General features: G+C 63.2%; 52 protein-coding genes, 1 other RNA gene, 3 pseudogenes and 1 other annotated feature (2 of these 57 only partly in view). Of the genes and pseudogenes, 22 read left to right on the top strand and 34 right to left on the bottom strand.

The window, feature by feature from the left end; genetic code table 11:
* Positions 1-218: the end of a branched-chain amino acid ABC transporter substrate-binding protein gene (locus AC56LG_RS06295; protein WP_497165262.1), read on the top strand. The gene continues 916 nt to the left of window position 1, outside the view; the window shows 218 of its 1,134 coding nt (coding positions 917-1,134); its start codon lies off the left edge, out of view; the stop codon is at positions 216-218.
* Positions 219-324: 106 nt separating this feature from the next.
* On the opposite strand, the gene AC56LG_RS06300 is transcribed toward AC56LG_RS06295, so the two are convergent.
* A complete protein-coding gene (locus AC56LG_RS06300) occupies positions 325-633 on the bottom strand; it encodes a c-type cytochrome (protein WP_497165263.1) in 309 nt (102 codons plus the stop codon).
* A 174-nt stretch (positions 634-807) separates the two neighbouring features.
* Between AC56LG_RS06300 and AC56LG_RS06305 the strand changes: the two genes are divergently transcribed.
* A complete protein-coding gene (locus tag AC56LG_RS06305) occupies positions 808-1,038 on the top strand; it encodes a TIGR04438 family Trp-rich protein (protein ID WP_497165264.1) in 231 nt (76 codons plus the stop codon).
* Between the two features lie 189 nt (positions 1,039-1,227).
* Here the strand turns inward: AC56LG_RS06305 and ilvD are convergent, their stop codons facing one another.
* Entirely contained in the window at positions 1,228-2,913 is a 1,686-nt protein-coding gene (ilvD, locus tag AC56LG_RS06310; protein WP_497165265.1) for a dihydroxy-acid dehydratase, read from the bottom strand.
* 115 nt (positions 2,914-3,028) lie between these two features.
* Here ilvD and AC56LG_RS06315 point away from each other — a divergent pair, with 115 nt between their 5' ends.
* Together AC56LG_RS06315 and lgt are read left to right on the top strand one after the other, a co-directional pair.
* The gene (locus tag AC56LG_RS06315; protein WP_497165266.1) at positions 3,029-3,919 is read left to right on the top strand and encodes a LysR family transcriptional regulator; all 891 of its coding nucleotides are present in this window, start codon (positions 3,029-3,031) and stop codon (positions 3,917-3,919) included.
* 2 nt (positions 3,920-3,921) lie between these two features.
* Positions 3,922-4,749 carry a prolipoprotein diacylglyceryl transferase gene (gene lgt / locus AC56LG_RS06320; RefSeq protein ID WP_497165267.1) on the top strand — a complete coding sequence of 276 codons (828 nt, stop codon included), beginning with the start codon at positions 3,922-3,924 and terminating at the stop codon, positions 4,747-4,749.
* Between the two features lie 160 nt (positions 4,750-4,909).
* Here lgt and AC56LG_RS06325 read toward each other — a convergent pair whose 3' ends face one another.
* From AC56LG_RS06325 to AC56LG_RS06365, 9 genes are all read right to left on the bottom strand, one after another.
* Positions 4,910-5,710: a sulfite exporter TauE/SafE family protein gene (locus AC56LG_RS06325; RefSeq protein WP_497165268.1), complete on the bottom strand. Its 801-nt coding sequence runs from the start codon at positions 5,708-5,710 to the stop codon at positions 4,910-4,912.
* 151 nt (positions 5,711-5,861) lie between these two features.
* On the bottom strand, positions 5,862-6,341 hold the full coding sequence (locus AC56LG_RS06330) for a GAF domain-containing protein (protein ID WP_497165269.1): 480 nt from the start codon (positions 6,339-6,341) through the stop codon (positions 5,862-5,864).
* An 85-nt stretch (positions 6,342-6,426) separates the two neighbouring features.
* The gene (locus tag AC56LG_RS06335) at positions 6,427-6,765 is read right to left on the bottom strand and encodes a rhodanese-like domain-containing protein (RefSeq protein WP_497165270.1); all 339 of its coding nucleotides are present in this window, start codon (positions 6,763-6,765) and stop codon (positions 6,427-6,429) included.
* Positions 6,766-6,776: 11 nt separating this feature from the next.
* A complete protein-coding gene (locus AC56LG_RS06340) occupies positions 6,777-7,175 on the bottom strand; it encodes a hypothetical protein (RefSeq protein ID WP_497165271.1) in 399 nt (132 codons plus the stop codon).
* Positions 7,172-7,486: an autorepressor SdpR family transcription factor gene (locus AC56LG_RS06345; protein ID WP_497165272.1), complete on the bottom strand. Its 315-nt coding sequence runs from the start codon at positions 7,484-7,486 to the stop codon at positions 7,172-7,174. Before AC56LG_RS06345 ends, AC56LG_RS06340 begins: the two co-directional genes overlap by 4 nt.
* A gap of 68 nt (positions 7,487-7,554) precedes the next feature.
* Entirely contained in the window at positions 7,555-8,022 is a 468-nt protein-coding gene (locus AC56LG_RS06350) for an EVE domain-containing protein (protein ID WP_497165821.1), read from the bottom strand.
* Positions 8,023-8,107: 85 nt separating this feature from the next.
* Positions 8,108-8,289, bottom strand: a non-coding RNA gene (gene ssrS, locus AC56LG_RS06355) — 6S RNA.
* 46 nt (positions 8,290-8,335) lie between these two features.
* The gene (locus tag AC56LG_RS06360) at positions 8,336-8,647 is read right to left on the bottom strand and encodes a cell division protein ZapA (protein ID WP_497165273.1); all 312 of its coding nucleotides are present in this window, start codon (positions 8,645-8,647) and stop codon (positions 8,336-8,338) included.
* Positions 8,644-8,901: a hypothetical protein gene (locus AC56LG_RS06365; RefSeq protein WP_497165274.1), complete on the bottom strand. Its 258-nt coding sequence runs from the start codon at positions 8,899-8,901 to the stop codon at positions 8,644-8,646. The genes AC56LG_RS06360 and AC56LG_RS06365 overlap by 4 nt, the downstream gene beginning before the upstream one ends.
* A 422-nt stretch (positions 8,902-9,323) precedes the next feature.
* Between AC56LG_RS06365 and groES the strand changes: the two genes are divergently transcribed.
* The 4 genes from groES to AC56LG_RS06385 all read left to right on the top strand — a co-directional run bounded on the left by groES (position 9,324) and on the right by AC56LG_RS06385 (position 13,070).
* Positions 9,324-9,614: a co-chaperone GroES gene (gene groES / locus AC56LG_RS06370; RefSeq protein WP_192049160.1), complete on the top strand. Its 291-nt coding sequence runs from the start codon at positions 9,324-9,326 to the stop codon at positions 9,612-9,614.
* Positions 9,615-9,659: 45 nt separating this feature from the next.
* The gene (groL, locus tag AC56LG_RS06375) at positions 9,660-11,306 is read left to right on the top strand and encodes a chaperonin GroEL (protein WP_497165275.1); all 1,647 of its coding nucleotides are present in this window, start codon (positions 9,660-9,662) and stop codon (positions 11,304-11,306) included.
* Between the two features lie 94 nt (positions 11,307-11,400).
* Positions 11,401-11,820 carry a hypothetical protein gene (locus tag AC56LG_RS06380; RefSeq protein WP_497165276.1) on the top strand — a complete coding sequence of 140 codons (420 nt, stop codon included), beginning with the start codon at positions 11,401-11,403 and terminating at the stop codon, positions 11,818-11,820.
* Between the two features lie 152 nt (positions 11,821-11,972).
* A complete protein-coding gene (locus tag AC56LG_RS06385; protein ID WP_497165277.1) occupies positions 11,973-13,070 on the top strand; it encodes an NAD(P)-dependent alcohol dehydrogenase in 1,098 nt (365 codons plus the stop codon).
* A gap of 6 nt (positions 13,071-13,076) precedes the next feature.
* On the opposite strand, the gene AC56LG_RS06390 is transcribed toward AC56LG_RS06385, so the two are convergent.
* Complete coding sequence (locus AC56LG_RS06390) at positions 13,077-14,699, bottom strand: methyl-accepting chemotaxis protein (RefSeq protein ID WP_497165278.1); 1,623 nt, start codon at positions 14,697-14,699, stop codon at positions 13,077-13,079.
* A gap of 257 nt (positions 14,700-14,956) precedes the next feature.
* On the opposite strand from AC56LG_RS06390, the gene AC56LG_RS06395 reads away from it, so the two are divergent.
* On the top strand, positions 14,957-15,415 hold the full coding sequence (locus AC56LG_RS06395; protein ID WP_497165279.1) for a hypothetical protein: 459 nt from the start codon (positions 14,957-14,959) through the stop codon (positions 15,413-15,415).
* Positions 15,416-15,587: 172 nt separating this feature from the next.
* On the opposite strand, the gene AC56LG_RS06400 is transcribed toward AC56LG_RS06395, so the two are convergent.
* Positions 15,588-17,225 carry an alpha-glucosidase family protein gene (locus AC56LG_RS06400; protein WP_497165280.1) on the bottom strand — a complete coding sequence of 546 codons (1,638 nt, stop codon included), beginning with the start codon at positions 17,223-17,225 and terminating at the stop codon, positions 15,588-15,590.
* Between the two features lie 281 nt (positions 17,226-17,506).
* On the opposite strand from AC56LG_RS06400, the gene AC56LG_RS06405 reads away from it, so the two are divergent.
* From AC56LG_RS06405 to AC56LG_RS06415, 3 genes are all read left to right on the top strand, one after another.
* Entirely contained in the window at positions 17,507-19,081 is a 1,575-nt protein-coding gene (locus AC56LG_RS06405) for a POT-type proton-dependent oligopeptide transporter (RefSeq protein ID WP_497165822.1), read from the top strand.
* Between the two features lie 145 nt (positions 19,082-19,226).
* Complete coding sequence (locus tag AC56LG_RS06410; RefSeq protein ID WP_497165281.1) at positions 19,227-19,493, top strand: hypothetical protein; 267 nt, start codon at positions 19,227-19,229, stop codon at positions 19,491-19,493.
* Between the two features lie 13 nt (positions 19,494-19,506).
* Entirely contained in the window at positions 19,507-19,680 is a 174-nt protein-coding gene (locus AC56LG_RS06415) for a hypothetical protein (RefSeq protein WP_497165282.1), read from the top strand.
* 260 nt (positions 19,681-19,940) lie between these two features.
* On the opposite strand, the gene AC56LG_RS06420 is transcribed toward AC56LG_RS06415, so the two are convergent.
* The 3 genes from AC56LG_RS06420 to AC56LG_RS06430 are packed head-to-tail and all read right to left on the bottom strand — an operon-like array spanning position 19,941 to position 22,915.
* The gene (locus AC56LG_RS06420; protein WP_497165823.1) at positions 19,941-21,191 is read right to left on the bottom strand and encodes an FCSD flavin-binding domain-containing protein; all 1,251 of its coding nucleotides are present in this window, start codon (positions 21,189-21,191) and stop codon (positions 19,941-19,943) included.
* A 2-nt stretch (positions 21,192-21,193) separates the two neighbouring features.
* Positions 21,194-22,105 carry a quinoprotein relay system zinc metallohydrolase 2 gene (locus AC56LG_RS06425; RefSeq protein WP_497165283.1) on the bottom strand — a complete coding sequence of 304 codons (912 nt, stop codon included), beginning with the start codon at positions 22,103-22,105 and terminating at the stop codon, positions 21,194-21,196.
* Positions 22,106-22,915, bottom strand: a complete 810-nt coding sequence (locus AC56LG_RS06430) for a quinoprotein dehydrogenase-associated SoxYZ-like carrier (protein ID WP_497165284.1) — start codon at positions 22,913-22,915, stop codon at positions 22,106-22,108.
* A gap of 208 nt (positions 22,916-23,123) precedes the next feature.
* Between AC56LG_RS06430 and AC56LG_RS06435 the strand changes: the two genes are divergently transcribed.
* Positions 23,124-25,850: an alpha-1,6-glucosidase domain-containing protein gene (locus AC56LG_RS06435; RefSeq protein WP_497165285.1), complete on the top strand. Its 2,727-nt coding sequence runs from the start codon at positions 23,124-23,126 to the stop codon at positions 25,848-25,850.
* 189 nt (positions 25,851-26,039) lie between these two features.
* Positions 26,040-26,444, top strand: a complete 405-nt coding sequence (locus AC56LG_RS06440) for an Imm50 family immunity protein (RefSeq protein ID WP_497165824.1) — start codon at positions 26,040-26,042, stop codon at positions 26,442-26,444.
* Between the two features lie 317 nt (positions 26,445-26,761).
* Here the strand turns inward: AC56LG_RS06440 and AC56LG_RS06445 are convergent.
* The 5 genes and pseudogenes from AC56LG_RS06445 to AC56LG_RS06465 form a co-directional block, all read right to left on the bottom strand.
* Positions 26,762-27,058, bottom strand: a pseudogene (locus AC56LG_RS06445) (integrase core domain-containing protein); the annotation flags it as partial.
* A 34-nt stretch (positions 27,059-27,092) separates the two neighbouring features.
* Positions 27,093-27,395: pseudogene (locus tag AC56LG_RS06450) on the bottom strand (integrase core domain-containing protein); the annotation flags it as partial.
* 16 nt (positions 27,396-27,411) lie between these two features.
* Entirely contained in the window at positions 27,412-28,479 is a 1,068-nt protein-coding gene (locus AC56LG_RS06455) for an IS110 family RNA-guided transposase (RefSeq protein ID WP_497165286.1), read from the bottom strand.
* A 273-nt stretch (positions 28,480-28,752) separates the two neighbouring features.
* Positions 28,753-29,695, bottom strand: a pseudogene (locus AC56LG_RS06460) (IS3 family transposase); the annotation flags it as partial.
* Positions 29,290-29,421, bottom strand: a sequence feature (AL1L pseudoknot). Its footprint overlaps the pseudogene before it by 132 nt.
* Before the next feature lie 218 nt (positions 29,696-29,913).
* Entirely contained in the window at positions 29,914-31,476 is a 1,563-nt protein-coding gene (locus AC56LG_RS06465; protein WP_497165287.1) for a methyl-accepting chemotaxis protein, read from the bottom strand.
* 1,039 nt (positions 31,477-32,515) lie between these two features.
* Between AC56LG_RS06465 and AC56LG_RS06470 the strand changes: the two genes are divergently transcribed.
* Positions 32,516-33,532 carry a hypothetical protein gene (locus AC56LG_RS06470; protein WP_497165288.1) on the top strand — a complete coding sequence of 339 codons (1,017 nt, stop codon included), beginning with the start codon at positions 32,516-32,518 and terminating at the stop codon, positions 33,530-33,532.
* Between the two features lie 333 nt (positions 33,533-33,865).
* Here the strand turns inward: AC56LG_RS06470 and AC56LG_RS06475 are convergent, their stop codons facing one another.
* Both AC56LG_RS06475 and AC56LG_RS06480 read right to left on the bottom strand, forming a co-directional pair.
* A complete protein-coding gene (locus tag AC56LG_RS06475) occupies positions 33,866-34,609 on the bottom strand; it encodes a class I SAM-dependent methyltransferase (protein WP_497165289.1) in 744 nt (247 codons plus the stop codon).
* A gap of 36 nt (positions 34,610-34,645) precedes the next feature.
* Positions 34,646-35,779, bottom strand: coding sequence for a PQQ-dependent sugar dehydrogenase (locus tag AC56LG_RS06480; RefSeq protein ID WP_497165290.1), 1,134 nt, complete (start codon positions 35,777-35,779; stop codon positions 34,646-34,648).
* A gap of 241 nt (positions 35,780-36,020) precedes the next feature.
* Here AC56LG_RS06480 and AC56LG_RS06485 point away from each other — a divergent pair, with 241 nt between their 5' ends.
* Both AC56LG_RS06485 and AC56LG_RS06490 read left to right on the top strand, forming a co-directional pair.
* A complete protein-coding gene (locus tag AC56LG_RS06485; protein WP_497165291.1) occupies positions 36,021-37,664 on the top strand; it encodes a long-chain fatty acid--CoA ligase in 1,644 nt (547 codons plus the stop codon).
* A 2-nt stretch (positions 37,665-37,666) separates the two neighbouring features.
* Complete coding sequence (locus AC56LG_RS06490; RefSeq protein ID WP_497165292.1) at positions 37,667-38,392, top strand: AAA family ATPase; 726 nt, start codon at positions 37,667-37,669, stop codon at positions 38,390-38,392.
* A gap of 73 nt (positions 38,393-38,465) precedes the next feature.
* Here the strand turns inward: AC56LG_RS06490 and pepA are convergent, their stop codons facing one another.
* Positions 38,466-39,335 (bottom strand): flocculation-associated PEP-CTERM protein PepA, encoded by an 870-nt coding sequence (gene pepA / locus AC56LG_RS06495; RefSeq protein ID WP_497165293.1) that lies wholly within the window; start codon positions 39,333-39,335, stop codon positions 38,466-38,468.
* Positions 39,336-39,648: 313 nt separating this feature from the next.
* Between pepA and AC56LG_RS06500 the strand changes: the two genes are divergently transcribed.
* Together AC56LG_RS06500 and AC56LG_RS06505 are read left to right on the top strand one after the other, a co-directional pair.
* Entirely contained in the window at positions 39,649-40,575 is a 927-nt protein-coding gene (locus AC56LG_RS06500) for a dihydrodipicolinate synthase family protein (RefSeq protein ID WP_497165294.1), read from the top strand.
* 63 nt (positions 40,576-40,638) lie between these two features.
* Complete coding sequence (locus AC56LG_RS06505) at positions 40,639-41,628, top strand: Bug family tripartite tricarboxylate transporter substrate binding protein (protein ID WP_497165295.1); 990 nt, start codon at positions 40,639-40,641, stop codon at positions 41,626-41,628.
* A 65-nt stretch (positions 41,629-41,693) separates the two neighbouring features.
* On the opposite strand, the gene AC56LG_RS06510 is transcribed toward AC56LG_RS06505, so the two are convergent.
* Positions 41,694-41,987 carry a hypothetical protein gene (locus tag AC56LG_RS06510; RefSeq protein WP_497165296.1) on the bottom strand — a complete coding sequence of 98 codons (294 nt, stop codon included), beginning with the start codon at positions 41,985-41,987 and terminating at the stop codon, positions 41,694-41,696.
* A gap of 158 nt (positions 41,988-42,145) precedes the next feature.
* Positions 42,146-43,027 carry a LysR family transcriptional regulator gene (locus AC56LG_RS06515; protein WP_497165297.1) on the bottom strand — a complete coding sequence of 294 codons (882 nt, stop codon included), beginning with the start codon at positions 43,025-43,027 and terminating at the stop codon, positions 42,146-42,148.
* A 74-nt stretch (positions 43,028-43,101) separates the two neighbouring features.
* Here AC56LG_RS06515 and AC56LG_RS06520 point away from each other — a divergent pair, with 74 nt between their 5' ends.
* Together AC56LG_RS06520 and AC56LG_RS06525 are read left to right on the top strand one after the other, a co-directional pair.
* A complete protein-coding gene (locus AC56LG_RS06520) occupies positions 43,102-44,319 on the top strand; it encodes an alpha-hydroxy acid oxidase (RefSeq protein WP_497165298.1) in 1,218 nt (405 codons plus the stop codon).
* Positions 44,320-44,345: 26 nt separating this feature from the next.
* Complete coding sequence (locus tag AC56LG_RS06525) at positions 44,346-44,768, top strand: VOC family protein (RefSeq protein WP_497165299.1); 423 nt, start codon at positions 44,346-44,348, stop codon at positions 44,766-44,768.
* On the opposite strand, the gene AC56LG_RS06530 is transcribed toward AC56LG_RS06525, so the two are convergent.
* From AC56LG_RS06530 to AC56LG_RS06545, 4 genes are all read right to left on the bottom strand, one after another.
* Positions 44,746-45,516: a hypothetical protein gene (locus AC56LG_RS06530; RefSeq protein WP_497165300.1), complete on the bottom strand. Its 771-nt coding sequence runs from the start codon at positions 45,514-45,516 to the stop codon at positions 44,746-44,748. The two genes, AC56LG_RS06525 and AC56LG_RS06530, sit on opposite strands and share 23 nt — an antisense overlap.
* Before the next feature lie 168 nt (positions 45,517-45,684).
* Positions 45,685-47,535, bottom strand: a complete 1,851-nt coding sequence (glk, locus tag AC56LG_RS06535; RefSeq protein WP_497165301.1) for a glucokinase — start codon at positions 47,533-47,535, stop codon at positions 45,685-45,687.
* A 124-nt stretch (positions 47,536-47,659) separates the two neighbouring features.
* Positions 47,660-48,619: a TerC family protein gene (locus tag AC56LG_RS06540; protein ID WP_497165302.1), complete on the bottom strand. Its 960-nt coding sequence runs from the start codon at positions 48,617-48,619 to the stop codon at positions 47,660-47,662.
* A complete protein-coding gene (locus AC56LG_RS06545) occupies positions 48,620-49,030 on the bottom strand; it encodes an HPF/RaiA family ribosome-associated protein (protein WP_497165303.1) in 411 nt (136 codons plus the stop codon).
* Between the two features lie 117 nt (positions 49,031-49,147).
* On the opposite strand from AC56LG_RS06545, the gene nhaR reads away from it, so the two are divergent.
* Positions 49,148-50,047, top strand: coding sequence for a transcriptional activator NhaR (gene nhaR / locus AC56LG_RS06550; RefSeq protein ID WP_497165825.1), 900 nt, complete (start codon positions 49,148-49,150; stop codon positions 50,045-50,047).
* 15 nt (positions 50,048-50,062) lie between these two features.
* On the opposite strand, the gene AC56LG_RS06555 is transcribed toward nhaR, so the two are convergent.
* The 4 genes from AC56LG_RS06555 to AC56LG_RS06570 form a co-directional block, all read right to left on the bottom strand.
* Complete coding sequence (locus AC56LG_RS06555) at positions 50,063-51,484, bottom strand: PepSY-associated TM helix domain-containing protein (protein ID WP_497165304.1); 1,422 nt, start codon at positions 51,482-51,484, stop codon at positions 50,063-50,065.
* Positions 51,485-51,550: 66 nt separating this feature from the next.
* Positions 51,551-52,579: an alpha/beta fold hydrolase gene (locus AC56LG_RS06560; RefSeq protein ID WP_497165305.1), complete on the bottom strand. Its 1,029-nt coding sequence runs from the start codon at positions 52,577-52,579 to the stop codon at positions 51,551-51,553.
* 316 nt (positions 52,580-52,895) lie between these two features.
* Entirely contained in the window at positions 52,896-54,572 is a 1,677-nt protein-coding gene (locus AC56LG_RS06565) for an alpha-amylase family glycosyl hydrolase (RefSeq protein WP_497165306.1), read from the bottom strand.
* 20 nt (positions 54,573-54,592) lie between these two features.
* On the bottom strand, positions 54,593-56,175 hold the 3' portion of the coding sequence (locus tag AC56LG_RS06570; RefSeq protein ID WP_497165307.1) for an alpha-D-glucose phosphate-specific phosphoglucomutase. 49 nt of this gene lie beyond the right edge of the window; only the last 1,583 of its 1,632 coding nucleotides appear in the window; its start codon lies off the right edge, out of view — the gene reads right to left on this strand; its stop codon occupies positions 54,593-54,595.

Consider the following 56,175-nt stretch of genomic DNA (forward strand, 5'->3'; position numbering starts at 1 on the left):
CGCCCTACGTGTACGACGCGGTGATGGTGATGGCGGCGGCCATGCAAAAGGCCAATTCGGTCGAGCCCGCGAAATACCTGCCGGAACTCAAGAAAATCAACTACAAGGGCGTGACCGGCACCATCGCCTTCGATGCCTCGGGCGACATCAACAATGGCGCCCTGACGCTGTATACCTTCAAGGGCGGCAAGCGCAGCAAGATGGACGTGATCCGTTAAATGCGGTTCGCCGGGCTGCCTGCCCGGCACAAACAAAAAGCGCGCCCTTCACAGCGGCGCGCATTTTTTATGTCGGCTGCCTGCAGGGCAGCTTTGTGTCAGGCGATTACTTGGTCGCCAGCACCCATTTCACCAGGCTGCGCGCTTCCGCTTCGCTCACCTGTGGATTGGCCGGCATCGGCACCGGACCCCAGGCGCCCGAACCGCCCTTCAGGACCTTGGCCACCAGCTTGTCTTCCGCACCTTTCTGGCCGGCGTACTTGGCGGCGACGTCCTTGTAGGCAGGACCGACGAGCTTGGTACCTACTGCGTGGCAGGCCATGCAATTCTTGGCTTTCGCCAGGTCCGCTTGCGCGAACGCGCTCGACGATGCCAGCACCGACAACAGACCGCACAACACCAAAGAACGTTTCATCTGAGTCTCCATAAGTAATGCCCGCATTCTACCTCGTTTCCGGACAGTAGCCGCTCGTCGACACACTCTGTAACCTCCCTTACGATTTGAGGTTGCACGGTTTCCACGCCTGCGCCATATTTTTCCACAGAGCACTAATTTGTTTGTAAGATGGCCGCTATCCCGGAGAACCCCATGCCCTTGATCCTGTTGATTGTCGCGCTGCTGCTATTGCGCTTTTTTGAAGTCTGGAAGTTCGCCGCGCTGTCCTACTGGTGGATCGTCGCGCTGATGGTGTTCGCCTTTGTCTGGTTCGAGTACGTGGAAAAGCTGCTCGGCTGGGACAAGAAAAAAGCGCATGACGAGGACGACAAGCGCCGCAAGGCGCGTGTGAAAAATTCGTTCGACAAGCATAATAAACGGTAGCGCCTGCTCTCGCCCGGGTATTGTAGGGTGGGCCGGGCGGCGAACCGCACTTGTGCCCACGCGGTATCACGCATGCATGTCGATACCGCCGCAACAAACGATAATGGGTGATAGGCGCATTATGCGAGATCATACGTATCGATGATTCAACCGCCGTACCGCGTGGGCACCAGTGCCCACCCTACAAAATCAACCAGTCACCGCCCCCTTGCTCGCACTCGACGCCAGCGCCGCGAACTTGGCCAGCACCCCGCGCGTATAGCGCGGCGCGGGCCGCACCCAGGCTGCACGGCGGCGGGCGATTTCCGCATCGTCCACGTTCAGCTGGATCAGCAAGGCGTTGGCATCGATCGTCACCGAATCGCCCTCCTCTACCAGCGCGATGGTGCCGCCCTCGAAGGCTTCCGGCGCCACGTGGCCGACCACCATGCCCCAGGTGCCGCCGGAAAAGCGCCCGTCGGTGATCAAGCCAACCGATTCGCCCAGGCCCTGGCCGATCAGCGCGCCGGTCGGCGCCAGCATTTCCGGCATGCCCGGGCCGCCTTTCGGGCCGAGATAGCGCAGCACCAGCACGTCGCCGGGGTTGATGCGCTTGGCCATGATCGCCTCCATCGCCGAATACTCGTCGTCGAACACGCGCGCCGGACCGGTGATCGCCGGGTTTTTCAGGCCGGTGATCTTGGCGACGCAGCCTTCCGGCGACAGGTTCCCTTTCAGCACCGCCAGGTGGCCCTGGGCGTACAGCGCGCGGTCGAGGCTGCGGATCACGTCCTGCCCGGCCGCGGGCGTGGATGGCACATCGGCCAGTTCCTCGGCCAGCGTGCGCCCGGTAATCGTGATGCAGTCGCCGTGCAGCAGGCCGGCGTCGAGCAGCAGTTTCATTACCTGCGGCACGCCGCCCGCGCGGTGCAGGTCGGTGGCGACGTATTCGCCCGAGGGTTTCAGGTTGCAGATCACCGGCACCTGGCGCCGGATGCGCTCGAAGTCGTCCAGCGTCCATTCGACCTCGGCCGCGTGGGCAATCGCGAGATAGTGCAGCACGGCGTTGGTCGAACCTCCCGTCGCCATGATCAGCGACACCGCGTTTTCGATCGCTGCGCGCGTGATGATGTCGCGCGGTTTTAAATCGCGCTTCACGGCTTCCACCAGCACCCGTGCCGACGCGGCGCACGAGTCGACTTTTTCGGCGTCCGGGTTGGCCATGGTCGACGAATACAGCAGCGACATGCCGAGCGCCTCGAACGACGAGGACATCGTATTGGCCGTGTACATGCCGCCGCAGGAACCGGACGAGGGGCAGGCATTCCTTTCGATGCCGTCGAAATCCTCCTGGCTCATGCGCCCGGCGGTGAATTCGCCCACCGCCTCGAAGCTCGAGACGATGGTCAGATCCTTGCCTTTCCAGTGGCCCGGCTTGATCGTGCCGCCGTACACGTAGATGCCCGGCACGTTGGCACGCGCCAGCGCGATCATCCCGCCCGGCATGTTCTTGTCGCAGCCGCCGATCACGACCACGCCGTCCATCCACTGGCCATTCACGCAGGTTTCGATGCAGTCGGCGATCACCTCGCGTGAGATCAGCGAGAACTTCATGCCTTCGGTGCCCATCGACATGCCGTCCGAGATGGTCGGGGTGCCGAACACTTGCGGATTGGCGCCGCTTTCCTTGACGGTCGCCACCGCGATGTCGGCCAGCTTTTGCAGGCCGGAGTTGCAGGGCGTGATGGTCGAATGGGCGTTGGCGATGCCGATCATCGGCTTGTCGAAATCTTCCTGCCGGTAGCCCATCGCGTAATACATCGAGCGGTTCGGGCTGCGGGCGACGCCTTCGGTGACGTTGCGCGAGCGGCGGTTGTAGCGCGGCTGTTCAGACATGATGGACTCCCCTAGACAGTCCTGCGAGGATGCCTCGCCCGCTTGGGAGCGTCAAATACAAGTTTGATATGTAAAATGTATCAGTACAATCTCAACCCATGGAAATGCATATCGAATGAATCTGGAACTCCGTCAGTTGCGCTATTTCGTCACCGTCGCCGAAGAGCTGCACTTCGGCCGCGCCGCCGCACGCCTGCACATGACCCAGCCGCCGCTGTCGCAGGCGATCGCCGCGCTCGAGGACACCTTGGGCGCGCCGCTGTTCCTGCGCAACCGCCGGCAAGTGGCCTTGACCGGCGCCGGCGCCGCCCTGCTGCCCGAGGCGCGGCGCCTGCTCGACAGCGCCGCCGGCCTGGGCGAACTGGCGCGCCGCGCCGCCGCCGGCGAGTCCGGTCGCCTGGCGCTTTCCTTCGTCACCCCGGCCGACTACAGCGTGCTGCCGCCGATGCTGCGCGACTATAGCGCCGCCTATCCGAAGGTCCAGCTGGTATTGCAGGAAGCGACGACCGACGTGCAAATCGACGACTTGCTGCACGAACGCATCGACGCCGGCCTGGTGATTCCGCCGCTGTCCGACAAGGCGCAAGTTCGGCTCGACTACATGAACGTGCTGGAAGAGCCGCTGGTGCTGTGCGCGCCCGCCGGCACCCTGCCCGCCGGCGCCGGCGCCGTGGACCTGAAAACGCTGCGCGGGCTACCGCTGATCATTTTCCCGCGCAAGAGCGCGCCCGCCCTGCACGACGCCATCCTCACCTGCTTCCACGAAGCGGGCCTGTCGCCCGAGATCGGCCAGGAAGCGATCCAGATGCAGACCATCGTCAGCCTCGTCTCCGCGGGCATGGGCTTGGCACTTGTGCCACAATCCGTGTCGAACCTGATGCGCCCCGGCGTAGAATACCGGGCGCTTGCCGGCCCCACGCCCCTGGTCGAGCTCGGCCTGGCCTGGCGCCGCGACGATGCCTCGCCGGTACTGCGGGGCTTTTTGGAATTACTGAGGAAAACATAATTATGCTGGTACACCCGAATCCGGACCCCGTCGCCTTTTCGATCGGCCCGGTGGACATCCACTGGTATGGCCTGATGTACGTGGTCGCGTTCGGCCTGTTCCTGCTGCTCGGGCGCGTGCGCATCCGCCAGCCGCACATCGCCGCGCAGGGCTGGAAGGCCGAAGACCTGGACGACATGCTGTTCTACGGCATGCTGGGCGTGGTGATCGGCGGCCGCCTGGGCGAAGTGCTGTTCTACCAGCCGGCGCACTTCCTGGCCAATCCGCTCGACATCTTCAAGGTCTGGCAGGGCGGCATGTCTTTCCACGGCGGTTTTATTGGCGTGCTGGTCGCGATGGCGCTGTGGGCGAGGAAAGCCAAGCGCAACCTGCTCGACGTGTACGACTTCATCGCTCCGATGGTCCCGCTCGGCTACGCCGCCGGCCGCCTCGGCAATTTCATCAACCACGAACTGCCGGGCCGCCTGGCGGACCCGAGCCTGCCGTGGGCCATGCTCTGGCCCAATCCCAACGGCGTCAGCTTCCTCGACACCCCGCGCCACCCGTCGCCGCTGTACCAGATGCTGATCGACGGCATCCTGGTGTTCATCATCCTGTGGCCGTTCGCACGCAAGGCCCGCCCGCGCCTGGCGGTGGGCGCGATGTTCACCCTGCTGTATGGCTGCGCGCGTTTCTTCACCGAATACTTCCGCGTGCCGGATTGGGAAACGACGGTGGCCGGCATGCCGATCACGTCGGGGCAGGTGTTGTCGCTGCCGATGATCGTGGCGGCGCTGATCATGCTGGGCTGGGCGTATTCGAAGGATGGCAAATCGCCGGTGCGGGCGTAGGGCAGTCGGCTCTACCCCGCCGCGTGATCGATACGCGCCGCGTACGCCGCCCACGCGTAACGCATGCATCGTGCCTGCAGGGCCCCGGGCCGTTCATGCGTAACGCGTGGGCGGCGTTACGGCCGCGCGTCCATCACGCGGCCGGGTATAGCCGGCCACCCTACATCGCCTTCCAGAACATGTACGCGGCGAGCGTATAGAGAATCACCGCAAACACCTTCTGCAGCTGGCGCACCGGCATCCGGTGCGCGGTGCGCGCGCCGAGCGGGGCCATCATGACGCTGGCCACCACGATGATCGCCAGCGCGGGCAGGTAAATAAAACCGAGCGAGTAGTCCGGCAAGCCCGGTTCGCCCCAGCCATAAAATACATTCGCCAGCGTGCCGGCCAGCGCGATCGGAAAGCCGAGCGCGGCGCTGGTGGCAACCGCATTATGGATGCGCACGCCGCACCAGGTCATGAAGGGCACGGAAATGAAACCGCCGCCCGCCCCGACCAGGCCCGCCAGCACGCCGATCAAACCGCCGGCAGCGAACATGCCGCCGCTGCCGGGCAGGTCGCGCGCCGCCGCCGGCTTCTTGTTGACCAGCATTTGCGTGGCCGAAAAGGCGACGAAGATGCCGAAGAACCAGGCCAGCGTCGACGTATTCATCTGCTTGCCGATCCAGGGCCCGATGACCGAACCGACCACGATACCCGGCGCCAGCAATGCCACGATGCGCCAGGCCACCGCGCCATGCTTGTGGTGCGCGCGCACCGAGGACAGCGAGGTGAACATGATGGTCGCCAGCGAGGTGGCGATCGCCATGTGCACCACCAACGCCTCGGGCACGCCGCGCGCCGTCAGGATCATGGTAATAAACGGCACCAGGATCATGCCGCCGCCGATGCCGAGCAGGCCGGCGGCAAAACCGCCAAAGGCGCCCATCGCCAGCAGGGCCAGGATCAGGAGCGGGTCCATCAGCGCGGCCCTCTACTGGTGTGCGTCAGCGGGCCACGGCGGTGCAGGCCGGAGAAAAGGTATCGATGCATGTTGTGCTTTGAAGTGGGAAATGGAACGCAGGAACGATTGTAACGGCTGCGCCGCCCTCCCACCGGACGCGTAGCGATGCTCAGCGAACAGCCGGCCCGTGCGGGTCGAGCTGCTTCGAGATCAGCTCGGCAAACAGCCGCATGGTGGTCGTGGTGGTCTTGTTGCTCAATGCTGCAGGGGCCGGATCGATCCCGCAGAGCGTACCGAAATAGGCGCCCGCGGGACGAAACAGCGGTATCGAGAAATAGCTCTGGAATCCATACATGAGCGGCGTGGGGTGGTCCTTGTACTGCGCGCTGTCGTCGACGCAATCGATGACGATCGCCAGGCCCGTATCGCGCACGTCTTCACACAGCGTCGTCGTCACGTCGAGGGGATCGCCCGGCTTCAGGCCGAAGTCGAGGCGATCGAGTACGGCGCAGGCGGTCCACTCGGTGGCAGTGACGTGGGCAACACAGATGAATCCGAGCCCGGTCAGGTCGGCCAGGGTCTGCAGGATATCGGGTACGGCACGGATGGCCTGGACCTCTTCGACACAGGGCGGTATTGCAATTGCCAACTCTTGACTCCGAATCAGGTTATGGAACGCAAATCCTACCATCTTCGGCGCATTGTGTTGCCAATCCCTCCCCTCCCTGCATACGTCAACTGCCGCTGTCGGTCGCCAATCCCGCGCTCATCCAGCCCGTAATTCCCGCCGACATGACCCGCACATCGGTATAGCCGAGCTTTTCCACACGCCGCGCCGCGTTCGGCGCCTTGCGGCACAGCGGGTTCGAACAATAGAAAACCAGCGGCGTGGTGCGCTCGGCCGGCAGCGCGGCGGCGTCGAAGTCGGGCGCGAGGTTGCGCGCGCCCGGCACCCGTGCCTGCAGCCAGGCCTGGCGCGCATTCAGGTCGAACACGGCGATTCCGTCTTTCCCCAGGCGCCCCTGCAACTCGCGCGGCGTAATCGACTTCAGTCCCATCAGCATGGCAAACATGTGGGTTCTCCTCAGCCGCGTGCCGCAGTGCGGCCGATGCCGAAGCAGCGCAGCAGCGCCGCCGCCAGTGCCACGGCGAGCACGACGCCGCCGACCAGGTGCATGCTGGCCAGCGGCGCCAGCAGCATGGCGAGGATGTAGCCGAGTCCGCCCAGCACCAGGCTCCAGCCGGCAAAGCGGCGCGCCGCCTGTTCGGCCGCGGGCGAGCACTGCAGGCGCGCGATGTCGGTGAGCGACTTTGGAATCACGTTCGCGTAGAACAGGACGATGCAACCGAGCAGCGCGCCGGTAAAGCGCTGCGCCCATTCGGGCGACAGGTATTCCGGTGCGGCCCATTTCAGGGCGGCGGACGTGCCAACAATCAACACCGCGGCAAACAGCGCGCGGCCCAGCGGGAAAGCTCGGTTCATGACTTCTCCTGGTGCGATTTGACTTCGGAATGGCCGTCTTGCGGCCGGGTGACCTGCAATCCAAACGTTTGTGCAAAAGCGAGCAGCGCCTCTTCCAGAACCGACAACTTGAGGTGGTAAGTCACATTCCTCCCCTGCTTGTCGGCCTCGATCAGGTCTGCATTGACGAGCACGGCGAAGTGGGCCGACATGGTGGGCTTGGAGACGTCGAACATGTCGGCAAGCTCCCCCGCGCCGATGGGTCCGCCCCGCAATAATTGCAGGACTTTGCGGCGGGTCGGATCGGACAAGGCTTTGAATACAGTGCTCATGCGATCGATTATTAGCTAATCATCTAAATATCACAAGCACTTTTGCAGTTCCGATAAAAAATACCCGATCAGGATGTATTGCGGATAAATGCGACGATGGTATTCCACTGCGCACTAGTGACCGGCGAAATGGAAAGGCGGCTGCCTTTTTGCAGCAAGACCATGTCTTCGAGTGCCGTCATCGATCGCATGGCGGCCAACGGCAAATAACGTCCCTTTTCCCTGGCGCGCACGTCCACCGATATCCAGCGCGGTTGCCCGGGCGTGGCTTTCGGGTCGAAATAGCTGCCGGCGCCATCGAATTGGCTGGCGTCCGGATAAGGACCGCTCGCGACTTCGGCGATGCCGGCGACACCGGGAACGGTGCAACTGGAGTGATAAAACAGGATGCCGTCGCCGATCTGCATGGCGTCGCGCATGAAGTTGCGCGCCTGGTAGTTGCGCACGCCGAACCAGGCGACCGTCTGCGCGGGCGCCGCGAGAACGTCGTCGAAACTGACTTCATCGGGTTCGGATTTCATCAACCAGTAGCGCATCGCGCAAAACTCCTTTGTGCATCTCAAACCTAAACGGGCATAAAAAAACGGCTGCGTGCACATGCCCGCAACCGCTTTTATGGAATATAGCCCCGCCTGTGCCGTTTTTTGCCGGCATCCCGAACCTGATGGCTCAAGGTGGTCACAGTCAGTTCAATTTCGGGTTCGTCGAACTAGCGACGCTCACGCCCATCAAACACTATCCCGCAACCTATGCATGTAAATGGTTCAAGGAATATATGGCAATCTCGAACACCGCAGGGTGCCTCGCAGTTTACTCGCTTGAACCGTCATGTCAAACGAATTTGGCCGCTCACGGCAAATTTTCTTGCTGTGCCAGGGCCTGGTCGAGGACGCTGTGCATCGCTTCCAGTTTTTGTTTCACTTCGAGCATCGTCATGTCCGACAGCGGACCTTGCGGCGACTTTACCGACAGGAATTCGGCGGCCACGCTGAGCGCGGCCATGACGGCGATGCGGTCGTTGCCCTTGACTTTGCCGGAGTCGCGCAGCGCGGTCATCTTGCCGTCGAGATAGCGCACGGCGTCGCGCAGCGTCGCCTGCTCGCCCTCCTTGCAGGCCAGGCGGTAGGGCTGGCCCATGATCGTCACATCCAGGTAAATCATCGGGCGGCCTCGGGTTCGATGGGTACGGCGTCGTTCGCTTCATCCGCTTCAGCGTCGGATTCGGGCGCGGGCAATTGCTCGATGACTGCTTCGACCTTGTGCTGGACTTCGACAAGGCGTTCGACGAGCGCCATGTTGACCTCGTTGAGCACCAGGTTCGTCTGGCGCAGGTGCGCATTTTCGCTGCGCAGCGACCCGACCAGCTCGGCGAGCCGCTCGATTTTGTCGGATAAGTCTTGGAATTCGGAAATCATTCGGTACTATAGGTTGGATAAGGTTTGACAGTCAACAGGATAGCGTGTTTGGCAAGATGGCGTTCCAGAGGGCGTGCGGGGGCGCTCCAGCACCCTCCTCCACCGTTTCAAACAGTCCTTTGATCTTGCTCAATTACCTCCCAACAGTGCGTCAAGCCCTGTCCATTCAATGCTAGTCTCTCCGCTTTGTGCCTGCGCAAAGACTAGCGGAGCACATCACCCTGCTTGCATACGTTGAGCACGATCAAACCGACGCAGTTTATTTTGCAACATGGCCGCTTGAAATACCCTGATGTCGTCCCTATAATTAGCACTCGTTAGTTGAGAGTGCTAACAACTCTTTCAAAGCCGCAGCGCATACCGCGAGGCGGATATCGAAGCAAACAAACGCTAGTCCAAACCACTGAATAAAGGAGTTTTGCATGAACCTTCGCCCACTGCACGATCGCGTTATCGTGAAGCGTCTCGACCAGGAAACCAAGACTGCCTCCGGCCTGATCATCCCTGATGCAGCTGCCGAGAAGCCAGACCAGGGCGAGATCCTCGCCGTCGGCAACGGCAAAGTCCAGGAAAACGGTCAAGTCCGTGCACTGGAAGTCCAGGTCGGCGACCGCGTCCTGTTCGGCAAGTACTCGGGCCAGTCGGTCAAAGTCGACGGCCAGGAACTGCTGGTGATGCGTGAAGAAGACATCATGGCCGTGCTGGTCAAGTAATCCTCCTCCCTCAGAACATCTCACGACATAACGGAGAAACAAAAAATGGCAGCTAAAGAAGTAATTTTCGGCGACGCAGCGCGCGCCAAGATGGTTGAAGGCGTCAACATCCTCGCCAATGCAGTCAAGGTCACCCTGGGTCCTAAAGGCCGCAACGTCGTGCTGGACCGCGCCTTCGGCGCTCCGACCGTCACCAAGGACGGCGTCTCGGTCGCGAAAGAGATCGAACTCAAAGACAAGCTCATGAACATGGGCGCGCAGATGGTCAAGGAAGTCGCTTCGAAGACCAGCGACAACGCCGGCGACGGCACCACCACCGCGACCGTGCTGGCACAAGCCATCGTGCGCGAAGGCATGAAGTTCGTTGCCGCCGGCATGAACCCGATGGACCTGAAGCGCGGCATCGACAAGGCAGTCGCTGCCACCGTCGAAGAGCTGGCGAAGATCGCCCGTCCATGCACCACTACCAAGGAAATCGCCCAGGTCGGCGCGATCTCGGCCAACTCGGACTACTCGATCGGCGAGCGCATCGCTGAAGCGATGGAAAAAGTCGGCAAGGAAGGCGTCATCACCGTCGAAGACGGCAAGTCGCTGAACGACGAACTCGACATCGTCGAGGGCATGCAGTTCGACCGCGGCTACCTGTCGCCGTACTTCATCAACAACCCGGACAAGCAAGTCGCCATCCACGACCAGCCGTTCGTCCTGCTGTGCGACAAGAAGATCTCGAACATCCGTGACCTGCTGCCGGTACTGGAGCAAGTAGCGAAAGCCGGCCGTCCGCTGGTGATCATCGCCGAAGACATCGAAGGCGAAGCGCTGGCGACCCTGGTCGTCAACAACATCCGCGGCATCCTGAAGACCGTTGCCGTGAAAGCCCCAGGCTTCGGCGACCGTCGCAAGGCCATGTTGGAAGACATCGCTGTCCTGACCGGCGGCCAGGTCATCGCCGAAGAAGTCGGCCTGACCCTGGAAAAAGTCACCCTGGCAGAGCTGGGCCAGGCCAAGCGCGTCGAAGTCGGCAAGGAAAACACCATCATCATCGACGGCGCCGGCGCTGCCGAATCGATCGAAGCGCGCGTCAAGCAAGTGCGTATCCAGATCGAAGAAGCGACCTCGGACTACGACCGCGAAAAGCTGCAAGAGCGCGTGGCCAAGCTGGCCGGCGGCGTTGCCGTGATCAAGGTTGGCGCTGCCACCGAAGTCGAAATGAAGGAAAAGAAAGCACGCGTGGAAGACGCGCTGCACGCGACCCGCGCAGCCGTCGAAGAAGGCATCGTGCCAGGCGGCGGCGTCGCCCTGCTGCGTGCCCGCGCCAACCTGCAAGTCACCGGCGACAATCCTGACCAGGAAGCCGGCATCAAGATCGTCCTGCGCGCAATGGAAGAGCCGCTGCGCATGATCGTCCAGAACGCCGGTGAAGAAGCATCGGTCGTCGTCTCGGGCGTGCTGGCCGGCCAGGGCAACTACGGCTACAACGCCGCCAACGGCACCTATGGCGACATGGTCGAAATGGGCGTGCTGGACCCAGCCAAGGTCACCCGCTCGGCCCTGCAGAACGCAGCGTCGATCGCCGGCCTGATGCTGACCACCGACTGCATGGTCTCGGAAGTTGCCGAAGACAAGCCAGCCGGCGGCATGGGCGGCATGGGTGGTATGGGCGGCATGGGCGGTATGGACGGCATGATGTAATTTGCCGTCGCGCCGGTTCGCCGGCGTCCTGACGCACTTGATAAAAGCCCGCACGGTTCGCGCCTTGCGGGCTTTTTACTTTTGGGAGAAGACGATGGCTGTTGTGAATGCAGAAGATCTGGAAGACGCGGTGTTGATGGTGTCGGAGCCGGATACCGGCGCAGAGGCCTGGGTATCACTCGATACCGGCGAAGTACACGTACGGTGGGAGATGGGGGGCGAGGAACTGCCATCTTTGCCCGAGGATATCGATACCTCGGAGCGCTACGTTGAGGTGCCCGATATGCGCACGCTCGACCTCGGAATCCAGCTGGTGTTCGATTTCGCCGACGCGGCGATGCCGGACGATGTCGCGAACGTCCGCCAGATATTCAAGCGTGCCGGTGCTTACGGACGTTTCAGCAAGCTGATCGAGGAGCACGGGCTGACCGACCGCTGGCATGATTTCCGCGAGGCGCAGACGCGCGCGGCGCTGGCGGGATGGTGCGAGGAAAACGGTTTACAGCTGGGCTAACGGGTCATTTAACCCCGGCGGGCATGCCCGCCGTGCGAACAGCCGCGCTCCACGCACGTCAAATACACCCCGCCTGCGCCCTGAGCGCGTGAACTAACAGACGCGGCTGCATCATCGGCCTATCGTCCCCGCTCCCAACCAAGGAGCGAATAATGATCAACGTCACCGGCTATGCGGCGAAGCACTCCTTCAGCCGCCTGAAACCCTACGAATTCGAGCGCGAGGAAGCGGGCGCGCACGAGGTCGAAATCGACGTGCTGTATTGCGGCGTCTGCCATTCGGACATCCACCAGGTGAAAAACGAATGGTCGAACACGGTCTATCCCTGCGTGCCGGGCCACGAAATCGTCGGCCGCGTGACCAGGGTCGGGCCGGCGGTCACGCGCCATGCGGTCGGAGACCTGGTCGGCGTCGGCTGCATGGTCGACAGCTGCGGCCAGTGCGACGCCTGCCGATGCGGCGACCAGAATTATTGCGGCAGCCCGAACAGCTGGCTGGCGACCTACAACGGCCCGATGGTGCCGAAGGCGAAAGCCGGCGAGAACATCTACGGCAAGGACAACACCTTCGGCGGCTATTCGAACCTGCTGGTGGTGAAGGAAGACTTCGTCCTGAAGATCCCGGCCGCCTTGAAACCGGAAGTGGCGGCGCCGATCCTGTGCGCCGGCGTCACCACCTATGCGCCGATGAAGCACTGGGGCGTCAAGGCGGGCGACAAGGTCGGCGTGATCGGCATGGGCGGCCTGGGCCACATGGCGGCCAAGATCGCCAAGGCGATGGGCGCCGAGGTGACGCTGTTCACCACCACCAGGGAGAAGATCGAGGAAGCGCAAAAGCTCGGCTTCAAGGCAGTGCTGGAGAAGGATAGCAAGGCACTCGAGGAGCTGGCGACCAGCTTCGACTTCATCCTCTCGACCGTCCCCGAGAAGCACGACCTGAATCCTTTTGTGGAACTGCTCAAGCGCGACAGCGTGCTGTGCGTGGTCGGCGCGCTGGAACCGCTGGCGCCGCTGGATAACATGTCAATGGCGCAGATGCGGCGTTCGGTGGCCGGCTCCCTGATCGGCAACCTGGCCGAGACCCAGGAAGTGCTCGACTTCTGCGCCGAGCACGGCATCGGCCCGGAAATCGAGATGATCCGCATCCAGGACGTCAACGATGCCTACAAAAAGGTCGAAAAGGGCGACGTGCGCTTCCGCTACGTGATCGACATGGCCTCGCTGAAGGAAGAGATCGCGCACGAGCGGTAAGGCAGCTTACGCCAGGCGCGCACGCAGCGCGGCTGGCCGCGCCACCGGCTTGTCGAGACGCGCCGGCGCCGGTTGCTCCGCGTCGGCCAGCTTGAACACGCTGACCGCCTGCAGCAACTGGCCGGCCTGCTCGTGCATGGCGTTCGACGCGGCCGCCGCCTCTTCCACCAGGGCGGCGTTCTGCTGCGTCACCTGGTCCATCTGGTTGATCGCTGCGTTGATCTGGCCGATGCCGGCGCTCTGCTCGTCGGTCGCGGCCGTGATCTCGCCGATGATGTCGGTCACGCGCCGCACGCTGCCGACGATCTCGCTCATCGTCGCGCCGGCCTGGTCGACCAGCCTGGCGCCCTGGTCCACTTCCGTCACCGAATCGCCGATCAGCACCTTGATTTCCCTGGCCGCCGCCGCGGAACGGTGCGCCAGGTTGCGCACTTCGGTTGCCACCACCGCGAAGCCGCGTCCCTGCTCGCCGGCGCGCGCCGCTTCCACCGCCGCGTTCAGGGCAAGGATGTTGGTCTGGAAGGCGATGCCGTCGATCACGCCGATGATGTCGGCGATCTTCTTCGAGGACGCGTTGATCGATGCCATGGTCTGCACCACCTGCGCCACCACCGCGCCGCCGCGGCCGGCCACTTCGCTGGCCGAGGTGGCGAGCACGCTGGCCTGGCGCGCGTTGCCGGCGTTCCGGGTCACGGTCGAGGTCAACTCTTCCATCGAGCTGGCCGTCTCTTCCAGCGAACCGGCCTGCTGCTCGGTGCGGTTTGATAAGTCGAGGTTGCCCGCCGCGATCTGCGACGACGCGGTGGCGATCGCATGCGCGCCGTTGCGGATGCCGCCAACCAGGCCGAGCAATTTATCGTTCATGTCGGCCAGCGCATCCTGCAGCGCGCCGATTTCATCCTTCGCCGTGGCCTGGCGGCGCGAACCGAGGTCGCCGGCCGCCACACGCCGCGCCAGCGCCACCGCAGCCTGCACCGGCCGCGTGATCGAGCGCGTCAGCCACCATGCGCACAGGGCGCCAAAGGCGACGCTGAGGACGCCGAGCAGGACCACCGTGCGGCGACTCTCGGCCTTGACCTGCTGGATCTCGCCACGCAGATCGTCGACCTGCTTGCGCTGGAGCGTCACCAGGGCGGCGATATTGGCCTGGTAGGCTTCGGCCGCCGGGATGTACACCTTGTCGTGCACCTGCATGGCTTCTTCCGCCTTGCCTTCGCTTTTCAGGCGCACAGCTTCCGCGCGTCCACCCGCATAAGCGCCGCGTAGCGCGAGCATTTTCGCGAAGACGTCCTTTTCTTCAGGCGTGGACAGGTGCTGTTCGACCTCCTTCAGGTAGGTCGACGCCTTGGCATTGGTCTCGGCCGTGTTCTTGGCGAAGAAGTCGGCAAGCGAGGCGTCGCTGCTCTTGATGATGGCCGAGGTGCGGATCACGGCCACTGCGATGTTGGCGGCCCAGTCGCTGATCATGCGTTCCTTCTTGACCGGCTGGTCGAGCATCTCTTCGGCGGCGTCGGCCACCGCGTTCAGCTTCAGGATGCCGATGACCGTGATGACGATCGACAGCGACAGGACGACGGCGAAGCCGAGCGCGAGGCGCTGCCCGATCTTCATGTTCGATAACAGATTCATTGCGTGTACTTGTGTTCGTTGGGTGGGATCGGGCGCATCGGACCATGCCAGGCATGCGGAGAGCGAATGGCTGATATAGTTTTTATTAATTACTATATGCTAGCCCATCAATTCTACGCATATATTCAATTGTTGGCTTGCGGCAACAATTGCGAAGCATCCCGATGGCTCCACGTCAGCGCCCCATGCCGGGGCCGAGATTGCCCGGTAACCACACATCGGCTAGTATGGCGTCTCGTTTTTCACGAGGTTTTACCATGATGTCACGCGCTGTATTGCTGGCCGGCTCCCTGCTGACTGCCCTTCTGCTCGCCGGCTGCAAGGACCGACAGCCGCCCGCCCCGGCGCCGCAACCGGCCAAGCCGGTCGTCCGGCAACCTGCCGAACCGGCGGTGACGCGCGAACAGGCGATGGCTGCGCTGCTGGCGCTGCCGGAAATCAAAAGCTGGTCCGCGGAGATCGAACAGCGCTCGCGCGGCAAGGCGCACGGCGCCGTCATCGAGGACGACCAGACGCCACGCCTCATCAATGGCCGCGAATACTGGCAGCTGAGTTTTGTCGAGAACCGCGCCGACAAGGTCCACCGGCGCGAGAGTTTCCTGGTCGCGCGCAGCGGCGACCAGATCCTGGTCGAAGACACGGCGGGCGACACGGTGGTGTCGCTGGACGACTGGCGGCGCGGGATCCGCCGCGTCGAGACCAAGTCGCTGGATTGAAAAGTACTATCGGCAGACGCGTAATGTAGGGTGGGCTCTCGAGCCCACGCGGTCGAACGGCAGCGCAATCGAACACCAAACCAACATGCCAACGCATGCGTCGACGACGATGTAAAGGCCGCGTGGCCGCATGGCGTGATCCCGCGTGGGCACAAGTGCCCACCCTACTTCTTTAAGCGACTGTTCCGAACCACGCGCCATAAGCCGGCAGCGTCACCTGCCCATTCGACGCTTCGCCCGGCAAGCCATGACCGGCCAGGTCCTGCGCGGATGCCGTCTCCGGCCAGTCGATCGTCACCGGCGCATTCGACAGATTGAACGCGGCCAGCACGGTCGCTTCTCCCTCCAGGGTACGGCGCAGCGCCAGCACCGGTTCCGGCGCGTCGAAGAAGGAGATGTCGCCGCGCGTCAGCTGCGGCAGGTTCTGGCGCCAGTGAATGATGCGGCGCGCCGCGTTCAGGCTCGAGGCGGGGTCGAACTCCTGCTGCGATACGGATGCCGCCAGGTGCGGCACCGCGACCGGCAGCCATGGCGTGCCGGTGGTGAAGCCGGCGTTCGGCGCCGCGTTCGTCCACGGCATCGGCGTGCGGCAGCCGTCGCGGCCCTTGAACTCGGGCCAGAAGGTGATGCCGTACGGGTCCTGCAGCAGCTCATACGGCACGTCCGCTTCCGGCAGCGCCAGCTCGTCGCCCTGGTACAGGCACGGCGTGCCCTTCAGCGACAGCTGCATCGCCAGCACCATGGACGCAAAGGCCGTCGGCGCACTCTCCCCCTTCCAGCGCGTCACCACGCGGATCGCATCGTGGTTCCCGACCGACCACGAGGCCCAGCCACCTTTGACGCGCGCTTCGAATTCTTCCACTTGCGTGCGGATGTGCGCGGCCGTGAACTGCGGCGTCAGCAGGTTGAAACTGTAGGCCATGTGCAGCTTGTCGCCATCGGCCGTGTACTCGGCCATGCAGGCCAGCGCATCGTCGGCGCCGACTTCGCCGATCGACACGGCGCCGAATTCGTCCAGCAGCGCGCGGATCTTTTGCAGGAAGGCGATGTTTTCCGGGCGCGTCTTGTCGTAGATGTGCGATTGCATGCCGTACGGGTTGACGTCGGTGACCGAAGCCGTGTCGCGCGTCAGCGCCGGCGGATTGCTGCGCAGCTGGGTGTCATGGAAGTGGTAATTGCAGGCGTCCATGCGCACGCCGTCGACGCCGCGCGCGAGCCAGAAGCGCAGCGCGGCCAGGTGGGCCTGCTGCACGTCCGGGTTATGGAAGTTCAGTTGCGGCTGGCTGACCAGGAAGTTATGCATGTAGTACTGCTTGCGGCGCGTGTCCCACTGCCAGGCGGAGCCGCCGAAGACCGACATCCAGTTGTTCGGCGGGTTGCCGTCCGGGGCAGCATCGGCCCACACATACCAGTCGGACTTCGCGTTGTCGCGGCTGGAACGGCTCTCGGCGAACCACGGGTGCGCATCGGCGGTGTGCGCCATCACCTGGTCGATCATGATTTTCAGGCCGAGCGCGTGCGCCTTGTCGATCATCGCATCGAAGTCGGCCAGCGTGCCGAACAGCGGATCGACGTCGCAGTAGTCCGAGATGTCGTAACCAAAATCCTTCATCGGCGACTTGAAGTACGGCGACAGCCAGACGATGTTCACGCCCAGGCTCGCAATGTAGTCGAGTTTCGCGGTGATCCCGGGAATATCGCCCACGCCGTCGCCGTTGGTATCGAGGTAGCTGCGCGGGTAAACCTGGTAGATGATGGCTTCGCGCCACCAGTCGTTGTTGTGCACGGGTTGAGTCTGGGCCTGGGTCATGACATGGGATCCGGTTGGTGATTTTTACGCAATATACAGCAGGTTTTGCGATCTTACAATCTGCGGAACTTGCTCGATAAACGGCATATTTCCTTTGCATTCAACGACTTGGATGCAAATAATATTTGCATCCCTTGCCCATCAAGTAGGAAAACTACGAACACCCCGCAGGCATGCATATTTTCTGGTTGCAAAGACCGCAAGGGCGTCATAGGATCGCGTGTCATTTATTCCAGGATGCGTCCATGAGCCAGCCACTACCGACCGACTCCCAAGGGCGCATGCCCCGCCAGATCCCCTATATCATCGCCAACGAAGGCTGCGAGCGCTTCAGCTTCTACGGCATGCGCAACATCCTTACGCCCTTCCTGATCTCGACCCTGCTGCTGTTCCTGCCGGAGTCCGAGCGCACCGGCGAAGCCAAGCACGTGTTCCACACCTTCGTCATCGGCGTCTACTTCTTCCCGCTGCTGGGCGGCTGGCTGGCCGACCGCTTCTTCGGCAAGTACAACACCGTCTTCTGGCTCAGCCTCGTCTACTGCGCCGGCCACGCCTGCCTCGCCATTTTCGAGGACAACGTCCAGGGCTTCTACCTCGGCCTGGGCCTGATCGCGCTCGGCTCGGGCGGCATCAAGCCGCTGGTGTCGAGTTTCGTCGGCGACCAGTTCGACCAGACGAATAAGGGTAAAGCGAAGATCGTCTTCGATGCCTTCTACTGGATCATCAACTTCGGCTCCTTCTTCGCCTCGCTGCTGATGCCGCTGTTCCTGAAAAACTACGGACCGGCCGTCGCCTTCGGCATTCCCGGCGTGATGATGTTCATCGCCACCATCGTGTTCTGGAGCGGGCGCCGCAAGTACGTGCACGTGCCGCCCGCCGGCGCCACGCCGCACTCGTTTACGAAGGTGGCAAAGAGCGCACTGCTGGCGCAGGCGCCGGGCCAGGGCCGGCCTGGTCTCACCGTCGCCATGATCGGCGTAGTGGGCGCCGTGGTGTCGCTGGCGATGTCGCCCCAGTGGGGCTTCGTGATCGCCGCCTGTACTGCGCTGGTGCTGCTGCTCGCCTTTGGCGGCCTCGGGACGTCGATGCAACTGGAACGTGCGCGCGGTCTGCATCCCGACGAAGCGGTCGACGGCGTGCGCGCGGTGCTGCGCATCCTGGTCGTGTTCTCGCTGGTGACGCCGTTCTGGTCGCTGTTCGACCAGAAGGCCTCGACCTGGGTGGTCCAGGCCAATTCGATGATCACCACCTTCTCCATCTTCGGCAACGAGTTCACCCTGCTGCCGGCGCAGATGCAGGCCCTCAATCCCTTGCTGGTGATGATCCTGATCCCCTTCAATAACCTGGTGCTGTTCCCGCTGCTGCAGAAGATGGGCTTCATGCCGACCGCGCTGCGCCGCATGACGGCCGGTATCGCCTTCTCGGCCCTGTCGTGGCTGGTGATCGGCACCATCCAGGTGTCGATGGATGCCGGCACGCCGACCTCGATGGCCTGGCAGATCCTGCCGTATGCATTGCTGACGATGGGCGAAGTGCTGGTCTCGGCCACCGGCCTCGAATTCGCCTACAGCCAGGCGCCGGCCTCGATGAAGGGCGCCATCATGGCCCTGTGGAGCCTGGCCGTCACGGTCGGCAACCTGTGGGTGCTGGTGGTGAACGCCGCGGTCAAGAACGACGCCGTGCTCGGCACCATTGCCGGATCGGGCGTGAGCGTGATCGCCTTCCAGATGTACTTCTTCGCCGCCTTCGCGCTCCTTGCCGCGCTCGCGTTCGGGCTGTACGCGAAGCGCTACAAGATGGTCGATCATTACCGCAGCACGGCGGGTGCGAATGCGCCGGCGCCGGTCAAGGCCTGATACGCCGGCTACTCTCCTGAAAACGCCCGCGCTGCGGGCGTTTTTTTTCGTCTGCTTCGAGGTCACCGCAATGTTAAAGGCCGAACTGTCCTGCGCCGACGAAACCGTTAGTGTGGACTGCACTGACGACAAAAGGAGAACAATCATGCGTGCACAATCGAAGCTGGCGGCGGTCGCCACCGCCCTGCTGCTGGCGGCCGGTACGGCCAATGCCGGCTGCGTCAAGGGAGCCGTTGTGGGCGGTGTGGCCGGCCACGTCGCCGGCAAGCATGGTGTCGCCGGGGCCGCGATCGGATGTGCGGTCGGCCACCACACCGAAAAGAAGAAGGAAAAGAAGCAGAAGGAACAGCAGCAGGCTGCCGCCGCGGCGGCTTCGCAACAGGCTGCAGCGCCGGCGAACACCAGGAAATGATGCGCCGCGCCGGATGATCAACACCACACATGAAAGGGAGGATATGAAAGACGTTAAGGTAGATGTGCGCGTCAACGTCGGCGTGGATGCGGCAAGCGTGGTCTTGCTGCTTGCCTCGGCGGCGTGGGGACTGTTTTTGTACAAGCAGCACAAGCAGGAGAAGCTGGCGGTCAAGACATCGCCATGAGCGTTCAGCGCCGGCCCTGATTCGGTTCAGTCAAGCCCTGCCGCACTGCTCGCGATCCGCGATGTGTAGGGTGGACTCTCGAGTCCACGCGGTCGTGCCCTTGCACACCCTAGGGCTGGCAAGAGCCCTTGACATACGCGTTCCGGGGCTACGCGGTCCATTTCGATATGCATCAGTAGTACCGCGTGGACTCAAGAGTCCACCCTACGATGAACGAAACGCGGGCAGTGCAGCAAGGTTCGGAGCAGGGAGGCGGGCCGTTAAGTCAGCACGTCGCCCCAGATCTGCCGCGCCCACGCATCGGCATCCCCACCTTCCTGCGCCGATGGCTGGGACGAGAGGAAGCCGGGGCCGTCGGCCTGCATGCTCTTTTTCGCCGCATCGTAGCGGTACAGCGTCGAGATGTGCATCGCCTGGCGGTCGTCGACGAAGCTGTAGCAGGTGTTGGCAAAGGCCGGCGCCGGGTCCGGCGCGCCACCCAGCATCAGGTCGACGATGGCGCGCGCACAGACCTTGGCCTGGGCATTGGCCATGTGCGCCGACTTGGGCAGGCCGGCATCGATCGCGTCGCCGATCACGTGCACGCGCGGCAGCACCGTTGACGCGTAACTGAGGAAGTCAACCGCGCACCAGCGCCCCTCGACAGTCGCCAGGCCGGCATCCTGGGCGATGCGGCCGGCCCGCTGCGGCGGGATAATGTTGAGCACATCCGATCTCACCGTGTCGAACGCGGTCCGGACGGTTTTGGTGACCACCTCCACCCCCTGCAATTCGCTGCCCGGCATGTACTCGATCATGCCCGGGTACAGGTCGCGCCATGCGCGTTCGAACAGGACGCGTTTCGAGGTAATCACCGGATTCGCGTCGAGCACCACCACCTTCGAGCGCGGCTTGTGCATTTTGAGATAGAACGCCACCTGGCAGGCGCGTTCGTAGGGCGCGGGCGGACAGCGGTACGGCTGCGCCGGCACCACGATCGTGAACACGCCGCCGTCGCGCATGGCCATCAGCTGGCGCTGCAGGTTGCGCGTTTGCGGCCCCGCCTTCCAGGCATGGGGAATCTGCTGCTGCGCGGCGGCGAGCTGCGGGAAAGCGTCGTAGATGAAATCGATGCCGGGCGCGACGACCAGCCGGTCGTAGGCCAGCTTTTTACCGGCGACCACGATGCGCGACTTGTCGGCATCGATCGCGGTCACGCCGCCGCGCATGAACTGGACGCCATGGTGTCGGCGCAGCCCGTCGTAGCCGAAGGTGATTTGCTCGAGCGTGCGCTGGCCGCCCAGCACGCGGTTGCTGACCGGGCAAGAGATGAATGCGTCGCTCTGGTCGACCAGGATCACCTCGATGCGTCCGCCGCTGAGGATGCGCAGGTAGCGGGCAACTGTGGCGCCGCCATAACCCGCGCCGACTACGACGACGCGTCCCAGGCTGGCGCGGCCGCTCTTGGCCGCGGCCGCCGGGAACGATGCCGATCCGGCCAAGGCCAGTGCGAGAAAATCGCGCCGGCGCATGGTCATTCCCATTCCAGGGCCGGATACAGCAGGTTGACGTTGCGCCGGTTGACGACCTCGAACAGCTGCCAGCGCGCCCGCTCGGAGGCCGCTGCCGTGGCCATCGTCGCCGTCATGTCCCTGCCCTGGCGTATGCTGCTGCGTACGTCCTGCAGCAGGGTCGAAAGGTACGCGCGCTGCCGCGCCAGCGCGCCGTTCTTGTCGCGGGTGACGGGGCCGTGCCCGGGAATGGTCACGCCAGCCTCTATCTTTGCCAATCCCTCCATCACAGCGAGCCAGCCGCTGACGTCGCCATCGATCGACGGCGTGCGTTCGATGAAGAGCAGGTCGCCCGTCCACAAGGCGCCGCTGGCCGCATCGAACACGGTGAGATCGTTGTTCGTATGCGCGTTCGGCCAGGCCGTCAATTCCAGCGTCCTGCCGCCCAGGTCGAGCGTCAGCCGCTGCCGCACCGTCTCGGTCGGGGCGACTACCCTGCTCTTGTCCGCCGCGGCGCCCAGTTGTTTGTTCAGGTTGCGCAGATAGGTGTCGCCACGCGCGGCCAGCATCTGCGGCAGCATGGCGTGGCCGATCAGGCGCGGTGGCGGGTCGGCATCCATCAACGCGGCGTTGCCGAACACGTGGTCCGGATGGCCGTGCGTGTTGATCAGATAGCGCACCGGCAGCCGCGTGACGCGGCGCAGCGCTTCCTTCAAGGCCAGGCCGACCGCATACGAGCCGCCCGTATCGATGACGGCCACCGCCTCGCTGCCGACGACGAAGCCGATATTCGCGATATCGCCATCGTAACCATCCTCGAAATCCTTGTGCTGCCCAATGTGCACGTACACGCCCGGCGCCACCTGCTCGACCTGCAACGGCGCCGCTGCCACCTGTGCGGCAAGCAGCAGCCAGGCCGCGATGAGCAAGCGCATCTAACCCCCGACGCTCAGCGACTGGCGAAAGCTCCCGCCCGCATTGTCGCGAATGACGACCTGCAGCGCGCCGGGCTGGTCGGCGACGAAGTTGAACTGGAGCGACGGGTCTTCGCTGATGCCGATCGCCGTGTCCGCCGTCATGACCGGCTTGCCGTTATAGGTGACGTCGATCCTGTCGATGAAGAAGGCCGGGCGGAAGCCATGCGTGACCAGGTCGCGCTGCAAGCCGGTATACATCGGATGCTTGATCAGCAGCCTGGCCTTGTTGACCTCACCGGGCTTGAACGGTCCGTCGAGCGCCATCTTCATTTTGCCTGCCGCCGCCATCGCCGCCGCGACGTCGCCCGAGGCCGGGCCGCCGCAGCCGCCGGAGGCGCGCACGGTCACTTCGTTCACATACAACTTGCCGTCGCTCGCTTCGGCGATCACGTGCACCGGCGAATCGGATTCGAAGCGGATGCGTGTGGCGAGTTCGGCCTTGCCGCTATTCGGGTTGAAGTGGAACACCCCCGTCAGCGGCACCGGATTGGCATCGACGATCACGGTGACCGACTTGATGTAGCGTTGCGGCGTCATCGGGTGATCGATACTGAAGGCGAACGGCACCTGCTCGCCGCTTGCCGCGCGCGATGGGGCCGTCAGGCGCACGAACGGCGCCGGCTCCAGTGTCTTGCCGGGGAAGTAGGATTTCTGCAATGCCGCCCAGGACGTCGCGGCCTCCTGGGCCAGCACGCCTTGCGGGCAAGCGAACATGGCGATGGCTGCCAGGCTACAAAAAGCCTGCATGCATTGAAGACGAGTGTTCATCAACTCCACCTTTATCCGTGTGTGGATACCCGATTTCATGTCCGAAGGTTTCGTAGTATGACTATAGCGCATGAAATCCGTTGTATAAATCATATTTATGAATCAGGCAGGTCAGCTAGTAAAATTACATCAGCGCCGTTAGCAATTCGCGCTATCCTTGAGGCTTTGCCCCTGCCGCCGTAGCTAAATTACGACCACTAGCCGATTCATGACGCAACCCATCCGCTCCATCGCCTTTGCCGCCGCTGCCACCCTCGCCTGCCCTGCCTTTGCCGCGATTCCCCTGCAAGCCTGCGACGCCCCCTCCTTCGCCACCGTCCTGCACGCCGCACCGGCCAGGCTGGAAGCGCGCGCCGTCTGGCTCGACCGGCGCTTAGTAACCTGGCCCGGCAGCGCCAGCGTCGGCCGCTTTCGCCTCTACCACTCGCCCACCGGCGCAATCGAAGCCACGGCCGGCGCCAGGGTGCGCGGCGCGGCGGGATCGCTGGCGCTGGCGCTGCATACGGCCCCGGTGCCGGCGCCGGCAGCGCAGCGTTTCAAGTACCTTGGGGCCGGCCCGGTGCTGGCCGTGGACGATGCCGACCTGCCGCGCCTCGCGGCGCTGCACCGCGAGCAGCTGGTGCTGGTGCGCGAAGCCGAAGACGGCACCGTCCTTGCGGCCACGCGCCTGCAGGCGGCCGGCGCGCTCGACGACCTGTACGCCGCCGCGCAAGCTATTTCCGACCTGGGCGCCACGCCACGCGCCGGCCGCACCGGTTTCACCCTATGGGCGCCGACCGCGCAGCAGGTCGCCGTCTGCATCTACGACAAGGGAACCGGCCGTGCCCATGCCATCCACCCGTTGCAAGCCGACACCCGCACCGGCGCCTGGCGCGCACAGCTGCCCGCCGACCTCTCCGGCCGCTACTACACCTACCTGGTCGACGTGATCGCCGACGGCACCGGCCTGGTACGCAACCGCGTCACCGACCCGTATTCCGTCAGCCTGACGACCGATTCGACGCGCAGCTACATCGCAGACCTCGACTCCCCCGCTCTCAAACCGAAAGGCTGGGACGCCCACCGCGCCCCCGCCACCGTCAAGACGCCGGCCGACATGACGGTCTACGAGCTGCACGTGCGCGATTTTTCGCGCGACGACGCCAGCGTGCCGGCGCCAAAACGCGGCAAGTACGGCGCCTTTGGCGAAGCCGATTCGAACGGCATGCGCCATCTAAAAATGCTGGCGCGCGCGGGCCTGACCGACATCCACCTGCTGCCCGTGTACGACATCGCCAGCGTGCCCGAGCGGGCATGTGCACGGCCCGCGCCAAAGGGCGGTGCCGCCAGCGCCGAGCAGCAGGCGCTGGTGATGCAGACCGCGCACACCGACTGCTACAACTGGGGCTACGACCCGTACCACTACAACGCGCCCGAAGGCAGCTACGCCAGCGACCCGGCCGACGGCGCGCGCCGCATCGTCGAACTGCGCGAGATGGTCATGCACCTGCACCGCGCCGGCCTGCGCGTGGGCATGGACGTGGTCTACAACCACACCTTCGCCGCCGGCCAGCAGGAAAAGTCGGTCCTCGACCGCATCGTGCCCGGCTACTACCACCGGCTCGATGACGCAGGCAAGGTCATCCAGTCGACCTGCTGCGACAACACCGCCACCGAAAACGCGATGATGGCCAAGCTCATGATCGATTCGAGCGTGCTGTGGGCGCAGCACTACCGCATGGATTCCTTCCGCTTCGATTTGATGGGCCACCAGCCGCGCGCGACGATGGAGCGGCTGCAGGCGGCCGTCAACAAGGCGAGTGGACGCCACGTACAACTGATCGGCGAAGGCTGGAATTTCGGCGAGGTCGCCAACGGTGCGCGCTTCGTGCAGGCGTCCCAGTTGTCGCTGAACGGCAGCGGCATCGGCACCTTCAGCGACCGCACCCGCGACGCCGTGCGCGGCGGCGGCGCCGGCGACTCCGGCGATGCAGTCGTCAAACAGCAGGGCTACATCAATGGCCTGGTCTACGACGCCAACGCCCAGGCCGGCGCGCGTCCGCGCAGCGAGCTACTGCGCGCCGCCGACCTGGTCCGCGTCGGCCTGGCCGGCACGCTGCGCAGCTATCCGCTGTTGAACTTCGACGGCGTCACGCGCAAGCTGGAAGACATGGACTACGGCGGCCAGCCGGCCGGCTACGCCAGCGCGCCCGGCGAGACCGTCAACTATGTCGAGAACCATGACAACCAGACGCTGTACGACGCCAATGCGCTCAAGCTCCCAATCGACACTTCGACCGCCGAGCGCGCGCGCGTGCAGGTGCTGGGCCTGGCCACGACCGCCTTCAGCCAGGGCGTGGCCTACTTCCACGCCGGCTCGGAGATCCTGCGCTCCAAGTCCCTCGACCGCAACAGCTTCAATTCCGGCGACTGGTTCAATCGCCTCGACTGGACTTATCGAACGAACCATTTCGGCACCGGCCTGCCGCCGGCGCCGGACAATGCCAAGGACTGGCCGCTGTTCGCGCCGCTGCTCGCCAATCCGGCACTGCGCCCTGCCCCAGCCGACATCGCCTTCGCCCGCGACGCCTTCCGCGACTTGCTCGCGATCCGCGCCAGCTCCACGCTGTTCCGCCTGCGCACCGCCGACGAGGTGGCGCAGCGCTTGCGCTTCTTCAACGTCGGGCCGGGGCAGGAACCGACCGTGATTGCCGCCCACCTCGATGGCCGCGGCCATGCCGGCGCAGGGTTCGCCGGCATCCGCTACTTCATCAACGTCGACAAGGTGGCGCACGTCGTTACCGACGACGTGGCGCGCGGCAAACGCCTGCGGCTGCATCCGGTACACACTGCCGCGGCGGCCGGCGACAAGCGCGCGGCGGAGGCGCGCTTCGATGCGGCGACGGGGGGCTTCAGCATCCCGCCGCGTACGGCGGTGGTGTTTGTCGAGGACTAGGAACATCTGTAGAAAGCCACTTGCTTGCTCCGATAGCAACAAGCTCGTACACTCGGCTTGTTAATTGTCCGCTATCGGCCAGGAGCGGACGTTCGATCAGGGGCGGGACTGCCCACTTGAGCTGATGGCTATGGCGCTCTAATCGCTAAACACACTTGTCGAGTTATGAACGAAGACCCACCGAACTGGATGGAGTACCTGAACAATAACGTCGCTCTCAATAATACGTTTGGTGGTGAGGTGCCTGCGCTCGACAATTTGGTCCTGGCACAGCTGGTGCTCAACCAGGTGGGTGCTGCGTATATCAGCTTGAATTTTTCGGATCTTCCAGCGGGCAGCCCAACGAGATGGATCACAAGGGGGTGCGACAGCGTCCAGCTGAGGCTGTCATTTTACGATTTAGCTCAGCTCTCAATCGTAGGAGGAGGCCATGAAGGCAATCTCGACGTAACAGCATCATTCCGACCTGGCAGTCACTTCTCGCTTTCAAACCCCATGTTTAAGCTTGAACTCGTGTATGGGTACGTGAAAGCTGACCTGTATCCATTTGACTCTAGTATTTTTGAGGAACCGCGAGATTGGTACCGGAGATAGCCATCGAGTTCATACGTCCGCTCTGGGTCGGAAGCGGACGCTACAATAGGTCTGCAATCGGCCAGAAGCGGGCCTTCGACGACTTCATAATGCACGATCTTCGAGGTGCATTTGCTCCTTACTTTTTGAGTGAATTTTACGTTAGGTCCAGTCATGACGAGAGCTGAGTTTATTGAGCGCAAGCGGGTATTCGAAAAGCGCGATAGCCGATTCAACACGATTATCATGGTTGTGCTCTTTGGCGGAATGTTCGGGTTGTGGGGGTTCTTTCAACGGTTTGAATCGCCCCGGCTTTCGTGGAGGCCGGTTAGTATGAGTCAGGCCTGGACGGCTTGACTGCTCAGTTGCTTGTAATAGTTTGCCTCAGCTTCGGCTGGCGGTATATAGCCGAGTGGTTCGAGCAGTCGGTGGTGGTTGAACCAAGACACCCATTCCAGTGTGGCCAGTTCAACGGCCTCACGCGTTTTCCAGGGAGCACGGCGATGGATCAGTTCAGCCTTGTAGAGCCCATTGATCGTCTCGGCCAGTGCATTATCGTAACTGTCGCCCTTGCTACCCACAGACGGCTCGATGCCGGCTTCTGCCAGGCGCTCGCTGTACTTTATCGACATGAATTACCCGGCTTTCGTGGAGGCCGGTTAGTGTGAGTCAGACCGGGATGGCTTGACTGCTCAGTTGCTTGTAATAGTTGCCTCAGCTTCGGCCGGCGGTAGCCGAGCGGTTCAAGCAGTCGGTGGTGGTTAAACCAGGACACCCATTCCAGCGTATCCAATTCGACGGCCTCACTTGTTTGCAGGGAACGCGGCGGTGGATCAGTTCAGCCTTGTAGAGCCCGTTGATGGTCTCGGCCAAGGCGTTGTCATAACTGTCGCTTTTGCTGCCCACAGACGGTTCGATGCCGGCTTCTGCCAAGCGCTTGCTGTATTTAATTGACACATATTGCGAGCCCCTGACGCCCTTCTAAGTGTCAAGTGGAGATTTTGGTCGAATTGATCTCACGTTGTCGTCGTTGGATGATGTAGAAGACTTCGCGGGCAATGTAACGTTTCAGACAGCGGATAGCCTCGAGCTTGGAATGCCCTTGACTGAGCCGTTTTTCAACGTAAGCCTTTGTGCGCGCGTCGGTTCGTAAGCGGCCGATCGCGACAATATGCAGGGCGCTATTCGCAGCCCGGTCGCCCCCGCGGTTCAAGCGGTGCCTGCACACCTTCCCCGAGGATGCTGGGACCGGACTAACGCCGCATAGTGCGGCAAAGCTGGCTTCCGATTGCAGGCGCCCACTGTTATCGCCCGCCGTCAGTAGCAACTGTGCCGCCGATTCATATCCAATGGAATTGCGGGCGATGAGTTCTGGCGCGAGCTCATCGACGAGTTTAGCGATCATGACGTCCAGATCGGCGATCTCGTCATGCAGCTCTAGATACCGTCGCCCCAGCGACTTGAGCGCAATTCGATAAGCCGAGGTCAAATTTCTGTAATCAGACAAATCGGGGCGCCAGGCCGCCAGTGTCCGTACCAGCTGCATGCGGGTCATCGTACGCAGCGATTCGCGAAGCTCGTCCGGTGCGCTAATGATCGAATTTTGAATGAGTTGAAGGGCAACTCGGCGGGCAGCAACTGCCGTCTTACGGCAGACCTTCAATACGCGCAAAGACTCGACCATGCCATCGCGCGTCTTAGGCGTGACGGTTCGCACCTGGGCAAATGCTGCATGGGCGGCGTTTTCAGCGTCGATCGTGTCGTCTTTGCCTCGCTTGCGGCGGTCCTGTTTGTCGGGCGCTGTCACTTCCAGCACGGTCACGCCGGCATGCTGAAGATAACGAAGCAATCCTGCGCCGTACGTGCCCGTGCATTCGACACCGATTCGAGCAAGCTCGCCAAACGAACGAAGCCAAGCCAGCATCTGCTTGTATCCGTGACGCGTCGTTGCAAAGCTCTCGTTGGCCAAGACACGGTCCTGGTCATCCACCACCGCTGCGAAATGCAAGTCTTTGTGGGTATCGACACCACCAACCACAACTCGTTGCTCATCCATGGCCTGCCGCTCCTTTTAGATAAAAGTTAGCGATTCCGCCACTCCAAATACCTGGACAAGACAGTAAAGCGACAGAGCGTCAGGCCCTTCTTGGGTCACATGTATCGACGAGGCGAAACCTCGCCGGCAGACACTCCCGGGCGACCGACAGGTCCGGGGAAAGACAATGAGTCCTGTCGATCGGAGTGCGGGTCAGGTCGTCCGGGAACGCGGCACGGCACCAGATCTTCCAAGATCGGTCTATCGCTGTGAGGGTCAGATCACCCAGGAATGGCTGGCATGAACATTATTACTGTCGCTATGGTGGACCAGCTCGTTGCGTTCGAGCTGGCGCGCGTACAGCGCCTGTTCCCGAGCGTCGAGCACCGAGTCGGTCCGCATCGAGCTGCTGACGCGCTAGCCGACGATGCGCCGGGCAAAGACGTCGATCACTAAGGCGACATAGACGAAGCCCTGCCAAGTCGAAACATAGGTGAAATCGCTGGCCGCAGCTGATTTGGCCGCTAGGCATTGAACTGGCAGTTGACGCGGTCGAGCGGGCATTGCGCCTTCGCATCAGCCACAGTCATGGCACGACCTGGCCTCGCATAACGCCACGCAGGCCGGCTTTGCGCATCAAGCGCTTCACGGTGCAGCGGGCCACATTGGTTCCCTCACGCCGCAGCTGACCCCAAACCTTGTCGCGCCGTAGACCTGCAGGTTCGCCTGCCAGACACGTTCAATGCCGACGCTCAGCACGTCGTCGCGTTGGACACGGGCTCAGCGCAGTGCCGGGTTGCGTTGCTGCGCAGCGTGGCGCCAGTAGCCCGACGGCGCGACCGGCATCACCTTGCAGATCGGTGCGGCCGGCGAGGCTCGACACCGTAGGCATGGCGGTACCGGTCGATAAAAGCCTTCACGGCTTGAAGTGGAGGCCGAGCTCCGCCTGGGCGAAAAAAAGCACTCGCCAGGCGCAGGATCTCGTTTGCCTTGCGCAGCTCGCTCACCTCTCGATCAAGCGCCTTAACGCGCTCCTCTTCGGCAGTGGTTGGTCCTGGACGCTGTCCGGTATCGCGCTCCTGCTGACGTACCCGGCAACGCAGTTCTCCGGCGTGCAGCCAATCTTGGCGGCGATCGACGTGATTGCGGCCCACTGCGACTCGTACTGGCTTCCGGCTTCGCCGACCATGCGTACAGCGCGCTCGATGACACGCGCGCCGAGAAGATCAGCCGACATAAGGAGTGAATCAACGAAGAACGAGCTGTCTACCTAAGCAACGACTGGGAGCCGTTCTCGCGACCGCGGGGCTACACGGACGAGGAGATCTCCGACTTCCGCCAGTATCTGGAGCTGATACCAGATGTGTCGAACAAGGGCGGGATCGACGTCGCATGCTCGATCACACCTGGTGTAGCGCCAGGCCGAATTGTCCTGATCGCGCCGCTTCGTGCCTCTTAACCGAGCAGCATAGGCTTAATGCCCGCTAAGGTACCTACACTGCTGGCGCCAACAGCCGAGCCACAGTTGCTTTCCAGCGCAAACGTGCCCACTACCCGAGTTAGGTCATCGGCCTGATCCTGTAGCGAGCGTGCGGCCGCGGCTGCCTCTTCAACCTGCGCTGCGTTCTGCTGCGTGAAGGTATCCATATCGTTGATAGCGCTGTCAATTTCCAAAATGTTCGATTCTTGCTCGACACTCGCTGCGCTGATTTCGCCGATGATATCGGTCACGCGGCGAACACTGTCGACAATTTCGCGCATCGTGCCACCCGCCTGATCGACCAGTTGGGTTCCCGCATCGACGCGACCAACCGAAGCGCTGATCAGCTCTTTGATTTCTTTGGCAGCACTAGCCGATCGCTGCGCGAGGCTGCGCACTTCCGACGCAACAACGGCAAAACCACGGCCCTGCTCACCCGCTCGCGCCGCTTCGACGGCCGCGTTGAGTGCAAGGATATTGGTTTGGAAGGCTATGCTGTCGATTACCGAAATGATCTCGACAATTTGCTTCGATGAGTCATTGATTGATGCCATCGTATCGACCACTTGCGCGACCACGTCGCCACCGCGCACGGCCACGCCCGATGCCGAGATTGCCAGCTCATTGGCGCGCCGCGCACTTTCCCCGTTCAGCCGCACGCGCGACGTGAGCGCTTCCATTGAAGCCACGGTTCCTTGCAACGAGTTCGCCTGGCGCTCAGTGCGTTCGGACAGGTCGAGATTTCCAGATGCAATTTCACGCGATGCGGCGGCAATCGTTTCAACGCCGCTATGAACGCGCTTCATAGCCCCATGTATTGACCCCACAGCCTGCTGGAGTGCACTTCCCGCTGGGCTCATTGCTTCGCGACCCTCGCCACGAAGGTTAATTACGCCGGCTTTGCCCGATAAGGCGGCCACGGTCGCTGTCAGTTCTGCTGCCTGCACCGTCTCGCGCTTAAGTAAAACCGCCAGGAAGCACAGCACGCCAGTTTCGACCACAACGTACGCAGCGTGAACAAGAACACGTCCAAATCCTGGCTCCGTCATACAGCGCACTCCGTAACCAAGCTCCTGCAAATAGTTGAAGCTGAGGTGATGCAGCGCAATCGTTGTCGCCGCAACCACAATGACCATCCAGTCGCGATAGCAAAGCAAAAAAGCAAGGAGCACGAAGATACCGAAGTGCAGCTCGTTCAGGCCAGCAGTCTGGTGAATGTGCAGACCTGCAAACACCATCAGCGCTACCGCCACGACCGAGGCTGTTAGGCGAGTCCCACCAGAGCTCAAAATCATCGTCGTCGGGATCAGTGCCGCCGGAAATCCAATGATTAGCGCCCACTTCATCGTGTCGTGCGTGGCTGCTAAACCGAGTGACATCAGGAACAATCCCCAGAGGATAAATAACATGAGACGGTCAGCCTGTTTGTAATGAGCTCGTGCGAATTTCGGCATTTTTGAGAGGGACATCTTCGTTCCAGTAGCATCTAATTTATCGAATTTGAGTGATGCTATCAGGAAATTATCCAAAATTAACATTTATACGCCCAGCACCGAGAGAAATTCTTATAGACAACAACAAATTTTGCGCGGAAACATTTGCCGCTAGGGCGATGGCGCAGTTCGACTCTGAGATAATGCAGGTTTGTCAAGCGGCTTCCGCCAGAAGCAAATGATTTCCCCGTCAACGGTTACGTCGCAGAGCCATCAGACTTCTGTCTTTTGGATGAGCTAGACTTAGCGCGCTTGGAGGATGCGCACAATCGCCGCGAATCCTTGGACATGGCATGGCACGGCATGGCACGGCATGGCAAGGCAAGGCAAGGCAAGGCATGGCATGGCATGGCATGGCATGGCAGGAAGAGTGCAGCGATCGTTCGAAGGTTTGTACAAAAGAATATACCTTTTACAGATGGATTGCTGAAGGCTACTTCTTCGGTTGCATGAGACCCAAACTGGACGCGAAATGATGTCCCCGCCCCTCATGCAAATCGAACAACATTTCTAACAACTTATCGCGGCGCCGACATAAGCACGGCATTCATCGGAATGTCCGGTATGGGTCGGTAGCAGACGCTACAATAGGTCCGCAGTCGGCCAGAAGCGGACGTCATTAGCTTGGAATTACTCCGTAGAGGCACGTATGAAACAGTTACTTCCACATATTCAGATTGGCATGTACGAGCAGGCTCGATGTGTCCTTGTCGTTGACGACTATGAGCTTTTCGATTTCATTTCCGACTATCTTGGCGACGAATGCGATCTACCGCATGAGTCTCAGTCGTCGGAGGCGCGGCTAGGCGGAGAAGTCATCACGATGTATTTTCCACTGTCGATAGAGTCTACAGCTGTAGAGCAATGCCTTCTGAAGTTGTCACCTGCAGAAATCGAACGAATCTACAGACTCAACAATTAGGTTGGCTCGTTCTGGTCCGTCCGGGATGGGTCGTTTGCGGACTTACAATAGGTCCCCTGTCGGCCACAAGCGGACATTCGCGGTACAAATGATCGTAGGTTATTTTTGTCTACGAAGAGCGCCAGCGCGATAACGACCTAATGCATTGACGGAAGGACGACGATGAAGACAACAGCAGAACAGTTCGAAACGGACATAAAAGAACTTGCGCATGATCTTGTGCGTGCTTATGGCCTTACCTACACGGCCACAGGCACAACTGCGGACGACATAGCGATGTACCGTTGGATGGATTACCGGTTGCGACACATTTCTCTAGAACCTCGGCTCGTTAAAAAATCGTCGCGTTTCCCCGTTTCAAACTTGCCTGCCGAGATCAATGATGCGCTATCCGCGATTGAAGCCCGCTTTGCCAGCGGGGAAGACGTTAACCCGTATCTCAGCAAAACTACGATCCGTAACGACGTTAGTTCATCTAAGAAACAGCGGAGGACCGATGGACTATGGGCTGATTGGCGTATCCATCACCTCCATTTGACGAACATCCCCATCGCGCCGGGTGAGCGGTTTTCAGAACGGTCGGACTGGTTGCTTTTCGTGATGGTCTATGATGACGCAGTAGCATTTATCGATGTGCGTAGCCACAATGAGCGCGATTTGTGGACCCAGGACGATCTTTTAAAGGAGTTCATCGATTCATGGCCTGAGCAGGCGGAGCCATACCGAGTCAAAGGTATGCGTGTAGTGTCTGGGCCGAAGTCTTCTGATGACATTAAGCAGCTGCGCAATGCCGGCATTACGACGGTTGTCGAGCATAAGGGGGAACATTACTTCGGCCCCGGGGGTGGTGTTACGTCAGCCGTAACCTCAACCGCCGTAACCAGGGCATGTATCGATGTGCTGCGGAATACACATCAACTTGCCTTGTGGCTGGATGCGCCGGACAACGCAATCCGACTTGAACTTAATCAACTTGGTATTGCGCATCCCGAGTTCGTCCTCGCTATCTCCCCCTCTTCTGGCCTTGCAATCGCGGAGCGTAGTAAACCTGATCTCGCGTGGGCTCTTCCAGAATTTAATGCACAAGGACGCCGGACAAGTTTCGGCACCGTCCAGCAAACGCTATTACCGGCCTGGGCGATACCGACGCTCATCGCACACGTTGCTCCCTCGCCATAATCGTAGATGTGTGACTTGAAGTGATTCCGGCAAAACTGACTGGCCGCTTTGGGTCGAATGCGGACTTTATGAAGTTGAAAGGTTGCTAGCCATTCAGCGAAATCGGAGTCTTATTGGTTCGCCATGAGTCGGGTCCGGTCCTTCGGCAGTCCGTGAATTTCCGGCGCAGCAACCTCCTACGCTGAGGCGAACGGCCGAGAACGGCCACAGGCGGGTAGGGGCTGTAAGTCATGCAATCGCATCCTGCCAGCCACGTCTGCTCAGCGGCAGAGGCCATGCAACTTCAGCCCTCAGGCCTCTACGCATCGACAGCAACGGCAGGAAAATCCGCGCTCAGGGCCTCCGAAACACGATCGCATGCTGGATCGGCAGCGATCCGATGCTGCGTTCCCACTTCAGGCCATGCGCAGTGGCTTCACGCCGTACCTGCCGCTCGCTCATCTTGTGCAGCGGCTTGATCGCGACTGCCGGATCCTCGGCCCGGTATTCGACGAAGACGACGCGTCCACCCGGCTTCAGGGCGGCGACGATGCTGTCGAGGACTTCCGCGGGATAGGCGAGCTCGTGATAGACGTCGACCATGATTGCCAGGTCGACGCTGCGCGGCGGCAGTTTGACGTCCGTTTCGCTGCCGAGCACCGAGACCACGTTGCGCACGCCGCGCTTCGCCATCTGGCTGTCGAGCATGCGAATCATTTCCGGCTGCACGTCGACTGCATACACGCGTCCCCCGGGCCCGACCTGTTTCGCCAACTGCCAGGTGTAGTAGCCGGTGCCGGCGCCGATGTCGGCCACCGTCATGCCGGGCGCCAGCGCCAGTTCCCGCAGCAGCAATTCCGGCCGCTCCTCGCGTGCGCGGCTTTCGCGCTCGAGCCATTGCGCGCCCTCCCATCCCATCACGCCGGCGATCTCGCGGCCCATGTAGCGCTTGCCGATGCCGTCCGGGCTGGGTACGACGCGTTCATAGCGCGTATCGGCTGCAGATGCCTGTGCCGCGGCATCGCTGCTGGCGGATGACGGCAGCGCCAGCGCCGACAGGCAGGCCAGCAGGATGGAGAGGGAGCAGGTGCGGTGCATGATCGGTTTCCTTGACAGGTCGCAGTTCCCGCTGGCCTACTTTTTCGGCGTCAGCATCAGCAGCCGGCCGCGCGGACCGTCCTCCAGCAGCCACAGCGCGCCGTCCGGCCCGGTGCGAACGGCGCGGATGCGTTCGCCCATGTCCCAATGGTCCACCTTGCGCGCGTTCTCGCCATCGAGGGCGATGCGGTCCAGCGACTCGCCCGAGAGGCCGGTGATGAAGAGGGAGTTTTTCCACTTCGGGAACAGGTCCGCATCGTAGTAGGCGAGGCCGCCTGGTGAAATGGCCGGATTCCAGGATACTTTCGGGGCTTCGAAGCCGTCGCCGGGCGCGTGGTCGGGGATGTCGCGGCCGTCATAGTGGCTGCCGTTCGATGCTTTCGGCCAGCCATAGTTCAGGCCTGGCTTGATCAGGTTGATCTCGTCGCCATGACGCGGTCCCATCTCCATTTCCCACAGGCGTCCCTGCCGGTCGAAGGCGATGCCCAGCAGATTGCGGTGGCCATACGACCAGACGGCTGCATGGAAGCCCCTGGCCGCGAGCGGGTTGCCGGCAGCCGGCGTGCCGTCGAGGTTCAGGCGCAGCACCTTGCCGAGCGTCGACTTGGGGTCCTGTGCCGGATCGAAAAGCTGGCGGTCGCCGCTGGTGAAGAAGAGATACTTGCCGTCCGGCGAGAAGCCGATACGGCCCGAATAGTGCCCGCCGGTCGACGCATCCTGGCCGCGGAAAATCACCTTTGTATCCTTGAGCGCGCCGCCTGCCTGGTCCAGCGTCGCAGTGGCGAGCACGACCCGGGTGTCGGCACCGGGACGCGCTTCGGAGTAGCTGAAGTAGAGCAGCTTGCTGGCCGCGAAATCGGGCGCGGGCACGATGTCCATCAGCGCGCCCTGGCCCTTGCTGCTGACGGCAGGTGTGCCGGACACGGTCCGCCTGGTACCGGTTGCGGGATCGAACAGGATCATCGTCCCCTCCTTTTGCGTCACCAGCACGTTGCCATTGGGCAGGAATGCCATGGCCCAGGGGCTCTGGAACGTGCCGACCGGCTTGACCTCGAAAGGCAGGCCGCCGGTCGCGGTTGCACTGGCCTGCGCGTTGGCCGCCGGGGAGGCGGCGAACGCGAGCAGGGTGAGCGAGAAAGTGGTGGCAAGGCCGAGCGTGCTCAAATTCATGTTTTCCAGATCTCCATTTGCGGATTGATGCCAGGTTGAGGGGCGCCAGGAAGTGTAGAGCAAAACGCCCATTGCAGACGCTGCGCTGGTCGCGGACGCCGAGTCCCATTCGGCAGGTTGGCCGGCTCGGCGCCGACACTGGCCATTTTCCTGTCCCGCCTGCTAGGATGTGGCGTATGCGCCAGCGCGGCAAAGACCATGCGGCGACCACCTTCAACGCCCATTGAGGAGACACCGCACCATGTCCGACCGCCCTGCCGATTTCTGGCCGCGTGGCTTGCCGCGCCACCTGACCATCCCCCAAACGAACCTGTTTTTCAACCTCGCCGTCTCCACCGCGCGTTACCCGGACAAGCCGGCGGTCATCTTCTACGATACGCCGCTCACCTACGCCGCCCTGAAACACGAGGTCGAACTGGTCGCCGGCTACCTGCAAAGCGAATGCGGCGTGCGGCATGGCGACCGCGTGCTGCTGTACATGCAGAACAGCCCGCAGTTCATCATCGCCTACTACGCGATCCTGCGTGCGAATGCCGTGGTGGTGCCGGTCAACCCGATGAACCTGACCGAGGAGCTGCGTCACTACGTCGACGACACCGGCGCCTCCACCATCTTCGTGCCGCAGGATTTATATGCGCAGGTGGCGCCGCTGGTCGGCCCGGCCCTGCGCCACGTGCTGGTGGCGGCTTATTCGGACCACGCCACCGTGCCCACCGACCTGAACGTGCCCGAATTCGTACGCGCGCCGCGCCGCGACATCGACGGCGCAGGCGTGACCCTGTGGCGCGACATGCTGGCGCGTGGCCGCACGCCCGGGCCTTTGATAGCCGGCCCCGACGACCTGTGCGCCATGCCCTACACCTCCGGCACCACCGGCCTGCCGAAAGGCTGCATGCATACCCACCGCAGCGTGATGTACAACGCCGTCGCCGGGGTGCAGTGGTTCGGTTCGCAACAGGACACGATCGCGCTGAGCGTGCTGCCGCTGTTCCACGTGACCGGCATGCAGGGCGGGATGAACGGGCCGATCTTCATCGGCGGCACCGTCGTGCTGATGGCGCGCTGGGACCGCGACACGGCGGCCGAATGCATCCGCCGCCAGCGCGCCAACGCCACCCAGCTCATCTCCACGATGGTGATCGACCTGCTCTCGAGTCCGCGCATCGACGACTACGACCTGTCGAGCATCACGCGCCTGTCCGGCGGCGGCGCGGCCATGCCGGATGCGATCGCCCAGAAGATGCACGACCTGCTCGGCATCGATTACGTCGAGGGCTACGGCATGTCGGAGACGATCGCGCCGACCCACATCAACCCGCCGGCGCGCACCAAGAAGCAGTGCCTCGGCATCCCGATCCAGGACGTCGACGCGCGCGTGGTCGACGCCGACACGCTGCGCACGCTCGGCACCGGCGAAGCCGGCGAGATCGTCGTGCACGGTCCGCAGGTGATGCTCGGCTACTGGAACAACCCGGAAGCGACCGCGGACACTTTTGTCGAGATCGACGGCAAGCGCTTTTTGCGCACCGGCGACATCGGCATGGTCGACGAAGACGGTTACTTCTTCATGGTCGACCGCCTGAAGCGGATGATCAATGCCTCGGGCTACAAAGTGTGGCCGGCCGAGGTGGAAGCGCTGATGTACCGCCATCCGGCGATCCGCGAAGTGTGCGTCGTCGCGAGCATGGATGCGCGCCGCGGCGAGACGGTGAAGGCGGTGGTGGCGCTGAAGGATGGCTTTGCCGGCCGGGTGAGCGAGGGCGATATCGTCGACTGGGCGCACCAGAACATGGCCGCCTACAAAAGCCCGCGCATCGTCGAATTTCGCGAGACGCTGCCGAAATCGGCGACCGGCAAGGTGCAGTGGCGCTCGTTGCAGGATTGACGATGAAAAACCGTGCGTATCTGTCCGAAGTCAGCCTGAAACCCTCAGCCGCCGACCATGCGGCGGACTTTCCTTTCACGCTGCCCGTGGTGCGTGCGCTCGATCGCCTCGAACTGCATCCGCAAGTCACCTTCTTTGTCGGCGAAAACGGCTCCGGCAAGTCGACGCTGCTGGAAGGGATCGCGGTGGCGATGGGTTTCAATGCCGAAGGCGGCAGCCGCAATTTTCGCTTCTCGACCCATGAGTCGCACTCGGGGCTGCATGAACACCTGCGCCTGGCGCGCGGGGTGACGGCGCCGCGCGACGGTTACTTCCTGCGCGCCGAAAGTTTTTATAACGTCAGCACCGAAATCGCACGCCTGGGCGTCACCGACGCCTACGGCGGACGCGCGCTGCACGGGCAATCGCACGGCGAAGCCTTCCTGACCCTGTTCATGGAACGCTTCAGGGCCAGGGGCTTTTTCATCCTCGACGAACCGGAAGCGGCGCTGTCGCCGCAACGCCAGCTGGCCATGCTCAGCCGGCTGCACGACCTGGTCGAGGAAGGCAGCCAGTTCATCATCGCCACCCATTCGCCGATCCTGATGGCCTATCCGAATGCCGTCATCTACGAATGCGGCGAGCGCGGCATCCACCCGATCGGCTACGAGGACACCGAGCACTATCGGGTGATGCACGACTTCATCGCCAATCCACAGCGCATGCTCAAGGTGCTGATGGAGCGCTAGCGGACTCCACCAATAAAAAAGAGCGGGACTGGCCCGCTCTTCTTCATGCCTTCAGCTACCGCCCGGCAGACAATTACGCCTGCTTGGCGCGCTTGCGGCTGACGATGCCTGCGCCCAGCATGGCGATGCCGAACAGGGCCAGCGAACCTGGTTCAGGGACTTCAGCCAGCTTGAACTGACCGTTGTTGCTGACGAAGAAGTAGTTCGGGGTGTTGGCATAGGTGCCGCCGCTGCAGCCAGGACCGGTGAAACCGGCGAATTGGCAAGCGACTTCACCGACCAGGTTTTTAACGGCGGTGCCGTTCGGGTTACCAACGGTATTGGCGTTGGTGAAAGCGAAGGCCAGCACCGATTGCTGCGACAGGTCATTGCCGTCTTCGTCGAAGAAGTAGCCGGCTTTCAGGCCGCCGGCAGCAGCTTCCGCGCGTACGCTGACCTGGCCGTTGTTGGTTGGCGAGCCGCTCGCATCGACCGTACCGCCGCCGCCTGCCAGCACGTTGAACGAGGCGATCAGGTTGCCGAGATTGGCGCCATAGATGCCCGCGGTGCTGCCGTACTGGCCATTGGTCGGGTTCTGGTACATGTTGATGGTGCCGCTGGTGAAGCGGAAGGCGCCACTGAAGTTACCGGTACCCCTCGCTTCGAAGGTTGCGGTGATGTTGCCGCCGGTGTAGGTGATCGGGAAAAATGCACCGTTGCCGTCGGCCTGGCCGATGTTGAACACGGCGTGCTCGGTGAACGAGAAGCTGCTGCCGCCGGTTGGGGTCAGCTGGATGAAGCCGTTGCCGTTCACGTCCAGGTATTCGTTGACCGACTGACCGGTGGCGAAGCCGCCGCCGACTGGATTGAAGACCCAGTCGTTCATCACGGTACCGGCGTTGGCGCTGCCGGCGAAGGAAACGGCGACAGCTGCGGCGCAAGCGAGTTTTTTCAGGAAGGTCATGGCGGTCAGTTTTCTTTAATTAGTGGTTTACACGAGGAAACAGAATTTTCCTTCTTATAAGCAATTCCTGTGCCACATTGCAAGTATTGTTTAAAATCAATGGCTTGGAATGGATGAGCAATTAAGACCAAACCCAAGTGTAAAGAATTCCGATTAATTCTGACTATGATTTACTGCGGAGCAGCACCTGTTTGCCAACTTTTTCTGGATTCTAAACTGTCAAGAATGCTGTTTTTGTTGAGCTAGAGGCTCTCTAGAATGGACTGGCAGCGTTAGTCATCATCCAGATACGCATCCATCATTCGGGAGTTCCATGACCACCCCTCGTCTTCGCGGCGTCTTCTCGCCGGTCCTTACCCCGTTCAACGCCGACCTGACGCCTTCGATCGAGCGTTTCACGCGCCATTGCCGCTGGCTGGTCAAGCAGGATGTCGGCCTGTCGATCTTCGGCACCAACTCCGAAGCCACCTCGCTCACGCTGGCGGAAAAACACCGCTTGCTCGACGCCCTGCTCGACGCCGGCCTGCCCGCCGCGCGCATGATGCCCGGCACCGGTGCCTGCGCGCTGGGCGATGCGATCGAACTGACGCGGCACGCGGTCGAGGCCGGCTGCGGCGGCGTGCTGATGCTGCCGCCGTTTTATTACAAGGGCGTCAGCGACGAGGGCTTGTTCAGGAGCTTTGCGTCGGTGATCGACGCCGTCGCCGACGAGCGCCTGCGGATATATCTCTACCATATTCCACCGGTCACCCAGGTACCGATCAGCCTGGGCCTGATCGAACGCCTGCTCAAGGCGTACCCCGGCATCATCGCCGGCGTGAAGGACAGTTCCGGCGACTGGAACAATACCGAGGCGATACTGAAAAACTTCCAGCCAGAAGGCTTCGACGTGTTTGCCGGCAGCGAGACCTTTCTGCTGGCGAACATGCGCGGCGGCGGCGCCGGCTGCATCACCGCCACCGGCAACGTCAATCCGGCGCCGATGGTCGCGCTCTACAACAGCTGGCAACACGAAGGCGCAGACGAGCAACAGCGTGCGCTCGACGCCACCCGCGCCGTGTTCCAGCAATTCCCGCTGATCCCGGCGATGAAGGCCGCAATCGCCTGGAAGACCGGCGACGACGCCTGGCGCGCGGTGCGTCCGCCGCTGGTCGAACTGAATGCGCAACAGGCGCAGACGCTGCAGGGTGGGCTGGACCGGCTCGGCTTCAACATGCCCTATGTGGAAGACCTGATGTAAGCCCGGGGCCCGCGGGGCGCCTGACGAGATTTACCCAGAATTATTCAATTGGAGACAAGTTCCATGGCAATCAAGAAAAGTGGCATCTCGAGGCGCAGCCTCATCAAGTTGGCCCTGTGCGCAAGCCTGGTACCAAGCATGGCGCTGGCGGCCGCCTATCCGGACAAGCCGGTCAAGATGCTGGTCGGCTTCTCGCCGGGCGGCGCGGTCGACAACGTGGCGCGCCTGCTGGCGCAGAGCATGAGCAAGAACATGGGTGGATCGATCATCATCGAGAACCGCCCCGGCGCGACCGGCATCATCGCCGCCGAGCAGACCGCCAAGGCCCCCGCCGACGGCTACACCCTCTTGATGGCGACCCAGTCGACGATGGTGGTCGCGCCCAGCATCTACAAGAAGATGAGTTTCAATCCGGTCGCCGACTTCACGCCGATTTCGCTGATCGCATCGGTGCCGATGGTGCTCGTGGTCAGCCCGTCGGTGCCGGTGAAGAACGTGCAGGAACTGATCGCCTATGCCAAAAAACAGAAAGGCGGCCTGACCTATGCCTCGTCGGGCCAGGGTGGTCCGCAGCACGTCGCCGCCGAGCTGTTCGCCTCGATGGCCAAGCTGGAAATGGTCCACGTGCCCTACAAGGGAGAAGCGAATGCGATCTCCGACCTGCTCGGCAACCAGGTACCGGTCATGTTCGGCAATTTGCCGTCACTGCTGCCGCACATTAAAAGCGGCAAGCTGCGCGCGATTGCCGTGAGCAGCCTGCAACGCAGCAGCGCGGCGCCGAACATCCCGACGGTGGCGGAATCCGGCCTGCCCGGCTTCGAAACCCTGACCTGGTTCGGCCTGTTCGCCCCGGCCAACATGCCGCAGCCGATCGTCGACCGCCTGAATGCCGAAGTGAAGAAAAGCCTGGCTTCGTCCGAGGTGCGCACCAAGCTCGACCAGCAAGGGCTGACCACCGTCGGCGGCACCTCGGCCGAACTGAAAAACTACATGAAGCAGGAAGTGCCGAAGTGGGCCAATCTGCTGAAGAATGCGCAGATCAAGCCGGAGTAAACGAGTCGGCCTGGGACACCCTGCACTGCAGGGTGTTCCATGGCAGGTGTCGGTTATGGGCGCGCTTAACGTCCTACGCCAATGCCGATCCCGACCCCGGAACCGCGTCCCCAACTGCCGAAGCTGCCGAAAATCGAGGTCGACACGCCGCCGCGTCCAGTGCCGTTCCTCTCGGCCAGCTGAAGCACGCAATTGCGCCACAAGTCGGAATTGGCCGGATAGCCCAGTTGGGTACATGCCGGCCCGTTTTCGGCGATCATCCGGTCCATCTCGGCCTGTTGCTTCATTGCCTGTTCCTGTGGCGTGGCACAGCCGAGCAGGCAACATGCGCTCGTCAGCGCCAGAATCATCGTACGCATACCGTTCTCCTTCGAGCAATTGATTAGTTCAGTTTACGCTTGCCGGGCTGTAGAACGGTCGTGGATTTCCAATCGAGTTCGGGCATTTACAATTGGTCACACAATTGAATAGGGTCGGAAGTCATAGCATGCGCACGAAACGGCGGGCATGCCCGCCGTTACGTACCTATGCGCTCGCCGACGGCTTCACCTGAATCGAGCAACTCTTCGAACAGCCGGCTGAACGGCGAGCGCGCCCGCCACAGCAGCCCGAGCTTGCGCACCGGCGCCTGTCCCGGCAAGGCGACGATTGCCACCCCCGCCGGCAGTGGCCAGGCGCGCGGCCAGTCGGGCACCAGTGAGACGCCCAAGCCGCGTTCGACCAGCAGCGCGATCGCATCGAGCACGTCGAGTTCGAAACGCTCGCGCGGGAAGATCTGCTGCTCCTGTAAATACTGGTCGGCCAGCTGGCCGCCCCAGTTGTTGCGGTCGTAGCGGATCAGCGGCTGGGTCGCCAGCAGTTCGAGCGGCGGCAGGTGCGCCAGCGCGGTCGGCGCCAGCACCACCAGCGGCTCGGAGCGCAGCGCGCGCCAGACCAGCGTTTTCGGGATCGCGAACTGAGGCTCGATGATCAGCGCCGCATCGAGCGCTTCGCTGATCACCTGGTGATACAGCAGGCGCGAGACTTCGGCCACGATGTAGACGTCGACTTTCGGATGGCGCTCGGCCAACGTGGCCAGGATGGCCGGCAGCATGCCGGTCAGCGCCGTCGAGATCGTGCCCAGCCTGAGTTCCCCGGCAAACGCTTCCTCGGAAGCCGAGGCCTTCAGTTCGCGCACCTCGCGCTGGAAGTGGCGCGCACGCGCCAGCACCCGCGCCCCGCCCTCGGTCAGCTGCACCGTGCGCCCCGAGCGCTCGATCAGTTTCACGCCCAGTTCATCTTCCAGCACGTGCACGCGCTGCGCCAGCGCGGTCGGCGTGACGTTCAGGCGGCGTGCCGCCTCGGCCATCGAACCGCATTCGGCAATGGTCACGAAACTGTCCAGGAACCGCGTCTCCATGATGAACTTCCTCTTCACTCTAAACACTCGAAGATGAAATTGTCCTTTGTTCCCAGTGCGCGCACAATAGCGCCATGACGACGAATGCCATCGCCTCCACCAACACGCGCTCCCGCGCAGCTCCCGCGCAGCTGCCCGCGCGCCTGCGCACGCTGCGCTGCCTCGACGATTTCGAACTCGCCGCGCAGCAGCACTTGCCGCGCCCCGTGTTCGGCTACATGTCGATGGCGGCCGAAACCCGGCGCAGCCTGCGCGGCAACCGCGAATGCTTCGACGATTACGGCTTCGTCACCCGCGTCCTGAACGACGTCTCCAACCGCAGCACCGCATGCACCCTGTTCGGCCAGACCTGTGCGGCGCCGTTCGGCATCGCCCCGCTCGGCATCAGCGCCCTGTCCGCCTACCGCGGCGACCTGGTGCTGGCGCGCTCGGCGGCGCGCGCGAACATCCCGATGATCATGAGCGGCTCTTCTCTGATCCGGCTCGAGGACGTCGCCAGGGAACAGTTGGGCGCCTGGTTCCAGGCCTACCTGCCGGGAGACGTGCCGAACATCACCGCCCTGATCGAACGGGTCGGCAATGCCGGTTTCCAGACCCTGGTGCTGACGGTGGATACGCCCGTCACGCCCAATCCCGAGACGTTCGCGCAGACTGGATTTACATCGCCACTGCGGCCCAGCGCCAGCCTGGTGTGGCAAGGTTTGTCGCATCCGCGCTGGCTGTTCGGCACGTTTCTGAAAACGCTGGCGCGGCACGGCATGCCGCACTTCGAGAACAACTATGCCCGCCGCGGCGCGCCGATCCTGTCGCCCTCGGTCACGCGCGACTTCGCCGACCGCGGCCACCTGAACTGGGAACACTTTCGCATGATCCGCGCCATGTGGCCGGGCCGGATGGTCGTCAAAGGCATCCTGCACCGCGATGACGCCCGCATCGCGCGCGAACTGGGCGCGGACGGCATCATCGTTTCGAACCACGGCGGCCGCCAGCTCGACGGCGCGGTGTCGCCGCTGCGCGTCCTGCCCGGCATCGTCGCCGCCTGCCCCGACATCCCGGTGATGATGGACAGCGGCATCCGCCGCGGCGCCGACGTCCTCAAGGCGCTGGCGCTGGGCGCCAAGTTCGTGTTCGTCGGCCGCCCCTTTGGCTATGCGGCCGCGGTCGGCGGCGAGGCCGGCGTCGGGCATGCGATCGGCCTCTTGCAGCAGGAGGTATCGCGCAACATGGCGATGCTGGGCATTAACGCCGTCACCGAACTCGATGCGGCGACGCACCTGTACCCTTACCGCTGACCTTTACCCCTATCTCTGGAGACACCATGCAAGCCACTCCCCTGTTCCACCTCGCCTTTCCGGTCCGCGACATCGCCGAGGCGCGCAGCTTCTACGGCGACCTGCTCGGCTGCCCCGAAGGGCGCAGCTCGAACGAATGGGTCGACTTCAATTTCTACGGCCACCAGGTCGTCGCCCACCTGGCGCCCGACGAATGCGGCAACGCCTCGACCAACGAGGTCGACGGCGACAGCGTCCCGGTGCGCCACTTCGGCGCGATCCTGCCGATGGCCGACTGGGAAGCCCTGGCCGACAAGCTGCGCGCGGCCGAGACCCGCTTCGTGATCGAGCCGCACGTGCGTTTCAAGGGCCAGGTCGGCGAGCAGGCGACCATGTTCTTCCTCGACCCGTCGGGCAATGCGCTGGAATTCAAGGCGTTTGGCGATATCAGCCAGGTGTTTGCGAAGTAAGCTGCCAGGCCCTGCTACTCGGAACGACGTCGCCCAGCGACCTGGCATGCGGCGCATAGGTTTGCATGCCCCAGCCTGCGGCGCCGAGCGTCAAGGTGGTGAGGATGAAGGGAACCAGCGTGCGTTTCAGTGCCGCGACCATCCAGTGGCGCGGGTCCGGCACCCGCAGCCGCCGGTACAGGCCGGCGGCCAGCAGGGCGTCGACCAGGATCTCGGCGAACAGGACCGGCGCCGACCAGATCACGAACAGGGACGAGAGTGCGATACCGAGCGCGAGCAGGATCACCGCCAGCGGAATCGCGCCCTCGTCGGCCTGGCCGATGACGTCGAGCGGCCCGCCGCCGGCGGCTTCGACGGTGCTGTCGCCGAAATCGGCATTCGCGCTGGCGCCCCCGCCATCGAAGCTGCCGCCGCCACCTGCGAAATCTCCGCCATCGGCACCCGCACTGCCGCCGTCACCCTGCGCCGCAAGGTCGATATAATCCGCCGCACTGGTGCGCAGCCATATCCACAAGAGCAGCAGGAAAACGATATACGCGATGCCCATGGCAAGCATGTAGCGCAGCGCCATCGTCTCGACCCCGGCCGCCAGCATCGCCACCGATGCGCCGAAGCCGGCCAGCCCGGTCAGCGACACCAGGATGAACATCTGGATGCGCGGGAACCCTTCGCGCAGCAAGCGCTCGCGCATCCGGTGTACCGCTGTGGCGCGCGTGATGGGACGGGGATTGCGAGGCGGGTTGCGCATCTTAAACACCCTGGAGTCAGGTCTGACATGTGGACTTCCGCCTTGGCGCAAGCTCAGCAATAATCCCAGACTGTGACCACCTTTAAAAGCAAAATCTGGGAAGTTACGGCAGAGGTCGCGCCAAGGTGGGGAGTCCAAATGTCAGACCTGACCCCGGCTATTCCACGATCAAACGTCCAGGTGCGAAATCAGGAGTTTACGGGCTTCGATATCCCCATCCTGCTCCGCCTGCGCCCCCAGCGAGATCCCGACCGCCATGATGTCGATCAGCAGCAGTTGCAGGATGCGCGAAATCATCGACAGGAACACTGTGCTGTCTTCGGCGTGGTCGACCGCCAGGCACACGTCGGCCCGTTTCGCCAGCGCCGACTTGCTGCTGGTGATGGCGATCACGCTGGCGCCGGCGCGGCGGGCGGCGTCGACCGCCGACAGCAGTTCGGGCGCCTGCCCCGCCGTCGAAATCGCGATGACGACGTCGTTCGGTTTCAGCAGTTCGGCGGCCAGCTGGAACAGGTGGGCGTCGCCATGGGCCGTGGTCGGAATCCGGAAGCGGAAGAATTTGTGCTGGCCGTCGAGGGCGACGACGCGGGCGTTGCCCATCGCGTAGAACTCGACCTTGCCGGCACTGCGCAAGAGCGCGATGGCACGGTCGATCGCGTGCACGTCGAGGCTGTCGCGGAATTTCAAGATGGCGGAGACGGTGTTGTCGATCACCTTGGCCGACAGATCGTGGGTGCTGTCGCTCATGCGCACCTGGCTGTGGCGCACCGGAATCGAACCGGTCAGGCTGCCAGCGAATTTCAGCTTGAATTCGGCCAGGCCCTGGAAGCCGAGCGAGCGGCAGAAACGGATCACGGTCGGCTGGCTGACGTCGGCCAGGCGTGCGATTTCGGCGATCGGTTCGGACAGCACCTTCCTCGGATGCTCGAGCACCAGCGCGGCCACGCGCTGCTCGGCCGGCGACAGCTCGTGCTGCAGGTGCTGCACACGCTCCATCAGGGTATTCGCGCCGCTGCGCCCGCGCAGGTGTTCGGACAAAATCGTCGACACGCCGCGCAGCGCGGGATTGGGCGTCATGATCACGTAGGTCGGGATCTGCGCCAGGTAATCGGTGAAGCGCCCTTTCGCCTCGAAGCGCGCGCGGAACGGCGACGTCGCGAACCACTGCGCGATGCGCGGCACGATGCCGCCGCCGATGAAAATGCCGCCAAAGGCGCCCAGCGTGACCGCCAGGTTCGCCGCCGCGCCGCCCAGCATCCCGGCGAAGCATTCGAGCACTTCCAGGCAGAGCGCATCGTCTTCGTCGAGCGCGCAGGCGACGATCTCGGCGGCCGTGCGCGCCGGCGCTTCCACGCCGTTGCGTTCAGCCAGTGCGCGGTACACCAGTTCCATGCCGGGGCCGGACAGGATGCGCTCGTTCGACACGTGCGGCCACTCGCGCCAGGCGTGCTGCAGGATCGCGAATTCGCGTTCGTCGCCGGGCGCGAAGTTCACGTGCCCACCTTCGCTGCCAAGTGTCACGAAGCCGTCGGCGGTCGGAATCACGCCCGACACGCCCAGGCCGGTGCCGGCGCCGAGTACCCCCGCCACCGCATGCGGCGCTGGCTTGCCGCCGCCGACCTGCAGCACGTCGCCCGCGCCGAGGCCCGGCAGCGCCATCGCCAATGCCGTGAAGTCGTTGACGATGACCAGCGTCGACCAGCCCATGGTGCGCCGTACTTCGTCGGTCGAGAATTGCCAGTCGCGGTTGGTCATGCGCACCAGGTCGCCGCTGACCGGATTGGCCATGGCAAAGGCGGCGTGGGTGATGCGCTCGCCCTTCTCGGCCAGATACGCGTTCAGCAGCGGGACGATGCCGTCGTATTCGTCGCACAGCAGGACCGCGGTCTGGCGGAACACGCCGGGCGCCGTCTCGAGCGTGAAGCGGGCATGGGTGGCGCCGATGTCGGCCAACAGGCGCGAGCCGTCGGCGTAGGAGGCACGGCCTGGTTTTTGTTCGGTGTCTGGTTCGGTGATCATCGTGCGGCTTGTTTTCCAGTCTATGGCTGGGATACCTTGGAGCCGCACAGGATAGCATTGATTGATTGCCATGAGAGGATGTGAAATGGGGTGGCCGGCTCCCGCCGGTCACCCCCATTCTGCTTTACTTCTCCTTCTGCGTGATGAACAAGCTGGCGATACAGCTACCCGCAATCAGCACCGCCACCACCGTCAGCGACGCTTGCACCGGCACGTGGTACCACGGCATGATCAGCATCTTGGTACCGATGAAGGTCAGCACCATCGCCAGGCCGTATTTCAGCAAGTGGAAGCGGTCGGCCACGTCCACCAGCAGGAAGTACAGTGCGCGCAAGCCCAGGATCGCGAACATGTTCGAGGTGAACACGATGAACGGATCGGTCGTGATGGCAAAAATCGCCGGGATCGAGTCCACCGCGAACACCAGGTCGGTCACCTCGATCAGGATCAGGACCAGGAACAGCGGCGTCACGAAGCGCATCCCATCTTTCTTCACGAAGAACTTCTCGCCGTGGTCGCCCTCGGCCACTTTCAGGTGCTTGCGCGCGAAACGCAGCACCGGGTTGTTGGCCACGTCCGGCTCCTGGTCGACCGCCACCAGCATGCGGATACCGGTGAACAGCAGGAAGGCGCCGAACAGGTACAGCACCCAGCTGAATTCGCTCACGACCCAGGCGCCCGCGCTGATCATGATGGCGCGCATGACGATCGCACCCAGCACGCCGTAGATCAGGACACGTCTCTGGTATTGCTGCGGCACCTGGAAGGCGGTAAAGATCAGCAGGAACACGAACACGTTATCGACCGAGAGCGCCTTTTCGATCAGGTAGCCCGAGAAGAATTCAAGGGCCTTCTGGTCGGCGATCTCGGCGCCCACTGTCCCGGTCAGGTACCACCACAGGCCGCCGTTGAAGAGCAGCGCCAGGCTGACCCAGACCAGCGACCAGATGCCGGCTTCCTTGACGCTCACCTTGTGCGCCTTGTTACCGCCGAAGACGAACAGGTCGAGCGCCAGCATGACCAGTACGAAGCCGACGAAGGCGGCCCACATCGGGGCGCTGGCAATGGTTTCCAGTCCGTTCATTTAGCGCTCCTGAGTTTCGTTGCCGGTCACCGGCAGCCCGTCGGCCGGCGCATGCTGTTCACCGGTCGCCATCTGCCCCTGCTGGGCCGGCGCACGGGTGCGCACGAACTGGCGCGTGCGCTCGACCTTTTTCACCACCGCGCGGTCGGCGCGGTCGACGGCGCGGTCGATGGCGGCGTACAGGTTGGCGTCGACGTCGTCGACGATCACTTCGCGCCCGCCGCCAAGCTGGACCTGGATGCGGCAGCGCTTGTCGACGCCGCCGCGCGGACCGTTGATGTCCGACAGCGACACCGCCAGCCGGCGCATGTGGTGCCGCGCCCAGCCCAGCGCTGTGGCCAGGCGCTGCTCGGTATAAGCGCGCAAGGCAGAGGTCATCTGGAAGCCGTTGGTCTGGATGGTCATGTGCATGGTAGTTCTCCTGTGAGGTGAGACCCCACTATAGGAGCGCACGATACATCGTACAAATCGAATATCTTTTAAGATAAGATCGGTTTTTTCGATGTATTAGAGCAGGCTTAAAAGGAGATTTTCGTGCTCAACTATAAGCATTTGCGTTACTTCTGGATGGTCGCCAAGACGGGCAGTATTGCCAAAGCCGCCGCCCAATTGCATGTGACGCCGCACTCGATCTCCGGGCAGCTGTCCGAATTCGCGGCCACGCTCGGCGTCGAACTGTTTCGCCGCAGCGGACGCAATCTGGAGCTGACCGAGACCGGCCGCCGCATCATGCACTACGCCGACGACATCTTCGCCACCGGCGACGCCCTGCTCGAACTCGTGCGCGACGAGACCTTCACCACTGCGACGCCGTATCGCGTCGGCTGCGCCGACTCGGTATCGAAACTGATCGCCTGCCGCCTGGTCGAACCGGCTCTCAAACTGTCGCAGCCGGTCCGGCTGGTCTGCCGCGAAGGCCGGCTCGACAGCCTGCTGGCGGAACTGGCCATCCACCGGCTCGACCTCGTCATTGCCGACCGCCCGATCCCCGCGCACTTCAGCGTGCGCGCCTACAACCACCTGCTCGGCGAGAGTACGATGACGGCGTTCGCGACGCCGGCGCTGGCCACGCAGCTCGGTGACGATTTCCCGGTCTGCCTGCACAATGCGCCGCTGCTGCTGCCGGGCGAAGACTTCGCGGTCTACCAGCGCCTGCTGCAGTGGTTCGAACGCATCAAGGTGTACCCGCATGTGGTCGGCGAATTCGACGACAGCGCCATGATGCAAGCCTTCGGCCAATCCGGCGCCGGCGTGTTTTTCGCCCCGGCCGTCATCGCGCCCCAGGTGTGCGCGCAATACGGGGTAGTGGCGCTGGGCCAGGTCGACGCCGTCGTCGAACAGGTGTATGCGATCACCACCGAGCGGCGCATGAGCCATCCGGCTACCGTAGCGATCGGTGCGATGGCGCGGGAGAAATTGTTTGCCTGAGTGTTCGGCAGAATTTCACGACTTGCGTGCGGCCAGCGCCGAGCCGCGCGAGTAGCTCCATGCGTAGTCGAGCACAACTGCGATTACGATCGACGCGCCCAGCAACGGGAACACCAGGCCGGTCACCACCGCAATCACGACCACCCCGGCCGCCAGCCGGTCGGCGTCGCGCCGCACCGGCGCGGCGAGTTGTCCGGCCGGACGGCGCTTCCACCACACGGCCACGCCGCTGACGCACAGCAGCATCAGGGCAATGCACCCGGCGAGCATCAGCAACTGGTTCGGCAAGCCGTATTCGATCCCCTGGTGAACGCTGACGCCCCACTCGGTCACGCGCGCCACCGCGCCGACGTCGGCCGGCCCCAGGTCCATCAGGACCTTGCCGTTGTACTGGTCGAGGTGGATCACGCGCTGGCTGGCGTGCGCCGTGCGCAGCCTGACCGCGCTGTACACGCCGCTCGGGCCGCGCGGCAGGACCAGGCGGTAATCGTCGTTCATCCCCGCCGCGGCGAAGATGCGCGCGGCGCGGTCGGGGCCGATGGCGGAGGGCGCAGGCGGCTGCGCCATGACGCCGGCGGCATGGTGCGACGACGCCGTCTCGTGCCCGGCATGTCCGGCATGTGAGGCATGTGAGGCCGGCAGCATCTGCCGCTCCTGGCTCCACGGGATGGTGCCGAGCGCCGTGGCGGGCGTGTTCGAGCGCGGCAAGTTCGACCAGGTACCATCGGGAACGCCGAGACCGTGCGCCGTCAGCCAACCGTTCACTTGCGCTCCCCAGACGATCGACCAGGGCATGCCGCTCAGCGCCAGGAACAGGATGATCGCCGCGCCGAACGCACCGGTGACGGCATGCAGGTCGCGCCACCAGACGCGCCCCTGTGCCTGCGGCCGGATGCGCACGACGCCCTGCCTGCGCCCGCGCGGCCACCACAAATATGCCCCGCTCAGTACCAGAACGATCACCCAGCCGGCGACGACTTCGATCAGCACGTTGCCGGCGTCGCCCGCGACCGCCAGCGAATGGATGCGCTTGACCAGCGACATCAGCCGGTCGGACTCCGCCATCGCGCCCTTCACCGCGCCGCTGGCCGGGTCGAGGAAGACCTGGCGCACGACGCCATTGGGCTTCTGGATGTCGACCTGGACGCTGTGGCGCGCATCTGCCGGCCACTGCAGCATCTTTGCCACGCCGCCTTCGGCGCGCTCGGCGCGGGCGATCAGTTCACCCGGCGGCAGCGGCGCGGCATTCGCGCCGATCGCAGCCTCGTCCCGGATGAGCAGGCTGCGGTAGACGACGTCGTCGAGCTCCTGGCTGAACAGGTAGACTGCACCGGTCAGGGCCAGGGAAAAAATAAACGGCAGACATAAGAGCCCGGCAAAGAAATGCCAGCGCCAGACGCGCCGATACAAACCCGAGGCCGAGGGGGTACTACTCATGCTGTTGCTCCTGTATGGTTCGTACCCCTGCCTGGCTCGGGTCTGCAGCGCCCTCGTACCCGCACCTTATTTTCTCTGTTCGCCCAGGCCCTTGAGCAAGGCGTCGTGGAACGCCTTGGGATCTTGCATCTGCGGCGCATGGCCCATGTTGGGGAAAGTCACCAGCGTCGCTTTCGGGATCGCCCTGGCCGTCTTTTGCGCCAGCTCGGAGTAGTTGCCCAGCTTTGGCCGCAGCGCTTCCGGCGCTGCGTCCTTGCCGATCGCGGTCGTGTCCTTCAGGCCGATCAGCAGCAGGGTCGGCATCGTCAACTGCGGGAATTCGTAGACCACCGGCTGCGTATAGATCATGTCGTACAGCAGCGCCGAATTCCAGGCGACGATTTCCTTGCCCGGTCCGCGGACCATCCCGGCCAGCATCTGCACCGGCGGCTCGTATTCCGGCTTCCACTGGTTGACGTAATAGGTCGCCTTTTCGTAGTTGCGGATCTTCTCGGCCGTGGTCTGCAGCTCGCGCTGGTACCATTTGTCGACGCCGAGCGAAGGCACGCCGAGCGCCTTCCAGTCTTCCAGGCCGATCGGGTTGACCAGCACCAGCTGCTCGGTCTGCTGCGGGAACATCAGGCCGTAGCGCACCGCCAGCATGCCGCCGGTCGAGTGCCCGAGCATCGTGGTCGGCCCCTTCACGCCGATCGATTCGAGCAGCGCGCGCGTGTTCTCGGCGAGTTGCTGGAAGGTGTACTGGTAGTGCTGCGGCTTGCTCGACTTGCAGAAGCCGATCTGGTCGGGCACGACCACGCGGTAGCCGGCCCCACTCAATGCCTTCATGCTCGCATCCCAGGTCGCGCCGCAGAAGTTCTTGCCGTGCAGGAGGACGACGGTGCGGCCGTTGGCCTTGCCTTGCGGCGCGATGTCCATGTAGGCCATGTGCAGCTTCGCGCCCTGCGACGTGAAGTTGAATTGCTTGACCGGGGCCGGGTACGTAAACCCTTCGAGTTCGGGACCGTAGGATGGCTCGTCGGCGGCGTGGGCGGTGCCCAGGCTGGCCAGCGCCAGGGCCAGGCTGGCGGCAAAACGGGAGAGGCGGATGGATGTCATGGCGGCGAGCGTCGGTTTATCGATCCTTTAAGTCTAGCCGATAAGCCGCGGCTGAGTAGCCGCGTACATTCACACCTTCGGGTATAGCCGACCACGCTGCCGCAGGGACGTAGGGTGGGCGGCTACACCGGGCGGCGTGCGGACCTCCAGCGTATGCGCCGCCCACGCGTTCAAGCGGCCGAAAATACACCGCGAACGATCGCGCGTGCGTTGAACGCGTGGGCGGCGTTACAGCCGCGTTTATCCACGCACTCGGGTATAGCCGCCCACCCTACGAGGATGCGCATCGTCCACGAATGAAAATGCCGGAGTCCACCTACTCCTGTCCAATCAGCACCACGGCATTGCGTGCATCGAACTGCACCTTGCCGTTCTTGACGATCGCCGTCGTCCCCGAATACCAGTCGCGCACAGTCTGGCCGTCCAGGAAGACGCCGGTCACCGGCACGGCGGTCGGTTTATCAAGCGGCAAACCGAGCGCGACCACGACGCGGTCGACCACGTCGCCCTTCTCGTAGGTGCGCTTGAAGGTGTACGGATAATGCTGGAGCATGCGGTGCACGCCGGCGCCGACCGCGGGATGAGCCTGGCGGAAGCGGCCGAGTTTGGCCCAGTGTTCGCGCACGTCGGCCACGCGGTTCAGGCCGCGCTGGGTGTTCGCGGCCAGTTCGTCCCAGTTCATGAACGAGCGCAGCGTGGCGTCGCCTTCGGCGCCCTCAACCTGCAGCAGGCGCGCGGTCTCGTCGCCGTAATAGATCTGCGCCGCGCCCGGCGCCAGCAGCAGTTTATTCGCCGCCTCGTAGGGACGCTGGCGCAGCGCGTCGTAGGGCTGGCCGTCGTCGTGCGAACTGATGTAGTTCAAGACCGAATAACCCTTCATCGGTCCGTGCAGCGCGGCCGAATACGCGCTGAAGATCTGTTCGTAGCCGTTGGCCGCATCGCTGCGCAGCGCGAAGTTGATCAGGCTGTCGAAACCCTGGGCCAGGTAATCCACCTTCATGCCGCCCAGGTCGTAGGCGCGGCCATCCTTGATGCCGTAGCCGTAGACTTCGGCTGTCATGTAGAACGGCAGGTCGCCAAGCTTTTTAGTGGGATTCACCCGCTTCCACTCCTCGAAGGCGCCGCTCGCGACCTTTTTCAGATCCTTCCACACGCCCGGCTCGGTGTGCTTCACCGTGTCGGCGCGGAAGCCGTCGATGCCGTACTTGCGCACCCAGTCGGCATGCCATTTGATGAGGTAGTAGCGCGGTGCGCGCGGGTAACCGGTGCGCTTGAAGAAGGCATCGAGCTCCTGCACCTCGCGCTCGTAGCGCCCTTCTGCCTTCCATTTCGCCACCAGCGCGGGCGGCAGCGCCACCGGCTTGTCGCTGTCGGTGCGGATGTCGGGCAGGTTTTTCACCAGGGTGCATTCGATGGTGGTGCGCGCGTCCTTGTAGGTGCAGACGGGACCCGTGCGCACCCACTCGGCCGGCCACACCGGATCGCTTTCGGTGACCGGCCCGGTATGGTTCAGCACCACGTCGAACAGCACGCGCAAGCCATTCGCATGGGCCGTGTCGACCAGGGTGCGCAATTCCTCCTCGGTGCCGAGGTTGGCGTCGATGGCGGTGAAGTCGCGCGCCCAGTAGCCGTGAAAGCCGTAGCTCTTGCCGGTGCCCTCGTCGGTCGCGCCATGGATCTGCTCGACCGGCGGCGTGATCCAGAGTGCGGTCACGCCCAGGTCCTTGAAGTACCCTCCCTTGATCTTCGCCGTGATGCCGGCGAAGTCGCCGCCCATGAAACCGCGCAGCTTGGCCGCGTCGTCCTTGCGTCCATACGCATGGTCGTTGCCCGGATTGCCGTTGTTGAAGCGGTCCGTCAGCAAAAAATAGACGATCGCGTTCTCCCACATGAACGGTTTGCTCGGCGCCGCCCAGGGTGCGGGGGCAGCGCTTGCCCCATTGATTGCGCTGGACGCGAACAGCAGGGAAACGGCAAGTGCGGGTAGTTTCATGGAGTTCCTGTAGGAGTGAATCAGGTGATGACGCTCGGCTGCTGGCGCCCGGTACGCTGGCGCAATCCGGAGACGTTTTCCGCGATCGTGATCAGGCCGGCCAGGGCATCCTGGGTGTCGAGATTGTGGCGCGCCGGATCGGCTTCGTAGCGTTCGAGGTAGAGACGGACCGTGGCGCCTTCGGTACCGGTGCCGGACAGGCGGAACACGATGCGCGAACCATCGGTCATGATGATACGCACGCCCTGCTTCGAAGCGATCGAATTGTCGACCGGATCGGTGTAGACGAAATCGTCGGCCAGCGAGACGCGGTAGTCGCCCAGGGTCTGGCCGGCCAGCGTCGGCAGCCGCTCGCGCAGCGCGCTCATCATGGCGTCGGCCGCGCTGGCGTCGACCGCTTCGTAATCGTGGCGCGAATAATAGTTGCGGCCGAAACGCGCCCAGTGTTCGGCGACGATCTGCTCGACCGGCTTGCCGGTGGCGGCCAGCATGTTCAGCCAGAACAGCACCGCCCACAGGCCATCCTTTTCGCGCACGTGATCCGAGCCCGTACCGTAGCTCTCCTCGCCGCACAGCGTGACCATGCCGGCATCCATCAGGTTGCCGAAGTACTTCCAGCCGGTCGGCGTCTCGAAGCAGGACACGCCGAGCGCCTCGGCCACACGGTCGGCGGCGGTCGACGTCGGCATCGAGCGGGCGATGCCCTTGATGCCGGCCGCGTAGCCCGGCGCCAGCCTGGCATTCGCCGCGATGATGGCCAGGCTGTCCGACGGCGTCACCGCAATGCCGCGGCCGACGATCATGTTGCGGTCGCCGTCGCCATCCGAAGCCGCGCCGAAGTCGGGTGCATCGGCGCCGTTCATCAGGGAGATGAGTTCGGCGGCATTGACTGGATTCGGGTCCGGATGGTGGCCGCCGAAGTCTTCCAGCGGTTCGCCATTGATCACGGTGCCGGCCGGAGCGCCGAGCACGCCTTCGATGATCGCTTTCGCATACGGGCCGGAGACGGCGCACATGCCGTCGAATTTCATCCTGAAGCCTCGCGCGAACAGGGCGCGGATGGCGTCGAAGTCGAACAGGCGGCCCATCAGTTCGGCGTAGTCGGCGACCGGATCGATCACCTCGACCTGCATGCCTTCCAGAGTGCTGGTGCCAAGCTCGTCGAGGTTGACTGGAGGCGCGTCGCTGATGCGGTAGGCGGACAGGGTCCGGGTGTGGGCGTAGACGGCCTCAGTGATTTTCTCGGGGGCCGGTCCGCCATTGTCGATGTTGTACTTGATGCCGAAGTCGCCGTCCGGGCCGCCGGGATTATGGCTGGCCGAGAGCACGATGCCGCCGAAGGCGCCGTGCTTGCGGATCACGCAGCTGACCGCCGGCGTCGACAGGATGCCGCCGCGCCCGACCAGCATGCGCGCCACGCCGTGGGCGGCGGCCATGTGCAAAATCGTCTGGATCGCGGCGCGGTTGAAATAGCGGCCGTCGCCGCCGACGACCAGGGTGCGCCCGGTGCAGTCGCCCAGGGTCAGGAAAATCGCTTCGACAAAATTCTCGAGGTAGCCCGGCTGCTGGAACTCGGTCACCTTCTTGCGCAGGCCCGAGGTAC

The organism is Telluria sp. ZB2R32 (genome assembly GCF_059685715.1).

Coding starts and splice junctions, on each gene's coding strand:
- AC56LG_RS06300 (WP_497165263.1), bottom strand. CDS start 633: ATGAAACGTTCTTTGGTGTTGTGCGGTCTGTTGTCGGTGCTGGCATCG.
- AC56LG_RS06305 (WP_497165264.1), top strand. CDS start 808: ATGCCCTTGATCCTGTTGATTGTCGCGCTGCTGCTATTGCGCTTTTTT.
- ilvD (WP_497165265.1), bottom strand. CDS start 2,913: ATGTCTGAACAGCCGCGCTACAACCGCCGCTCGCGCAACGTCACCGAA.
- AC56LG_RS06315 (WP_497165266.1), top strand. CDS start 3,029: ATGAATCTGGAACTCCGTCAGTTGCGCTATTTCGTCACCGTCGCCGAA.
- lgt (WP_497165267.1), top strand. CDS start 3,922: ATGCTGGTACACCCGAATCCGGACCCCGTCGCCTTTTCGATCGGCCCG.
- AC56LG_RS06325 (WP_497165268.1), bottom strand. CDS start 5,710: ATGGACCCGCTCCTGATCCTGGCCCTGCTGGCGATGGGCGCCTTTGGC.
- AC56LG_RS06335 (WP_497165270.1), bottom strand. CDS start 6,765: ATGTTTGCCATGCTGATGGGACTGAAGTCGATTACGCCGCGCGAGTTG.
- AC56LG_RS06340 (WP_497165271.1), bottom strand. CDS start 7,175: ATGAACCGAGCTTTCCCGCTGGGCCGCGCGCTGTTTGCCGCGGTGTTG.
- AC56LG_RS06345 (WP_497165272.1), bottom strand. CDS start 7,486: ATGAGCACTGTATTCAAAGCCTTGTCCGATCCGACCCGCCGCAAAGTC.
- AC56LG_RS06350 (WP_497165821.1), bottom strand. CDS start 8,022: ATGCGCTACTGGTTGATGAAATCCGAACCCGATGAAGTCAGTTTCGAC.
- AC56LG_RS06360 (WP_497165273.1), bottom strand. CDS start 8,647: ATGATTTACCTGGATGTGACGATCATGGGCCAGCCCTACCGCCTGGCC.
- AC56LG_RS06365 (WP_497165274.1), bottom strand. CDS start 8,901: ATGATTTCCGAATTCCAAGACTTATCCGACAAAATCGAGCGGCTCGCC.
- groES (WP_192049160.1), top strand. CDS start 9,324: ATGAACCTTCGCCCACTGCACGATCGCGTTATCGTGAAGCGTCTCGAC.
- groL (WP_497165275.1), top strand. CDS start 9,660: ATGGCAGCTAAAGAAGTAATTTTCGGCGACGCAGCGCGCGCCAAGATG.
- AC56LG_RS06380 (WP_497165276.1), top strand. CDS start 11,401: ATGGCTGTTGTGAATGCAGAAGATCTGGAAGACGCGGTGTTGATGGTG.
- AC56LG_RS06385 (WP_497165277.1), top strand. CDS start 11,973: ATGATCAACGTCACCGGCTATGCGGCGAAGCACTCCTTCAGCCGCCTG.
- AC56LG_RS06390 (WP_497165278.1), bottom strand. CDS start 14,699: ATGAATCTGTTATCGAACATGAAGATCGGGCAGCGCCTCGCGCTCGGC.
- AC56LG_RS06395 (WP_497165279.1), top strand. CDS start 14,957: ATGATGTCACGCGCTGTATTGCTGGCCGGCTCCCTGCTGACTGCCCTT.
- AC56LG_RS06400 (WP_497165280.1), bottom strand. CDS start 17,225: ATGACCCAGGCCCAGACTCAACCCGTGCACAACAACGACTGGTGGCGC.
- AC56LG_RS06405 (WP_497165822.1), top strand. CDS start 17,507: ATGCCCCGCCAGATCCCCTATATCATCGCCAACGAAGGCTGCGAGCGC.
- AC56LG_RS06410 (WP_497165281.1), top strand. CDS start 19,227: ATGCGTGCACAATCGAAGCTGGCGGCGGTCGCCACCGCCCTGCTGCTG.
- AC56LG_RS06415 (WP_497165282.1), top strand. CDS start 19,507: ATGATCAACACCACACATGAAAGGGAGGATATGAAAGACGTTAAGGTA.
- AC56LG_RS06420 (WP_497165823.1), bottom strand. CDS start 21,191: ATGCGCCGGCGCGATTTTCTCGCACTGGCCTTGGCCGGATCGGCATCG.
- AC56LG_RS06425 (WP_497165283.1), bottom strand. CDS start 22,105: ATGCGCTTGCTCATCGCGGCCTGGCTGCTGCTTGCCGCACAGGTGGCA.
- AC56LG_RS06430 (WP_497165284.1), bottom strand. CDS start 22,915: ATGAACACTCGTCTTCAATGCATGCAGGCTTTTTGTAGCCTGGCAGCC.
- AC56LG_RS06435 (WP_497165285.1), top strand. CDS start 23,124: ATGACGCAACCCATCCGCTCCATCGCCTTTGCCGCCGCTGCCACCCTC.
- AC56LG_RS06440 (WP_497165824.1), top strand. CDS start 26,040: ATGGAGTACCTGAACAATAACGTCGCTCTCAATAATACGTTTGGTGGT.
- AC56LG_RS06455 (WP_497165286.1), bottom strand. CDS start 28,479: ATGGATGAGCAACGAGTTGTGGTTGGTGGTGTCGATACCCACAAAGAC.
- AC56LG_RS06465 (WP_497165287.1), bottom strand. CDS start 31,476: ATGTTAATTTTGGATAATTTCCTGATAGCATCACTCAAATTCGATAAA.
- AC56LG_RS06470 (WP_497165288.1), top strand. CDS start 32,516: ATGAAGACAACAGCAGAACAGTTCGAAACGGACATAAAAGAACTTGCG.
- AC56LG_RS06475 (WP_497165289.1), bottom strand. CDS start 34,609: ATGCACCGCACCTGCTCCCTCTCCATCCTGCTGGCCTGCCTGTCGGCG.
- AC56LG_RS06480 (WP_497165290.1), bottom strand. CDS start 35,779: ATGAATTTGAGCACGCTCGGCCTTGCCACCACTTTCTCGCTCACCCTG.
- AC56LG_RS06485 (WP_497165291.1), top strand. CDS start 36,021: ATGTCCGACCGCCCTGCCGATTTCTGGCCGCGTGGCTTGCCGCGCCAC.
- AC56LG_RS06490 (WP_497165292.1), top strand. CDS start 37,667: ATGAAAAACCGTGCGTATCTGTCCGAAGTCAGCCTGAAACCCTCAGCC.
- pepA (WP_497165293.1), bottom strand. CDS start 39,335: ATGACCTTCCTGAAAAAACTCGCTTGCGCCGCAGCTGTCGCCGTTTCC.
- AC56LG_RS06500 (WP_497165294.1), top strand. CDS start 39,649: ATGACCACCCCTCGTCTTCGCGGCGTCTTCTCGCCGGTCCTTACCCCG.
- AC56LG_RS06505 (WP_497165295.1), top strand. CDS start 40,639: ATGGCAATCAAGAAAAGTGGCATCTCGAGGCGCAGCCTCATCAAGTTG.
- AC56LG_RS06510 (WP_497165296.1), bottom strand. CDS start 41,987: ATGCGTACGATGATTCTGGCGCTGACGAGCGCATGTTGCCTGCTCGGC.
- AC56LG_RS06515 (WP_497165297.1), bottom strand. CDS start 43,027: ATGGAGACGCGGTTCCTGGACAGTTTCGTGACCATTGCCGAATGCGGT.
- AC56LG_RS06520 (WP_497165298.1), top strand. CDS start 43,102: ATGACGACGAATGCCATCGCCTCCACCAACACGCGCTCCCGCGCAGCT.
- AC56LG_RS06525 (WP_497165299.1), top strand. CDS start 44,346: ATGCAAGCCACTCCCCTGTTCCACCTCGCCTTTCCGGTCCGCGACATC.
- AC56LG_RS06530 (WP_497165300.1), bottom strand. CDS start 45,516: ATGCGCAACCCGCCTCGCAATCCCCGTCCCATCACGCGCGCCACAGCG.
- glk (WP_497165301.1), bottom strand. CDS start 47,535: ATGATCACCGAACCAGACACCGAACAAAAACCAGGCCGTGCCTCCTAC.
- AC56LG_RS06540 (WP_497165302.1), bottom strand. CDS start 48,619: ATGAACGGACTGGAAACCATTGCCAGCGCCCCGATGTGGGCCGCCTTC.
- AC56LG_RS06545 (WP_497165303.1), bottom strand. CDS start 49,030: ATGCACATGACCATCCAGACCAACGGCTTCCAGATGACCTCTGCCTTG.
- AC56LG_RS06555 (WP_497165304.1), bottom strand. CDS start 51,484: ATGAGTAGTACCCCCTCGGCCTCGGGTTTGTATCGGCGCGTCTGGCGC.
- AC56LG_RS06560 (WP_497165305.1), bottom strand. CDS start 52,579: ATGACATCCATCCGCCTCTCCCGTTTTGCCGCCAGCCTGGCCCTGGCG.
- AC56LG_RS06565 (WP_497165306.1), bottom strand. CDS start 54,572: ATGAAACTACCCGCACTTGCCGTTTCCCTGCTGTTCGCGTCCAGCGCA.